We start from the raw sequence: 57,671 nt of genomic DNA on the forward strand, positions 1-57,671 counted from the left end.
CAACGAAGGCATTAGCACTCGGGGCTATCGAGCAATGGGATGCTCATCAGGCTATTGGCAATTTAACCGCCAAACAAATGATGGATCGTGCCATGGTATTAGCGGATCAGCATGGTATTGGGGTGGTGGCCTTGCGCAATGCTAACCATTGGATGCGCGGTGGTGCCTACGGCTGGCAAGCGGCAGAACAAGGTTATATTGGCATCTGCTGGACAAACTCAATTGCTGTAATGCCGCCGTGGGGAGCCAAAGAGTGCCGTATCGGCACCAATCCTCTGATCATTGCCGTTCCCGGTGAAACCATCACTATGGTCGATATGTCTATGTCGATGTTCTCTTATGGCATGCTGGAAGTTAACCGATTGGCGGGCAATACATTGCCCGTGGATGGTGGTTTCGATAATGACGGCAATCTCACGCGGGATCCGGCCATTGTTGAGAAAAACCGGCGCATCCTGCCAATGGGTTATTGGAAAGGTTCTGGTTTATCCATTGTGCTGGATATGATTGCCACCCTGCTCTCTGGCGGTTTATCCGTTGCCGAAGTCACGCAAGACAAATCAGATGAATTCTGTATCTCACAAGTGTTTATTGCCATTGAAATCGACCGTCTGATTGATGGCAAAACTCGCGATGAAAAATTAAAACGCATTTGTGATTATGTCACTCAAGCTGAGCGCGATAACCCTGATGTCGCTATTCGTCTACCAGGGCATAAATTCCCACGCGTTAAAGCGGAAAATCAGCGCGATGGTATTCCCATTAATGACCTGGTTTGGAAAAAAATCTTAGAAATGTAATTAAAATCAATAAAATTCAGCAGGATACTTATTTTCATCTTGAAGGAGAATTAAGAGCAGTGAGTCCTTAAAATATTTAGCCAATGGATTAACCTCGAGAGTTTAAATAAATATCCAGCGGAATAATCTCGGATGAAAAATTAATCATCCTTAAATTTAAACATTAATAATAAATAGGAAAGGCGTCTTTTTATATAAATATACTTGATATTTATATCACTAGCTGTCGCCTCCTTATTGGCACTGTTGCTGCCCAAAATAGACAAAAAAGCTGACCGGAGGCTGAAATGGAATATTGGTTGGGTATCGATTGTGGCGGCACCTTTATTAAAGCGGGTCTGTATGACCGAGACGGTAACGAATGCGGGATCGCGCGGCAAAATTTAGCCATTATCAGCCCCCAGCCGGGATGGGCTGAGCGCGATATGACTGTGCTATGGCAGGCAATGAGTGCGGTGATTCGCCAACTGTTAGCCCGCCACACGATTCCCCCCAGCAGTATTCAGGGCGTGGGCATTTCTGCTCAAGGTAAGGGACTGTTTTTACTTGATAAAAAAGGTGAGCCATTAGGCAATGCCATATTATCCTCTGACCAACGGGCGCTGTCATTGGTTAAACAGTGGCAACGAGATGGCATCCCACAAATGCTCTATCCAATCACCCGCCAAACATTGTGGACCGGGCACCCGGTATCCTTGCTGCGCTGGTTGAAAGAACATCAACCCAGCCGTTATGAGCAGATTGGCAGCATTCTGATGGCCCACGACTATTTGCGTTACTGCCTGACCGACCAATTAGGTTGCGAAGAGACCAATATCTCAGAATCTAATCTCTATCCGATGGCCGAAGGTGGCTATCAACCCGCACTGGCACAACTGTTAGGTATCCCTGAAGTTATGGCAGCCCTGCCACCGATTGTGGGTTCGGCACAAATTGTCGGCACCATCACTCAGGCTGCCGCCAATGCCACCGGTCTGCCGGTTGGCCTCCCCGTTGTCGGCGGTTTGTTTGATGTGGTCTCTACCGCCCTCTGTGCTGGCCTGAAGGATGAAAGCCGATTAAATGCAGTGATGGGGACCTGGTCGGTGACCTCGGGAATCACCGACCAGCTTAAAGCTGATGTTGAATATCCCTTTGTTTATGGCCGTTATGCCGAAGCAGGTAAATACATCGTGCATGAAGCCAGCCCGACCTCTGCGGCCAATCTGGAATGGTTTACCCACCAATGGTTTGGTGCTGAGGGCGGGAAAACAGACTACCAACAGCTTAATCAATGGGTAGCACAGTTACCCAAAGCAGGTAGCCAGCTACTGTTTGTGCCGTTTTTATATGGCTCCAACGCTGGATTAGGAATGTGTGCCGGATTTTATGGCATGCAATCTTTCCACCAGCGCCAACATCTGGTGCAAGCCATCTACGAAGGGGTGGTATTCAGCCATATGACCCACCTCAACCGAATGCTGAAACGCTTTTCGGCCGTCAGCGCACTACGGATTACCGGCGGACCGGCTCAATCACTGCAATGGATGCAGATGTTTGCCGACATCAGCGGGTTACCGGTAGAGCTGCCGCAAGTTGAGGAGACGGGTTGCCTGGGCGCATCACTGGCGGCAATGGTTGGCACGGGGCGCTTTGTCGATTTCAGTGATGCTCAGCAGGCCTTAACCCCGCAACTGCACACTCTGCAACCCGATCAGCACGCCCGACAAGCATATCAGGAGAAATATCTCCGCTATCAGGCACTGGTTGCTGCTCTTGGCACTTTGCAATGAGCTTCTATTGCTCAGGCAAGGTTGCGGCACCGACTCTATTTAGGACATTGATACTATGACAACTCAGCACCTCAGGCCGCAATTACAACTCGCACTGGACAATACCCGGCTTGATGCCGCACTGGCGACCACCGCGTTGCTGCACCGCCATGTCGATATCATCGAGGCCGGTACCATCCTGTGTATCAGTGAAGGTATTCAGGCGGTCAAAACTCTACGTCAACGGTATCCACAACATACGCTGGTCGCTGATCTTAAAGTGGCTGACGCGGGCGCCACACTGGCGCAGCAAGCATTTTCTGCCGGCGCAAACTGGATGACGGTGATTTGCGCAGCCCCTCTCGCCACCATGGCAGCCGCATTGGAGGTGGCAAAGCAACATGATGGCGATATCCAGATAGAACTGTTTGGCCACTGGACGCTAAATGACGCTAAAAACTGGCGTGACTTAGGGTTAACTCAAGCCATTTATCATCGTGGCCGCGATGCTCAAGCCAGCGGACAAAGCTGGAGTCAGGCTGATCTAGAGAGGATGCAGACACTGTCCGACTTAGGAATCGAACTGTCGGTTACCGGCGGTATCACTCCTGCTGATTTACCCCTCTTCCACACCATTGCGGTACGTGCCTTTATTGTCGGCCGTGCACTGTCTGAAGCCGAACATCCCGTAGCCACCGCCACCGCGTTCCACCATGCCATTGACGCTATTTGGGGGAAATAATATGCGCCAACATCCATTAGGTATTTATGAAAAAGCATTGCCTAAACACTTGAGCTGGCCTGAGCGTTTAGCCTTAGCCAAAGCATGTGGTTTTGATTTTGTTGAAATGTCTATCGATGAAACAGATGAAAGGTTAGCGCGGCTCAGTTGGAGCAAAGCACAGCGTTTATCTCTGGTTGATGCCATGTTAGAAACCGGGATTGCAATCCCTTCCATGTGCTTGTCGGCTCATCGCCGCTTCCCTTTTGGCAGCCATGATGACGAGTTGAGAAAGCAGGCCTACCTTTTGATGCAACAAGCGATTCAATTGGCGAAAGACGTGGGTATCCGCACCATTCAGTTGGCGGGCTATGATGTCTATTACGAAGAGCAGGATGCTGGCACTCTAAAGCGCTTTACCGAAGGGCTGCAATGGGCAGTACAACAGGCAGCCGCCGCGCAGGTTATGTTGGCGGTCGAAATAATGGACACGCCGTTTATCAATTCGATCAGTAAATGGAAGGTCTGGGATAACTGCCTCGCTTCACCGTGGTTCACGGTTTATCCTGATGTCGGCAACCTGAGTGCCTGGGGTAATGATGTCAGTAATGAGTTATCGATAGGAATTGACCGTATTGCAGCCATTCATCTGAAAGATACTTATCCAGTCACTGACCAGTCACCAGGGCAATTTCGTGATGTGCCTTTTGGTGAAGGATGCGTGGATTTCGTCAATGTTTTTAAGACACTTAATCAACTCAATTATCGCGGCGCATTCCTGATTGAAATGTGGACGGAGAAAGCAGAGGAACCGGTGGCGGAAATTGTTCAGGCTCGCCGCTGGATTGAACAACGAATGCAACAAGGGGGACTCACCCCCTAATTTAACGTTGGCTGCATTACGGTATTGGCAAAGAAACGAATTGGGAACAAAAAACCTACAGAGACGGCTGACATTGGTTGTGTAAAGGTGTTTATCACCACCAACAATGATTTACATTATGATCTATTGCTTTTGAGTAGCGCTGGGTGTATTGCTATTTCTACAGGATGTGCTCATAATCAATTTCCGTTTCCGTGTAGCAATGGTTACTGGAACGCCGCCCCGATTGTTCATGCAATCGGGGCGTTTTATTTGGTCGCTATCCACCATTTCTCGCGCCAAAAACGCGCAACCGCCCCCCTACCGTGCATCTCTCACTATTTAGCTTTTGCCCTGACAATGATAAATACGGAACAAAATAATACTTTCCATCCGTTTTTCTTCCGTATTTTGTTGCCTATGATTTGTTCACCGGTCAACGAGGGGAGAAATATAATGCAAAAGATTACAGACGATCTGTCGGATCTCGAACGCTACTTCCAACAAACACACCAGCAATGCACCGCCAAAACACCTTGGTTTACGCGTTGGCTATATCTTCCGGTAGCAGAAAGAATGCAAATACTGGATGACTTACTGCTGCCATATTCAGAGAAGCCACAGCAGAAGCAATAAGCGCTGTGAGTGAATGCAGATAGTTGACCTCATGAAGAGAGGCCCAGACGGGAGGTGGCTGCAACGGGCTCACTCAGATGTGTGCGTTTTAGCCAACTCTATGGCAGCTTGAATCGCTGAGCGCGCTTGCGGGCTATTCTTCCAACAAGTAGAACCCACCATGGCCGCCGCACTGGTGACAATTTCACCCATATCCGCCTGACTGAGTTGCGCAAGGGAGGTAAAACCGAGTTGTTCCAGGCGGGTGACTACCGTTGGCCCGACCCCTTTGACGGCTAACAGCGCATTGCGTTCATCGGCGTTAAAGGCCATATCAGCTTACTCCACATTTAACTATTAGAGCCGTTTTCTGGCCGCATTCTCCGCACTGAAGAACCAGAGTTCTGGCATACGGTTAGGATAAAAACGAATTTCGTAAGTATCTTTCAGGGGGGCTAAACGCCAACGCGGCCGGGCTTCACGCTTAGGTTTTAAAAAACGTAACCGACCACGCGCACGCGCGGCCTGCGTATCTAACACCCATGCAGCAGAAGCCGATAGTGGCTGACGAGTATATTCGTCTTCAACGCTGATATCACAAATGCACAAAACCGTATTCCTTGCAGAAATTAATGCTGACATGATTATTCTGGATCTACCCTATTGAACCAACTGTTGCTCGCCAGAGATTTGATCTATATCACATATAAGTTACCGTAGCGTTAGCAGCATTTATTCACTCAACCCGCTCACTTACCAGTGATTCATCAGCTATGAGTTAATCCCCGATAGCCTTTTGCCTGACGTATCGCGTAGAGTGGCAAAGTAGGGAATAATGCACTGTTGCAATATATTTACCCAATGTACGACTAATTGCCTGATATGCTTTACTTTCATCGGGGCGTTTGATGTTATTTTCGGAGTAAGACTGATGCAAGATATTTTCGAATTATGTAAAGCCATTGGTTTAGGCTTGGTATTACTGCTGCCACTGGCAAACCCGTTGACAACGGTAGCCCTATTACTTGGGTTATCTGGCAACATGACCAGCGAGGAGCGCAATCAGCAATCGAAGATGGCATCAATCTATGTCTTCTTTATTATGACCATCGCTTATTATGCCGGCCAGGTTGTGATGAATACCTTCGGTATTTCTATTCCCGGTTTGCGGATTGCCGGTGGGCTAATTGTGGCGTTTATTGGTTTTCGTATGCTTTTTCCGCAGCAATCAGCTGAAGATACGCAATTAGAAGCAAAATCGCAGGATTTAAAGAAGCGAAAATCTATTAATATCGCCTTTGTGCCACTGGCGATGCCAAGTACCGCTGGGCCAGGTACTATTGCCATGATAATCAGTTCTGCCGCATCAATGAAAGGCCATGCTGTATTCAGCCCATGGGTCGTTACGGTTGCCCCAGTGCTGATTTTTCTTTGTGTTTCATTGATTTTATGGGGTTCACTGCTCAGTTCCGGGGCCATTATGCGCTGGGTGGGCAAAAGCGGCATTGAAGCTATTTCACGCTTGATGGGGTTCTTGCTGGTGTGTATGGGCGTACAATTTATTATAAACGGCATCCTGGACATTATTGCCAACTACCATCCAGCACTTGCATAACCAAGAGTGAGATTGGAGAGGGAAACGCTAGCCGATGTTTATACTGATAACAGTTACGGCGCCTATAAGACTACATCGGTTAGCGTTTTAATATTACTCTGACATTGCCCGGTACGCGGTATCTACTTTCCACAAATAGCGTGGTGCTTGTGCGGCCGGATGTTTCTTTTGTATATGCTGATAAAACTCGTTCGGGCTAAGACTATTTATTTTATTTACTGCCAGACGTTTATCTGATGAAAAAGTCCGTAGCATCGCCCCCGCACCATTGGCATAAGAAACGATGGTGGCATAACGCAATGTTTGCGGATCACTTATCCCCGCTAACTGCTGGTTTTGCAAAATATTGATATACGCCGCGCCAATATCAATATTCTTCACCGGATCTTTTAATTCACCTGAACTCGGTTGACCATCGCGCCCTTTCATTCGGTAGGCATCTCGACCAGCGGTAGAGGCTTTAATCTGCATCAAACCCACAGCATTCGAGGTGCTCACCACATCAGGATTGTAACCAGACTCCACCTGAATAATGGCTTTAATCAACGTTTCATCAACGCCGTAATGGCTAGCTGCTTGTTTAATTACATCGCTATAGGCAACTGTACTTGAACCGCCGCTGCTTTTCGGTGCGTTAAGTAAACCACCCTGTGGCGCTTTCTTCAGCCACCCGTTATTTGCTTGTGGTGACGGAGTTTGTTTAGCACACCCCGCCAGCAATAAAATTGCCATTAGGCAACCGACTTTTGGATTCACAGTATTCCCCGTGCTGATAAGCCGTTTTGTAGCATATACAAGTTGTCACCTCGTCCAAATAGATTTTTTGGCCTAGCTTGACCATTATCAACATAATGATCAGGCTATATTCAGTAACTATCGGTAAGTTTTAGTTTATTGTATGGCAAGGCTTGACTTCATCGCTAATGATATTGATAATCATTTTCATTTAAAGAAAGGGAACATCGCCATGTTTATTAAGCAAAAAATACCCTACCTGCACTCAATTAGCCGTATTACACCCCGTTTTTTACCTGCCATTACCCTATTGGCTCTTGTTGCATTCTCCTCGATGATCAGCAACTCAGCCTTGGCAGAAAATAAACCCAGCGACTCTGATAAAAAATTCAAAATTGTGACTACATTCACAATTATTCAAGATATTGCGCAGAATGTCGCCGGTGATGCTGCCATTGTTGAGTCAATCACCAAACCCGGCGCAGAAATTCACGACTATCAGCCCACGCCACGAGATATCGTGAAGGCACAATCAGCAGACTTGATTCTCTGGAATGGGATGAACCTGGAGCGCTGGTTTGAGCGTTTCTTTGAAAATATTAAAGATGTCCCTTCGGCTGTGGTTACAGATGGCATCACCCCCCTGCCTATCCGTGAAGGGCCATATAAAGGTATTCCGAATCCACATGCCTGGATGTCACCATCAAACGCTTTAATCTATATTGAGAATATTCGTAAAGCACTGGTGGAGCACGATCCCACCCATGCTGAAACCTATAATCGTAATGCCAAAGCTTATGCTGAAAAAATTGCCGCCTTGGATGCCCCGTTGCGTGAGCGTTTATCTCGCATCCCCGCACAGCAACGGTGGCTAGTGACCAGTGAAGGTGCCTTCAGTTATCTGGCAAAAGATTATGGTTTTAAAGAAGTTTACTTGTGGCCAATTAATGCGGAAGAGCAAGGTTCCCCGCAACAAGTGCGCCACGTGATTGATACCATGCGCGCAAATAAAATCCCGGTGATATTCAGTGAAAGTACTATTTCCGATAAACCGGCGAAACAAGTTAGCAAAGAAACCGGTGCACAATATGGTGGTGTGTTATATGTAGATTCTCTGTCGAATGAAAAGGGGCCGGTCCCCACTTATATCGATCTGATTAACGCCACTGTACAAACTATCGCGAAAGGATTTGGTCAATGAGCCATGCTGTTTTTGTCCGCCCGGAGCTGGTAGTGGATAATGTCACTGTCACTTATAACAACGGGCATACTGCTATCTATGACGCCAGTTTCTCACTGACCGGTGGCACAATTTGCGCCTTGGTCGGTGTGAATGGTAGCGGTAAGTCGACACTGTTTAAAAGTATTATGGGGTTAGTTAAACCCAGTGTCGGGAAAGTAGAGCTGAGTCATAAACCCATCAGCCATGCCTTAAAACAAAATACCATCGCTTACGTGCCGCAGACCGAAGATGTCGACTGGAATTTCCCAGTGTTGGTGGAAGACGTGGTCATGATGGGCCGTTATGGCAAAATGAATTTTCTGCGCATCCCGAGCCGGGAAGATAAAACCATTGTCGATAAAGCCATTGAGAGAGTCGGCTTGACGGCATTACGGTCACGTCAGATCGGTGAGCTATCGGGGGGGCAAAAGAAACGGGTGTTTCTGGCCCGCGCGTTGGCACAGCAAGGCTCAGTCTTGTTATTGGACGAGCCGTTCACCGGCGTTGACGTCAAAACAGAAAATGCCATTATTGATTTATTGCGGGCATTGCGCGATGAAGGCCATCTGATTCTGGTTTCCACGCATAACCTCGGTAGCGTGCCAGAATTTTGTGACCACGTGATTCTGATTAACCAAACCGTGCTAGCCGCCGGGCCGACCGAAACCACCTTTACCCAAAAGAATCTCGAAATGACTTTTGGTGGTGTTCTGCGCCATATCAATCTCTCCGGTACGGCACTGCACGATGATAATGACCCACGCACCGTCACGGTCATTACCGATGATGAACGTCCTGCGGTATTTTATGGTCACACCAAGAATGACCCGCCGGCACAGAGTCAGTCAAAGGAGAATAACCCCTGATGCTGGAACTGTTACTGCAACCGTTTAACTACAATTACATGGTCAAGGCTATCTGGGTCAGTGCGATTGTTGGTGCCGTCTGCGCATTCTTATCGGCATATCTGATGCTGAAAGGTTGGTCGCTGATGGGGGATGCGCTATCGCACTCCGTCGTTCCGGGGGTTGCTGGCGCTTATGCTCTTGGGCTGCCTTATGCCGCTGGTGCATTCTTTACCGGCATGCTCGCCGCATTGGCGATGACATTAGTGCGCCATATCACTCGTCTGCGTGAAGATGCCATCATTGGTTTCATCTTCTCGACCTTTTTTGCTGTTGGTTTATTAATTGTTTCGCTCAACCCTACCTCGGTCAATGTCCAGTCGATCATTTTCGGTAATATTCTGGGGATAGCAGACGAAGATGTATTGCAGGTAGAGATCATAATTTTGGTTTCGTTTGTGATTCTATGTCTGATCTGGAAAGACTTGCTGGCGGTGTTTTTCGATGAAAGCCACGCTATGTCGATAGGACTATCACCCCTGCGCCTGAAAATTTTGTTCTTCACCCTGTTAAGTGCCTGTACTGTCGCGGCTTTACAGACTGTTGGCGCGATCTTAGTCATTGCCATGGTGGTGACCCCCGGGGCGACTGCTTACCTACTCACGGACCGTTTCAGCCGCTTACTGATGATAGCGATTGCCATTGGTGCCTTTACCAGTGCCTTTGGTGCATATCTCAGCTTCTATCTGGACGGCGCAACAGGCGGGGTCATTGTGACCTTACAAACACTGGTCTTCCTCTTAGCCTTTTTCTTCGCGCCGAAACACGGATTACTGGCGACCCGTTTTCGTTCGCGGCAAAAACGCCGTCACCCACTACCCCACCTGCCAGAGGATAATGTATGAATACATTGTTTAGTCTGGTCAGCGAACCCTTCGCCTACCCCTTTATGCAACGGGCGATAGTGGCCGCGATTATTACCGGTGTGGTGTGTGCAGTCTTGTCTTGTTATCTGGTGTTAAAAGGCTGGTCATTAATGGGGGATGCTATCTCTCATGCCGTGCTACCAGGCATTGTGCTGGCCTTTTGGCTCGGTATTCCGCTGGTTATCGGTGCCTTTGTCTCAGGTATATTCTGCGCGATTGCCACCGGTTATTTAAAAGATAATAGCCGGGTCAAAGAAGATACCGTTATGGGGATTGTGTTCTCCGGTATGTTCGCATTTGGCCTGGTGCTATTTTCCCGCATGGATACAGACCAGCACCTCAGCCATATTTTATTCGGCAATATGCTGGGTATTTCATTAGCGGAACTGAAACAGACATTGTGGATTGCCGGCTTCACTCTGTTGGTGGTGCTATTAAAGCGTAAAGATTTCATGCTCTACTGCTTTGATCCAAACCATGCCAGGGTGATTGGGCTGCCGGTCAAATTGCTGCACTATGGCTTACTTTGCCTGCTAGCATTGACCATCGTGGCATCATTGCAGGCGGTTGGGGTTATTCTGGTTATCGCCATGTTAATCGCCCCCGGTATTATCGCCTTTATGGTTTGCCGTAGTTTTGATCAAATGCTGATTGTTGCCACACTGGTGTCAGTGGTGGCCTGTGTGCTGGGCACCTTAATCAGTTTCCATATTGATGGTGCCACGGGTCCCTGTATTGTCATTATTCAGGCACTGTTCTTTGTGGTCGCCCTGATTTATAGCCATATAAAACCCGTAAAGGGCCGAAAAATATCCCCTCAGGCCAAAGCTGCTAGCGCTAAAAACCTGCCGAAAGGTAACCTGCTATAATCAATTAAGTCCCAATAAATATGCCGGATGGCCATTACGCTGTACGGCATATTTATTATTCAGATTCAGCCAGCAGCAAGTTTTTTACCATGCCATTTTTGTCGTAATATGAGCAAAACAGCGAAACGACTAACACTTTACCAGTAGAATCAGTCTTTTGTTTGATCCGGCACGGGTATCCCTGTGCGCCAGCTCTTGTTCTTCGCAGCATAAAGACGCTAACCTAATGATCTGTAGCCAGAGTCATTGGACTTGCAGGTAGCAGCGAATGTCAAATCGGCCGGGAGTCGATTTAAATAGCATTAATGCTAGCCCGCAGGATGAGCCTTATGGATTAGGCTCATTAATCCTGATGCGCTAATGTAGTCGAGTGATTAGGATAAGTTAACGTCGCTAACAACCCTGTAATTTCAAGTTCACAGGGTTTAACTGGCAGCTAATAGGGGGTGAATCATGTGGCAAGCAGTGAATCGTCTGTTAGGTGAATATCTCGGTCCCGCCGAAATTCGGGAAAGGACTGAATTACCGGGCGGAGATATTCATGAAGCCTGGCGTCTCAGTTATGGTGAGACTGAGGTTTTCGTAAAATGCGATACCCGTGAGATGTTGCCCATATTTACCGCCGAAGCTGATCAACTCGCTTTATTATCCCGCAGCAAAACAGTCCAAGTCCCTGAAGTCTACGGCGTGGGCAGCGATCGCGATTACAGTTTTCTGTTACTAGAGTATCTCCCCCTAAAGCCACTCGATGCGCATAACGCCTATTGTCTGGGCCAGCAATTAGCCCATCTGCATCAATGGAGCGAACAACTGCAATTCGGGCTGGATTTTGATAATGATCTGGCCACCACACCGCAGCCTAATAGCTGGCAGCGCCGCTGGGGGCAATTCTTTGCTGAGCAGCGTATCGGTTGGCAATTGCAATTAGCGGCGGAAAAAGGCATGTCTTTTGGTGATATCGACCAGATAACTGACTTAGTTCACGCACGTTTACAAGGCCACCAGCCACAGCCCTCACTCCTACACGGTGATTTATGGCCAGCTAACTGTGCTGCCAGTGCCCAAGGGCCAGTAATTTTTGATCCCGCCTGTTATTGGGGAGATCGCGAGTGCGACCTTGCGATGTTACCGCTCTACCCTGCCTTACCCGCCCAAATTTATGATGGTTATCAGCGTGTTTGGCCGCTGCCTGCCGATTTTATTGAGCGCCAACCTATTTATCAGCTTTATTATTTATTGAACCGCAGTAATTTATTTGGTGGACAACACTGGATTAACGCGCAGAAAGCCGTTGAGCATTTGCTGCACCCCGAACGTTTTTAGTGAGATACCCGCTCGCTGGTTAGCACGAATAACCCGCCTATTATAAATAGCACCCCCAATTATTGGCTAGCCAACCAATAAGGGTGCTTTTTTTATGACCAACATCTCATAACGAAAGACGCCTTTCCTAAAAAAACATGAACAAAACCACAGATTAGATGCATTTCCACTGACTAATAATGACGTGACACCCTGTTCTTTTTTGCCAGCGACAACCCACGGCAAAAAGCGCTTACTTAAATAAAATCAAAAGCCTTCGTCGAGGAATATCTCATAACCTTCGATAGGCATTCTATTGCCAGTAATTGGGAGCAAGACAAATGGTGGATATGCGTGAGTGGGAAAACCTCGCTAATAAAGAATTAAGCAAACGAGGAAAAAAAATAGAAGATTTGATCAGCAAGACGCCCGAAGGTATTGCGGTAAAAGCACTTTATACCGCCAGTGACCTTGATGGATTAGAGGTTACTGGCTCATTCCCCGGTCTTGCACCCTACGTCAGGGGGCCAAGAGCCACAATGTATGCCGCTCAGCCCTGGACAATTCGCCAATATGCTGGTTTTTCAACCGCTAAAGAATCAAATGCCTTTTATCGCAAAAACCTGGCTGCGGGGCAAAAAGGTCTTTCTGTAGCATTTGATCTTGCCACTCATCGTGGTTATGACTCAGATAACCCACGCGTTTCTGGTGATGTGGGTAAAGCAGGTGTGGCAATTGATAGCGTTGAGGATATGAAGGTTCTGTTCGACCAAATACCACTCGATAAAATGTCTGTTTCGATGACGATGAATGGTGCGGTGCTGCCCATTCTGGCGTTTTATATCGTCGCGGCCGAAGAGCAAGGGGTAGAGCCTGCGCTACTGACCGGCACTATTCAGAACGATATTCTGAAAGAATATCTGTGCCGCAACACCTATATTTACCCACCCAAACCCTCCATGCGCATTATTTCCGACATCATCGCCTGGAGTTCGCAAAATATGCCGCGCTTCAACACTATCAGCATCAGTGGCTACCATATGGGAGAAGCCGGCGCTAACTGCGTGCAGCAAGTGGCTTTTACTATTGCTGATGGTATTGAATATATCAAAGCGGCCTTAAATGCCGGTTTAAATATTGATGACTTCGCCCCACGCCTCTCATTCTTCTTCGGCATTGGCATGGATCTGTTTATGAACATCGCAATGTTACGCGCCGCACGCTACCTCTGGAGTGAGGCGGTCAGTGGATTTGGCGCAACCGACCCTAAATCATTAGCGCTACGAACCCACTGCCAAACTTCAGGGTGGAGCCTGACCGAGCAAGACCCCTACAACAATATTATTCGTACTACCATCGAAGCTCTGGGCGCAACACTCGGCGGCACACAGTCTTTGCATACCAATGCTTTTGATGAGGCTCTCGGCCTACCGACTGATTTCTCAGCACGCATTGCGCGTAATACACAAATAATCATTCAGGAAGAATCGGCAATTTGCCGCACCATTGACCCGCTGGCAGGCTCTTATTTTGTCGAGTCATTAACCGATCAAATGGTGAAACAAGCCAGAACCATTATCAAACAGATCGATGATGTGGGCGGCATGGCCAAAGCCATTGAGGTTGGGCTACCCAAACGGATGATTGAAGAGGCGTCCGCCAGTCAGCAATCACTTATCGATCAGGGAAAACGCGTTATTGTCGGGGTGAATAAATATAAGTTAGAGACAGAAGCTGAAACTCAGGTGTTGGATATTGACAACGTTAAAGTGCGCAATGAACAAATTGCACAACTTAAACGTATTCGCGCCGAGCGAGATAACAGCGCGGTTCAACAAGCATTGCTAAACCTGCGTCATGCGGCGGAAAACCATGAAAATCTACTGGAAGCCGCAGTTCAAGCTGCACGACTGCGGGCAACACTGGGTGAAATCTCAGATGCAATGGAGAGGGTGTTTGACCGCTACCTGGTACCAAGCGAATGCGTTACCGGTGTCATTGCGCGCAGCTATCACCAGAGCGAGAAAGACGCTCAGGAATTTGATCAAATAGTGGCGCAGACCCAAACGTTCTTCAGTGAGAATGGGCGCAGACCCAGAATTCTGATTGCCAAAATGGGCCAGGATGGCCACGACCGGGGGGCTAAGGTTATTGCCAGCGCTTACTCTGACCTCGGTTTTGATGTCGATCTTAGCCCGATGTTCTCAACACCGGATGAAATCGCCCGTCTGGCGGTGGAGAATGACGTTCACGTCATCGGTGCTTCTTCCCTTGCCGCCGGCCACAAAACATTGATCCCCGAGTTGATTGAAGCGCTGCGTCAATATGCACGGCCAGATATTCTGGTGGTGGCTGGGGGGGTTATTCCGCCACAGGACTACGCCTTCTTGCGTGAACAGGGTGTGGCAGCAATTTATGGGCCGGGTACACCAATGCTCGTTAGCGTGCGTGACGTTCTACAACTCATCAGCCGCCGCCATGATTGATATCGACAATATGGCGGACTACGTTCACCGTTTACGCCAGGGAGACCGAGCCGCATTAGCGCAAGCCATGACCCTGGCAGAAAGCCGCCTCCCCCGACATCAGGCATTAAGCGCTCGGCTGTTAGACCGCATTATGCCTTATACCGGTCAGGCTAAACGGCTAGGCGTTACTGGCACACCCGGTGCGGGGAAAAGCACCTTTCTTGAGGCGCTAGGCGAAGAGTTATTGGCACAAGGGCATAAGGTCGCGGTGATTGCCGTTGACCCCAGCAGCCCGATCAGTGGCGGCAGCATTTTGGGCGACAAAACCCGCATGCTGAATCTCTCACGCGCTGAGCATGCGTTTGTGCGCCCGGTGCCGTCAGGGGGCCACCTCGGTGGGATAAGCCAGAGTACCCGCGAGTTGATCTTGCTCTGTGAGGCCGCAGGCTACGACGTCATCATCGTTGAAACCGTCGGCGTTGGGCAGTCTGAAACCGAAGTGGCTGAAATGGTGGACTGCTTTATCTCTTTGCAAATCGCCGGTGCGGGCGATGACCTACAAGGCATTAAGAAAGGCATTGTGGAAATGGCCGATTTTATTGTGATTAACAAAGATGACGGCGACAACCATAGCAATGTTGAAATCGCCCGCCATATGTATCACAGCGCACTGCATATCATTCGCCGTAAATATCCCGCATGGCAGCCACGGGTTCTCACCTGTAGCGCGTTGGAAAAACGCGGTATCCGCGAAGTGTGGCAAGCAGTACAAAGTTTTTGGCCGGTCATGACGCAAAGTGGGCAGCTCACCACCTTGCGCCAACAACAAAATCTTGGTTGGGTGCGTCATCAGGTAGAGGCAAATGCACTTGCAATGCTGTTTTCTCACCCCGAGGTCCGCCAGCACTATCAGCAAATTGAAGATCTGTTACGTCAAAATCAAATCTCGCCGCGAGCCGGTATTAATGACGTAACCCATTTTATTACACAAAAAATTATCAATTAAAGGGAACAACCATGTCTTATCAGTATGTCAAAGTGTTGATTGCCAATCGGGTGGGTATTATTGAGTTCAACCACACACGCAAACTCAATGCCTTAAGTAAGGTGTTTATTGATGATTTGATGCAAGCGCTGCATGACCTCAATCATACCGATATCCGCTGCATTATTCTCCGCGCGCCCGAAGGTTCAAAAGTGTTCTCCGCCGGCCATGATATTCACGAATTACCCACTGGCCGACGGGACCCACTGTCATATGATGACCCACTGCGCCAAATCACCCGAACTATCCAAAAATATCCTAAACCGATCATTTCGATGGTCGAAGGTAGCGTTTGGGGTGGTGCATTCGAGATGATCATGAGCTCAGATATTATTGTGGCTTGTAACACCTCAACCTTTTCGATGACACCGGTGAATCTGGGCGTTCCCTACAATTTGGTGGGTATCCACAACCTTATTCGCGATGCTGGCTTCCATATCGTGAAAGAGTTGATTTTCACTGCCGCGCCAATAACCGCGCAGCGTGCACTTTCGGTTGGTATTCTCAATCATGTGGTTGACCCCGCTGAACTGGAGGATTTCACACTGAAATTAGCCCACGTCATTTCTGAAAAAGCACCACTGGCGATAGCCGTTATTAAAGAAGAACTACGGGTTTTAGGCGAAGCCCACACCATGAATTCAGATGAGTTTGAGCGCATTCAAGGTTTGCGGCGTGCCGTCTACGATAGTGAGGATTATCTCGAGGGTATGAGTGCATTTATGGAGAAGCGTAAGCCTACCTTTTTGGGGCATTAAACCTTCTCAACCAGAGGATTTCTTTATGAAACGGTCATATTGCATAATGAGCGCGGATGAAGCCGCTGAATGTATTGAACATGGTCATATGGTGGTGTTCAGTGGTTTTACCCCAGCCGGAGCGCCTAAGGCGCTTCCTGCCGCTATAGCCCGGCGCGCTATAGCGCATCATCAGCAGCAAAAAGATTTTCAGATTCGTTTACTGACCGGCGCGTCCATTAGTGCTAAAGCTGATGATGAAATGGCTGAGGCTGACGCTATCGCCTGGCGCGCGCCCTATCAGACCGCATCATTATTGCGGGAAAAAATCAACTTGGGTGCGGTCAGTTTTGTCGACCTGCATCTGAGTGAAGTGGCGCAAATGGTTAACTATGGCTTCTTTGGCGACATTGATGTCGCGGTTATTGAAGCCTCGGCGATCACCGCTGATGGCAAGGTGTATCTTAGCAGCGGCATTGGTAATGCCCCGGTTTTTTTACATAAAGCCAAGAAAATCATCATAGAACTCAATCATTATCACAGCCCACGGGTCGCTGAACTGGCTGATATCATCATGCTCGGTGCCCCACCACGGCGTAATACCCTGCCTATCTACCATACGTTGGATAAAGTCGGCCAGCCCTATGTACAGGTGGATCCGAGTAAAATTTTTGCCATCGTTGAAACCGAACTGCCGGATGCCGGTAATAGTCTGGATCGCGAAAACCCACTATGTGAAAAAATAGCCGACAATGTGGTGAGTTTCCTGCTTAATGAACTCAAATTGGGCCGTATTCCACCAGAGTTTCTCCCGCTGCAAAGCGGCGTCGGTAATATCAATAATGCCGTGATGAAACGTCTGGGAGAAAACCCAGATATTCCGCCGTTTATGATGTATTCAGAGGTGCTGCAAGAGTCGGTGGTTCAATTATTAGAAACCGAAAAAGTGATGGGGGTAAGTGCCTCCAGCTTGACCGTTTCCCCCGCCTCATTGAAGAAAATCTATGACAATATGGATTTCTTCTCTACCCGCATTGTATTGCGGCCACAGGAGATTTCTAACAACCCAGAGATCATTCGTCGGTTAGGGGTTATTGCCCTTAACGTCGGGCTTGAATTTGATATCTACGGCCATGCCAACTCGACCCACGTTGCCGGTACGGAATTGGTCAACGGTATTGGCGGCAGTGCAGATTTTGAGCGCAACGCCTATTTGTCGATCTTTATGGCCCCCTCCATCGTCAAAGGTGGAAAGGTCTCCACCATTGTGCCGATGTGTACCCATGTTGATCATAGTGAGCACAGCGTAAAAGTTATCGTTACAGAACAAGGCGTGGCTGACTTACGCGGGCTATCACCCATGCAGCGTGCCACCACGATTATCAATAACTGTGCACATCCGATGTATCGTGACTACCTGCATCGCTATCTGGCACAGGCCAAAGGCGGACATTTGCATCACAATCTGGCGCAAGCATTCCAGTTGCACCAAAATCTGTTCGAATTTGGCTCAATGTTGGCACCTTAATCACCCTCTCGGTCTGAATGTATATAGCCCATGACTTTTTCGATGTGATGATTATTCTTGAGCGAATATAGGTACTCTCGCATATACATGGGCTGATTCGGTGCATCAAAATATTTCAGCTTGGCGGGGTTAACTAACCGATAAGCAAACTGAGGCACTACCGTCAGAAACTGCCCTTGCTCAACAGCACTGATTTTTGCCATAAAGCTGTAGGGGCGATAGATAATAGTGGGGTTAATGCCAATCGCACGGAAATGCGCATCCAGTAGAGCCTCAAAATTTGCCCTATTTTGGAAGCGCATTTGCAACCAAGGCAATGTATTCAACAACTCTAGCGCCTGGATATTCTCAAAGCGACGTGACACTAAAAAACCGAGCCGTAAAGAGGGAAGCTCCGTGGCTTGCAGGGTATCAATATGGGTGACACGTTGTGACGCTTGCTGCGGGGAGATAATAAAATCTACACGGCGATCGAGTAAGTCATCAATCACACTGTTTTCGTTAAACTCAAAAGGCTGAGCGGTAATCCCGTCGTATTTATCGCTGAGACTGAACAATTGATCAAAAATGATGGTTGGGTAAGTGTTATCAATTCCTATCACAATATTCTTCTGACGCTGTGATATAGCCACAATGCTGTTATCTATAGCTGAAAGTCGTTGATAAATAGGAAATAGCTCCTGATAAAGCTCTTGTCCTGCTTTATTGAGGCTGATACTTTTCTCATTACGAGTAAATAAGGAATAACCGACCAATTCTTCCAGCGCCATAATACTTTTGCCGAAAGGAGATGCCGTCATGTGTAATTTTTCAGCCGCCTTCGCCATGCTATTTGTTTGGGCTAACACAATAAAATTACGCATTTTCTTGGAAATGAAAACGTTCATTACTTTACTGATATGACAGAGGAGAGAGTGCTACAGCATAAGGGAATCACATCAGAAATAGTGTGAGTGCAAGAAGAGTATCACTACCATTTTCTGGTAAAATTCTTTCAATACGTTAATTTATTTATATATCAATAAAATAGACAATAAAAAGGCCAGAATGCTGTGTCACACACTGGCTTGTTTCTATACATCTCTATCACTCAGCAAGGCTTTCTTACAACAGAATCACCCTTGAGCCATCAATCCCAACAATTTAAGAACAAAATAGCCCACCACAGCAATCACTAACGGCAAGATATATAAGGTAAAGAACTGCAAGAAGATGGTGTGATGCGGTAAAACCACCTTCTCTTCTAGCTGTTCACGGCTGCGCCCTTCGCTACCTTTGGCTTGTTCCAAAATCAATTGATCTTCAATACCCTCACGAATGTGCCGCACCTGCCGCGACATACGAGCACCAGATGCCTGTAGTGACAAACCGACAAAAATCAGCATATAGATGATAAAGAACATAATATTCGCGGCGGTTAAGCCCTGCTGAAGATCAGGTACTGGCGAGTTGAACCAGAAAACATCCAGAAAAGTGGTATTGAAGCGAATCATATCGGTCATCACATGGATAAAATCCAACATGACCGCATTAATCCCGCTGCTTTTTTGACTATATTGATAGGCAAAATTGATAATTGAGATCAATGTTGACAGCAGTGCTGGAATAAAAACGAGCCACCCTGCAATCCGTTTGATAACAGCGACGCGCCCAGCCTGTTGATAGGTCATGACTTCTCCTTGTAAATACCACAACTTATGTAGCTCTAGTTTACCCGCTACATTCGCTCTTTGTGCAAAATTTTTGCTATAACTCTCACCCTTAACACAAATTCAAGCCTAGCTCATTCGGCGCTTTATCATTAAGTTAATGATAAAGTATTCAGCCCGTAGCTAAAAAAACCACAGGAGTGATGATAAATGGCAACCCCTCACCCGATTAAAGCGGCAATTTTCGATATGGATGGCTTGCTGATAGATTCGGAACCATTATGGCTACAGGCCGAACTCGATATTTTCACCAATCTTGGGCTGGATACATCCTCACGGGATTCATTACCCGATACCTTGGGTTTACGTATCGATTTAGTGGTAAAGCTTTGGTTCCAAGCCATGCCATGGCAGGGTCCTAGTCAGGCGGAAGTGTGCAAACGGATTATTGTTCGGGCGATAGAACTGGTAGAAGAGACCCGCCCGGTGCTGCCAGGCGTTGAGTACGCACTGGACCTTTGCCGCCAACAAGGGCTGAAAATCGGCCTGGCATCAGCATCCCCTCTCCATATGCAAGAGCGTGTGCTGGACATGTTAGGTGTTAGAAATCAGTTCGACTGTCTGGTTTCAGCCGAATACCTGCCCTACAGTAAACCGCACCCTGAGGTGTATCTGAATGCTGCGGCTGATCTCGGTATCGACCCGCTACAATGCGTCACGCTGGAAGATTCGGTAAACGGTATGATTGCGACTAAAGCAGCACGAATGCGCTCTATCGTGATCCCATCGCCTGAATACCGCGCAGACCCACGCTGGGTATTGGCTGATCTTAAGTTGGAATCATTAGAGCAATTGAATAAAAAAGATATAACGTAATATTACCGTATTGATGATAGAGGGCGGTGGAGCCAATGACTCAACCGCCCAAATACCCTTTAGAGGAAATCATCTCGCTTAGGGTTAAAGGTGTCGATTAAAATACTGTTATCTTCCAGTGATACCGCGCCGTGCATCTCATTTTTCACGGCACGATACGCATCACCCGCTTTCAATATGCGTTTCTGCCCTTCAATTTCCACTTCAAAGCTGCCTGCGGCAACATAAGCAATCTGGTCATGAATGTCATGTTTGTGTGCAGTACCAATGGCACCTTTGTCAAAGTGAACGCAGACCATCATCAGATCATCGCTCCAAGTCATTACTTTGCGTTTAATGCCATTTCCTAACTCTTCCCATGGCGTTTCATCATTAATAAAGAACATCTTCATTGTCTCACCTCATTATGCAGAATAAGTTTCTGATGTAGCGTAGTCACAGTTTCACGCTGAATTCTGTCCATTCTACGGGCAAAATTGGCAGATAAGCCATAAATAATCCAAAAATCATGACATCCCTCAAAAATTAATAAAACATCATTTCATTTTTATTGAATTAACTTCCCGCAAACACTATCATCATCAGCATTACAAGAAACACTCGGTCAGACATCAGACCAGTACAAGTTGTCAGCAACAATTGTCGACATCATGCGCTTGTTTGAGCCGGTCTTGCTTTCTGAGTTGGGTTTTACCCACCAAGATACTGTTCTGTAAAAGAGGTACTGACATGCAAGTTCGCCAAAGCATCCATAGCGACCACGCGAAACAGCTTGATACTGCCGGTTTGCGCCGTGAATTTTTGATCGAAAATATATTCACCGCAGATGAGTACACCCTGACCTATAGCCACATTGACCGCATCATCGTCGGGGGTATTTTGCCCGTCAGTAAAGCAGTCAGCATTGGTGATGATGTAGGTAAACAACTGGGTGTCAGTTACTTTCTGGAACGCCGCGAATTGGGCGTTATCAACATCGGTGGCTCAGGACTTATCGTTGTTGATGGTCAGCGTTATGAAATTAACAATGAAGAAGCATTGTATGTGGGTAAAGGTGCGAAAGAGGTGCAGTTCAGCAGTATCGACAGCACAAAACCTGCCAAGTTTTACTACAACAGCGCGCCAGCACACACCACTTACCCGAACAAAAAAATCACGTTGGCAGAGGCCGCACCGCAAACATTGGGTGATGATGCCACCAGCAACCGTCGCACTATCAATAAATACATCGTGCCTGATGTGTTGCCAACCTGCCAACTGACCATGGGTTTAACCAAACTGGCTCCCGGCAATCTGTGGAATACCATGCCTTGTCATACCCATGAACGTCGTATGGAAGTCTATTTCTACTTTGATATGGACGAAGAAACAGCGGTGTTCCACATGATGGGCCAGGCACAGGAAACACGTCATTTGTTAGTCCACAACGAACAAGCTGTGATTTCACCAAGTTGGTCTATTCATTCTGGCGTGGGCACTAAGCGTTATACCTTCATCTGGGGCATGGTCGGTGAAAACCAAGTCTTCAGTGATATGGACCACATCGCTGTTAGCGAATTGCGTTAAGCGTCACCAACCGAATCCGTCCTTTGGGCGGTTTTCTCCCCAATATTGAAATCGCGGCAATCTTTGACCGCCTTGAGAGAGATGTTAGCTATGATTTTAGATTCCTTTGAATTGAAAGGTAAAGTTGCACTGGTTACTGGCTGTGATACAGGTTTGGGCCAAGGCATGGCGATCGGTTTAGCCGAAGCCGGTTGTGATATCGTGGGTATCAACATTGTTGAGCCACGTGAAACTATTGATAAAGTGACTGCACTAGGCCGCCGTTTCCTTAGTCTGACGGCTGACCTGAGCAAAATTGAGCACATTCCTGCCCTGTTAGAACAAGCTGTCGCTGAATTTGGTCAAATCGATATTCTGGTCAATAACGCCGGTATCATTCGCCGTGAAGATGCGATCAACTTCAGCGAGAAGGACTGGGACGATGTCATGAACGTTAACATCAAAACCGTGTTCTTTATGTCTCAAGCGGTTGCTAAACAGTTCATCAAACAAGGCCATGGCGGCAAGATTATCAACGTGGCATCAATGCTGTCTTATCAAGGTGGTATCCGTGTGCCATCTTACACCGCATCGAAAAGCGCAGTCATGGGTGTGACTCGTCTGTTAGCTAACGAGTGGGCTAAACATGGCATCAACGTGAACGCAGTGGCACCGGGTTACATGGCAACCAACAATACCCAACAGTTGCGTAAAGATGAAGAACGCAGCAAAGAGATCCTTGACCGTATCCCTGCTGGTCGTTGGGGCTTGCCTGATGATCTGAAAGGTCCAGTGGTCTTCCTGGCATCTAAAGCATCTGATTATATCAGCGGTTACACCATCGCGGTTGATGGCGGTTGGTTGGCTCGCTAAGCCGATAATCATGACTAATTTGAGTTAAGGTCTATCTGGCGGAGTTATTCGCAATATTTTGACTCAAAAACGCATCAAGGCACAACTTCTGTTGTGCCTTTTTTATTACTTATTTATCAATTAGTTAACAAATAAATCTACCGGTAAATTTCTGCCAAAAGCGCAAAAATAAAAAATTCAAAACAACGTTCCGACTCCGATCACACTTTTGTCATTCGCTCAATGACTCGTCAGTAAATACAAATATAATAGATTGTGAAACGACGTTTCTATTTATAAGGAACCTTAAACCGGTTCTATCCTGATGTTCGATGATGGGGTTATGGCAATGGATTTTATAGGCAACATTAAAGGCAGCGACGCAATGATGATTAACTGGCTCAGCGCTATTCGCAGCTATGTTGATCTGGTCCAGTCTATTGGCCATAGCAACCAAAACCCTACCCCCCTGCTAGCTGATGGCTTTGATGTGCTGACACATCAACCGGTCGTATGGGAATTTCCTGATGGCCACAATACACCAATATCTAATTTTGCCAGTCAGCAAAACTGGTTGCGGACATTGGATGCCCTCAGTCTGGTGACTCAGGATCCGCAATATCACCAACAAGCACGAGTGCAAAGCAGCTATTTTATGCACCTTGGCGTTCATGAGCAAAGCGGGTTGTTTTACTGGGGCGGCCATCGTTTCCTCAATCTGGATACATTAACGACCGAAGGGCCAGAATCAAAAGCGCAAGTACATGAACTGAAACATCATCTGCCCTATTACGATTTTCTGGTCACTGTTGACCGGGAAAAAACACTTAATTTTTTACAGGGTTTTTGGCACGCCCATGTAGAGGATTGGCAAACGCTGGATCTGGGCCGCCACGGTAGCTACGACAAATTACGCGACCCACATGTGTTTACCCATGCTCGCCGCGATGTGGTTAATCCTACTGACTTACCGCGCCTTCCTGAAACCAAAGGCCTGACCTTTGTGAATGCGGGTACTGACCTGATTTATGCCGCATATAAATATGCTGAATATACCGGTGATATCGCTGCTGCTGCCTGGGGGAAACATCTCTATCGTCAATATGTATTAGCCCGTAACCCAGAAACCGGTTTACCGGTTTATCAGTTCAGTTCGCCACAACAGCGTCGCCCTATCCCGGCGGACGATAATCAGACCCAATCTTGGTATGGCGATCGTGCCAAACGTCAGTTTGGTCCAGAATTTGGTGACATTGCTCGCGAAGCTAATGTGCTGTTTCGCGATATGCGCCCGCTACTGATTGATAACCCATTGGCGATGTTAGATATTCTGCGCCAACAACCCGACGAACAAGTCTTGCAATGGGTTATTGATGGCTTAAAGAACTACTATCGTTTCGCTTATAACGTTGAGAGTAATACATTGCGCCCGTTATGGAACGATGGACAAGACATGAGCGGCTATGTATTGCTGCGGGATGGTTACTATGGCGCCAAAGGTACGGTTATTTCGCCATTCCCATTAGATGTTGATTATTTGCTGCCATTAGTTCGCGCCTGGCGCTTGAGTGAAGATGAAGAGCTGCTGGATCTGATTGGTGTGTTACTGCACCGCTGGCAGTTTGCTGAATTGAACAAACAAAAACGCCGAGCATCATTGATGGTGGGTAAAAAACCTGCTGCCACTGCACACCTATTGTTGGCCTTAGTTGAACTGGCAGAACACTGCCAATGTAGCCGATTATTTGAATTAGCCTGGCAAGTTGGCGATGAACTATTTAAACAACATTACCATCGCGGCCTGTTTGTTGAATCGGCTCAACACCGTTATTTCCGTATCGACAATCCAATTGCATTAGCAATATTGGCCTTAATTGCAGCAAAACAAAATAAGTCTGCTGCTATGCCTCAATTTATTACCAATGGTGGTTACATTCATGGAGATTATCGGGTGAACGGGGAAAACCGTACTCTGTATGATATTGATTTTATTTATCCGACGCTTTTGAATCAGTAATTTTATTTATCTTTCATGTTATTAAAAATAGGTAAGCATTATGAATGAAAACAGAATGCTGGGGTTAGCCTATTTATCGCCTTATATACTCGGGTTGATAATATTTACGGCTTTCCCCTTTGTATCATCCTTCTTTCTCAGTTTTACTGAGTATGACTTAATGAACCCTCCCGTATTTAACGGGATCGAGAATTATCGTCATATGATTCTTGAAGATGATTTATTCTGGAAATCCATGGGCGTTACATTCGCTTATGTTTTTCTGACTATTCCTTTAAAACTGGCATTTGCTCTAGGGATCGCTTTTGTACTGAACTTTAAATTACGCGGTATTGGCCTGTTCCGTACTGCTTTCTATATTCCATCAATCCTCGGCAGCAGCGTTGCAATTGCCGTGTTATGGCGTGCCCTATTTGCCATTGATGGCCTGTTAAACAGCTTTATTGGCGTGTTCGGGTTTGATGCCATCAACTGGTTGGGAGAACCAGCGCTGGCGCTGACATCCGTGACATTACTGCGTGTCTGGCAGTTCGGTTCCGCCATGGTTATCTTCTTGGCTGCATTGCAGAACGTACCGCAGTCACAATATGAAGCAGCCATGATTGATGGTGCCTCTAAATGGCAAATGTTTATGAAAGTTACCGTGCCACTGATCACGCCGGTTATTTTCTTTAACTTTATTATGCAAACCACGCAGGCGTTCCAAGAGTTTACCGCGCCGTACGTTATTACCGACGGTGGACCAACTCACTATACGTATTTATTCTCGCTCTATATCTATGATACCGCGTTTAAATACTTTGATATGGGATACGGTGCTGCACTGGCCTGGGTATTATTCCTGGTAGTCGCCCTCTTCGCCTCAATTGCATTTAAATCATCTAAATATTGGGTCTTCTACTCCGCCGATAAAGGAGGAAAAAATGACTGACGTACAACAAACTTCCAACCAGAAGAAATTAGATCTGGCGCAGGAAATTGCTAATGCGGAAATTAGCCGCACAGAACGCAAAGCAAAAGTCAGTGCTGCTTTCCGCTACATCATTTTGATTATTGTCGGTCTGATGATGCTTTATCCGCTGCTGTGGATGTTCTCTGCGGCGTTTAAACCCAATAATGAAATTTTCACCACATTAGGATTATGGCCAGAAAACGCAACCAGTGATGGTTTCGTTAATGGTTGGAAAACCGGTACTGAATATAACTTCGGTCACTACATGCTTAACACCTTTAAGTTTGTAATCCCGAAAGTCATTCTGACTATTATCTCTTCCACTATCGTGGCATATGGTTTCGCACGCTTTGAGATCCCATGGAAGAAATTCTGGTTTGCAACATTGATTACCACCATGTTGCTGCCAAGTACTGTGTTATTGATTCCGCAATACATCATGTTCCGTGAAATGGGCATGCTGAATAGCTACTTACCACTTTATTTGCCGACGGCCTTCGCCACCCAAGGGTTCTTCGTCTTCATGCTGATTCAGTTCCTGCGTGGTGTACCACGTGATATGGAAGAAGCGGCACAGATCGACGGTTGTAACTCGCTACAGGTGTTGTGGTATGTGGTTGTGCCAATCTTGAAGCCGGCCATTATCTCTGTCGCACTGTTCCAGTTTATGTGGTCAATGAACGACTTTATCGGCCCACTGATTTATGTCTACAGCGTAGATAAGTACCCGATAGCGCTGGCTCTGAAGATGTCAATTGACGTCACCGAAGGCGCACCGTGGAACGAAATTCTGGCAATGGCAAGCATCTCCATTCTGCCGTCCATCATTGTTTTCTTCCTGGCTCAACGCTACTTCGTGCAAGGCGTAACCAGCAGCGGAATTAAAGGTTAATAGAGGATTTATCATGGCTGAAGTCATTTTCAATAAATTAGGCAAAGTTTACTCCAACGGTTTCCGCGCGGTTCATGGCATTGATCTGAAAATCCATGATGGCGAGTTTATGGTTATTGTTGGTCCATCAGGCTGTGCTAAATCCACCACTCTGCGCATGCTGGCAGGTCTGGAAACCATCAGTGATGGCGAAGTTCGAATTGGTGATCGGGTGGTCAATAATCTGGCACCTAAATCACGTGGTATTGCCATGGTGTTCCAGAACTATGCGTTATATCCGCACATGACAGTGAAAGAGAATCTGGCCTTTGGCCTGAAACTGAGCAAGCTGCCAAAAGATCAGATTGAAGCGCAAGTCGCAGAAGCGGCCAAAATCCTGGAGCTGGAAGACCTGCTGGACAGACTGCCGCGCCAGTTGTCAGGTGGCCAGGCACAACGTGTGGCAGTAGGCCGGGCGATTGTGAAAAAACCTGATGTTTTCTTGTTTGATGAACCGTTGTCGAACCTCGATGCCAAGTTGCGTGCCTCAATGCGTATCCGCATCTCAGATTTGCATAAGCAATTGAAAAAAAGCGGCAAAGCAGCAACAACTGTTTATGTTACCCATGACCAGACCGAAGCCATGACCATGGGTGACAGAATCTGTGTAATGAAACTGGGCCACATCATGCAAGTTGATACCCCGGATAATCTCTACCACTTCCCTACCAACATGTTTGTTGCAGGTTTTATTGGCGCACCGGAAATGAACATCAAACCGAGTACGCTGGTAGAAAAAGAGGGGCAGATTGGCCTGACAGTTGGCCAATACACTCTGGTATTGAGTGAAAAACAGCAAGCCAAAGTGGCCGCCCATGCCGGAGAAAAAGTGTTCTTTGGTGTACGTCCAGAATTTATTCGCATGTCACAACAACCCTTTGCCAATAACCATTCGCAAGGTGAATTAGTTCGTGTGGAAAACATGGGGCATGAATTCTTCTTATACATCAAGGTTGACGACTTTGAATTGACTTGTCGCTTACCGTCTGATGAAGCACGGCCAATTATTGAAAGTGGCCTGCATCGCACCGTGTACTTCCAATTTGATATGGATAAATGCCATATCTTTGATGCAAAAACAGAAAAAAATATCTCTCTTTAACAGGAGCAGTACCCAATGAAAAAAGCGATCCTACACACGCTGATAGCATCCACTCTGGCTTTATTATCACATCAGGCTTTTGCACAGGATGACGTTAACCTACGCATGTCATGGTGGGGGGGCAATGGGCGTCATCAAATGACACTTAAGGCTCTGGAAGAGTTCCACAAGCAGCACCCCAATATTAATGTTAAAGCAGAATACACTGGCTGGGACGGTCATCTTTCTCGTCTGACGACGCAAATTGCGGGTGGAACTGAACCTGACGTTATGCAAACAAACTGGAACTGGTTGCCCATCTTCTCCAAAGACGGCACTGGCTTCTATGACTTAAATAAAGTGTCAGAGCAGTTGGATTTGGCTCAATTCGATCCGAAAGAACTGCAACAGACTACCGTTAATGGCAAATTAAACGGTATCCCGATTTCAGTGACAGCGCGTATTTTCTATTTTAATGACGCGACCTGGGCTAAGTCTGGTTTAGAGTATCCTAAAACGTGGGACGAATTACTTAAAGCAGGTTTAGTATTTAAAGAAAAACTGGGTGACCAATATTACCCTGTGGTATTAGAGCACCAGGATACTCTGGCATTAATTCGCTCTTACATGACACAAAAATACAACACCCCGACTATCGATGAAGCTAATAAAAAGTTTGCTTATACACCAGAACAGTGGGTTGAGTTCTTTACTATGTATAAGAAAATGGTTGATAACCATGTAATGCCATCCACTAAATACTATGCATCATTCGGCAAAAGTAATATGTACGAAATGAAGCCGTGGATTAATGGTGAATGGGGTGGTACTTATATGTGGAACTCCACCATTACTAAGTATTCCGATAACCTGACTAAACCAGCAAAATTGATACTTGGCCCTTATCCGATGTTGCCAGAGGCAAAAGATGCAGGTCTGTTCTTTAAACCTGCTCAAATGCTCTCTATTGGTAAATCGACTAAGTATCCTAAAGAAAGTGCCATGCTCATCAACTTCCTGCTTAACAGCAAAGAAGGTGTTGATGCTATGGGCTTAGAGCGTGGTGTACCACTGAGTAAGACTGCGGTAACTCAACTTCGTGCCAGCGGTGTAATTAAAGATGAAGACCCATCTGTTGCTGGTTTAAATATGGCATTAGAACTGCCACATGAAATGAAAACGTCACCATACTTTGATGACCCGCAAATCGTTTCATTGTTCCGAGATGCAATCCAATATATCGATTATGGTCAGAAATCTGTTGAAGAATCTGCGGAATACTTTAATAAACAAGGTGACCGTATCCTGAAACGCGCCATGAGATAATCTGTAAATCTATTTAACTTAAGTGGTTATTAAACCCTGCCATTGATTTGGCGGGGTTGTTTTGTTTTATAAATAAAAAATAATAATAGCCAATTAGATCGCCATCACAAATTAATATCTGATTAAAAAATTAATCTCTAAGAAAGATCTGGATCACACAAATAATTATCCATATAAATAGAATATGAATCCACATAAAGTGAAACGTTGTTTCTTTGATTGTGGAATTGTTTTTTAGTCGTATGTTGATTTTTATAAAATTGTTAATGATTGTTGTTTTAAATAACCATAACCCTGGGATTATATAAAAAATGAAATTTAAATTACTTACTTTGGCAGTGGCATCTGTTATCAGTTTTAGTTCTGTTGCAACAACAATTGACTATCGGCATGAAATGAAAGATACCAGTAAATCTGATCATAAAGATCGTTTACTGATCTCCAACCGTTTTGCCAATGGTTTTGGTTTATCTTTAGAAGGGAAATGGGGCCAGCACAGCTCTGATACTACGCCTAATAAACCATTTAATGAGCAAGTCAGTAATGGTACCGAAGTGGTTGCCAGCTACGTCTATCAATTCAACAAAACATTCCAGATTGAGCCTGGTTTCTCATTAGAGTCATCATCTGACTCGAACAACTATCGCCCTTACCTGCGCGGTAAAGTGTCCTTTACTGATGATTTCTCTACCTCACTGCGTTATCGCCCATATTACAAGCGTAACCAGCCAGCTCAGACCAAAGCAACAGAGAAAGGCCATGAGTTCACCATGCTGTTTGCTTATAGTTTCTTGAAAGACTATTCAGCAGAATACGAATTAAACTACAAGAAATCTGAAGATGAAATTCTGGCAAATAAAGAAAAAGAAGAATGGAGTCATGATCTGAAAATTGCTTACAAATGGGATAAAAACTGGAAGCCATATGTTGCTATCGGCAACGTAGCAGGTAGCAAAACGACTGACGAGCGTCAAACTCGCTACCGTGTCGGTGTGCAGTACAGCTTCTAATTATTATGTTGTTATGAGTACCCTCATCATTATTTGTTAAATTATGCCCATACCCGTATTACTTTGGGGAAAAGTCGACTCCCGGTCACTTTTCCCCTTTTTTTATCAATGTAACTTCATTTCAGCCCAAGACCTGATATTTCCCCCCTGAATACTCACGTTAAACTCCCTGCTCTCAGCCAGAGAAAAATGAGACATTTAGTTACAGCGTAACGGCTATCCACGCCAAGATAAATCTCATATACTGGATAAATCAACAGCTACAGACTCGGAATTCAAGTATGACAGGGGAAGGACACCTTATTTTTTCTGTCGCCTGCGCTATCTTTGCCAAAAAAGTCGGTCTTACACCGGAACTGGCACAGGGTGACTGGTGGCATATTATCCCTGGCGCCCTGCTAACTTCCCTGCTACCCGATATTGATCACCCAAAGTCAATCCTTGGCCAGCGGTTAAAGTGGCTCTCCACCCCCATTGCCCGTGCATTTGGCCATCGTGGGTTTACCCATAGCCTATTGGCCGTTATTGGTGGTGTGGCACTATTTCAAATGGACATCTCACGCGATTGGATTATTCCCGCAGATGCGTTCCATGCAATGATTATTGGCTATTTCAGCCATTTGCTAGCGGATATGCTCACACCTGCTGGCGTACCGCTGTTATGGCCTTGCCGCTGGCGATTCTGTATCCCGCTATTACGCCCACAAAAAGGCAATCAATTAGAACGCGTATTCTGTGTTCTATTAGTTTGTTTTTCCGTCTATTGGCAAACTGATACCACCATTCCCTTGCTATCCTATATGGAACAATTGAAAAACTTTCGACTGTGATCACATTTTAATGGGTTAATAATCACCAATTTGAATGTATTCCATACAAATCAGGGTAAAAATTTATATAAAATTCCTTTTGGATATAAGTGAGCCTGAAGAGGAACTGCTACCATATGCGGCTAATTGCACCATGACGGTGCTTGGCTCTGTTCTAGATAAAAATAGTAATAGAATATGTGCCAGTATTTAAAATAATAATTTGGAGATATGGGGATGAACCTTCCGCTTGTGATTAACGTGCTGGTATTTGTAGCACTGCTATTACTATTGGCACAAACCCGGCATAAACAATGGAGTCTGGCCAAGAAAGTTTTGGTTGGCTTAGCACTGGGTGTGCTGTTTGGTCTGAGCTTGCAATGGGTATACGGTGCTGATAACCCGGTACTGAAAGAGTCCATCACCTGGTTTAATATTGTCGGAAATGGTTATGTGCAATTATTGCAGATGATTGTTATGCCGCTGGTATTCGCCTCAATCTTGAGTGCTGTCGCTAAACTGCATAATGCCTCTTCGCTAGGTAAAATTAGCGTACTGACAATCGGTACGTTGCTTTTCACCACCTTAATTGCTGCTCTGGTTGGCGTGCTGGTTACCAATCTGTTTGGCTTAACCGCTGAAGGCTTGGTACAAGGTACGCAAGAGACAGCACGTTTGAGTGCCATTGAAAGCAACTACTTAAGCAAAGTGACGGATTTGACAGTGCCGCAGTTGATCCTGTCGTTTATTCCGAAAAACCCGTTTGCCGATTTGACCGGGGCCAGTCCGACCTCAATTATCAGCGTGGTGATTTTCGCGACGTTCCTCGGTATTGCCTCACTGCAATTGCTGAAAGATGATGTCGAGAAAGGACAACGCGTATTAGTTGCTATTGATACGCTGCAAGCTTGGGTGATGAAACTGGTACGTCTGGTGATGAAACTGACCCCCTACGGCGTATTGGCACTAATGACCAAAGTTGTCGCTGGCTCTAATATTCAAGATATTATCAAGCTGGGGAGCTTTGTCGTTGCCTCCTACCTTGGTCTGGCGATTATGTTTGTGGTCCACGCCGTGTTGCTGTCATTCACTGGCATCAATCCGTTGAAGTTCTTCCGCAAAGTCTGGCCGGTGCTGACCTTCGCCTTTACCAGCCGCTCCAGCGCCGCCAGTATTCCGCTGAATGTGGAAGCTCAAACCCGCCGCTTGGGTATCCCGGAGTCCATCGCCAGCTTCTCTGCTTCCTTTGGTGCCACCATTGGGCAAAATGGCTGTGCTGGCCTCTATCCGGCGATGCTGGCCGTAATGGTCGCACCAACGGTGGGAATCAACCCTCTGGACCCAGTATGGATTGCCACACTGGTTGGGATTGTAACCATCAGTTCTGCCGGTGTTGCCGGTGTGGGCGGTGGTGCAACCTTCGCCGCGCTGATTGTTTTGCCGGCATTGGGCTTGCCAGTTACATTGGTTGCTTTATTGATCTCGGTTGAGCCATTGATTGATATGGGCCGGACCGCGCTGAACGTCAGCGGTTCAATGACCGCCGGTACCATTACCAGCCAATTGATGAAACAGACCGATAAAGAGATTCTCAACAGCGACGATGATGGCGATTTAGCCCATCAGTAACCGACGCTAATTAGTCACTCTATTGTGATGGCTCAGAAAGCCAGTCAGTAAAATGACTGGCTTTCTGCTTTTAAAGTGCTTATTGCCGCTAATTAATTGGCGACGTCAACTACCCTATGGGTGATATTTCTCGACCAACGCCAGAGCAATGGCTTCAGTTTCTATATCTGGTACGCCGCGAATATTCTGCGCCCTGAAATGCATCTGAAAAGCCTTAATAACCTGAATGGTTTCATTATCCAGCACGCCGCTTTGTGGGATTTGATAACCATAACGGGCCAGTGCCTGCTGAATAACAGTAACTGAGCCGATATCATACTTATTTCGACCATCAATATACTTAGCGACTGTTGCGTCATCTGGCCAGGCGCCTATGCCTTGCTGCGCCAAACGCTGCCATGGGAATAGCGGACCGGGATCAGATTTTCGCTGTGGAGCAATATCGCTGTGAGCTACGACATTCATCGGAGCAATATTATAACGCTCGACAATATCTCTGGTAAGGCGCTCAATCAATTCAATCTGAGACTCATTGTAAGGATACCACCTTCTACCCAACATCCTCTCAGTGAAGCCCTTATTGACGATTTCGATACCGATAGAGGTATCATTGAGACTGGTGCGCCCTTCCCAGTAACTCACCCCGGCATGCCAGGCTCTTTGGCTTTCAGGCACCAATTGCAAAACAACCGGTTTGCCCTCAACATTTTGGGGATGTGTTTTTACCAAATAATGGGCACTGACATTACCCTGAGTCAGTATTCGCAGTGATTCAGCATCATCTGTTGCAGTATAATGAAGCACTAAAAAACGCACTCGTTCATTTTGAGCCACTGATGGATGATTAGTATCGATTTTATAATCATCACGGTCGATCAGTTTATGCGGCCGGTCACTGTGAGGGCTACTACAACCCGCCAATAGCAGTAACAAACCCGCGCTTAATAACTTCCTCATCATTTTTCTCCCTATAATATGATTAAGCACGGTTATAGTGACCCAACCGAATTAAATGGACTGTCAACAATACATTTAATTAACAAATCACAAGACCGAATAATACCAAACACAATAAATAGTATTAGATTGATAATTATACATAGAAATTAATTGCTGTTATGGCTGTTTTAACAACCCAACTTACCGTCATATCACTGATTTTGGTACGTCGGGCCGCTTACACCTTGGCGCGGGGGATTTACCAATAAAAAACGGCCCCTGGTTAAAGGAGCCGTCCGACATCGCTGGGAAGGAATAAATAGTTATAATTAACAGCTGATTAAAAATATCCAATAATTATAAAGTATTTACCCTATTTCGCTTTATCCTCAGAAAGGATAATCACGGTAACCCATTTGCTCTGAGATGTTACGTGCTGCGCGATGCAAAGATTTAACTATGTCACTCTTGCTGTCTTCAGAAAAACGCAGCGTCGGGTATGAAATACTTAAGCCCGCGATCACCACACCGAAACGGTCGAAAACAGGTACAGCGATACAACGCAAACCTTCTTCTTGCTCCTCGACATCTTCACCAAAGCCCTGCTCACGCACCAGATCCAGCACTGGCAATAATGCAGCCGCGCTATCCAGGGTGTGTTTAGTGCTACGGGTGAACTCGATATGAGACAAGATTTCCTCTACTTCACCACGGTCACGCCACGCCAATAACACTTTACCAATTGCGGTACTGTGCAGTGGGTTACGACGACCAATACGGGAATGCATCCGCAGGTTATACATAGAATCAATTTTATGAATATAAACAATGCTGTCTTCATCCAATGCACCCAAGTGAATAGTTTCACGAGTTTCATTAGATAATTCACGCATCTGTATATCTGCGCTACGAATCAAATCAACATTTTGTAGCGCTTTAGCCCCCAGCTCAAATAACTTCAGCGTAAGGGAGTATTTCTCTGATTCGCCTTCCTGGGCAACATACCCCAGGGATTTCATGGTCTGGAGAAAGCGGTAAACCGTACTTTTTGGCATCATTACACGTTGGGAAAGCTCGGTAATACCAATTTCCCGTTCTTCACCCAATGCTTGTAAGATGCCAAAAACCTTCAGAACCGACGACACAGAGTCGGGCTGTTTATCTAGATCTGCAATAGCCATTTCTTGGTTACCCTACTCAGTTTTCTGTGTTTCATAAAACAATATGTTTTAAAAAAAATAGAACAGTGGTTTTATTATAAAGGGAAGTTGCGAGACTGTGCAATAAACCAATGTGAATAATAAGATATTAACCTTGCAGACAGCAAATTAGCCTCTTTCCATGAAAGAGGCTAGTGCAAAATTTAACTATTGCCAGACTGATTCAGGCAAAGTAGCCAAATAAAGTGCAGGTTTGCCATGAACATCAGATGTGAACAGAACTTGTTTATCATCAGGGGTAAAGGAAGGATGTGGATGCGTCACCTGCCGATCACCTTCAAACACCTGCCATGAGGTATCGTGGCGAGCAACACGATGCTGGCTGCCATTTTTCATGTTGAATACATACAGGAAAGGATCGTTTTCGATCTTATAGCCGCTATCGTCTTGTACATCTACCGGTGCATCTGAACCATCGCCGACCATCAACGTACCGTCATAGTTACTCATCAGATGGGAACACGCCGGCATAGAGGTCAATTGGCGATTTTCCAATGTCTGTGGGTCAGCACTGTAGATAAAGCGATCCGGGCTGCCTTTCAAATAGGAGACATACACCAGCGCCGAACCATCGGGTACCCAGAACTCATGGGTACAGCTTTCGCCTTCAGCATGGGTTTTCACTTTACGCATGTTGCTGCCATCTTCATTGATTAGCCACATACGTGCATCAACCAGATCGTGTGGACCTTCATGGCAGAATGCGACCGTACTGTCATCATAAGGGCGATAGATTGGGTGACCTAGCCATTGATTCTCTTGCAAAATCACCGCCGACTCACCGGTTTTCAAGTCAACACGCATCAAACGGCAACAAGGTTTAGTGAAATAGAACTCGTGGAATTTTTTCCAATCGGTCAAGGGGACCCAGTCTTCGCGTTTAATTTCAATACCGACCAACTTGGTACAATCTGAATTGGCGACCCAGGTACCGTAACCCACCCACTCTTCAGGCACCTGATAAACCACGCTCTCTTCCAGTGTGGCAAGACAGACCCGCATCAGGTTACGCCCATCTTTGACATAAAACAGTGCATCATCTTCAGGTGACAAGAAACCACCAAAGGTATTGTCGCCACGCCCTTCTGTCAGTTGTGTTGCCACTTGCGTGTTGAGATCCAACAAGTAGTAGTTCCACGGACCATCAAAAGCGCCGCCGAACAATAACTTACTGCCATCACGGGTGAAACATTTTTGATAGAAATAGTTACGGTGGCAAGTGACATCAGGCGGCGTTAACCGTGTAACTTGTGCACCGGTAGAGGCATCCTGATATGTGTGAAATGTCAGGGGGATTTGTTTACCTTTGGCCATCAGGAAAGTCCTTAAAATCATCAGAGAATTAAAATTTGCCCGCAGAGGAACCTGTCAGGCTATTACTATCTCACATTATAGAAACGATGTTTCATTTTTCCGTGATCGCGGTTCTATTTTCACTGATTTAGCCAAATTACTGTGCTTATCAGCCTGTTAATCTGATTGCGATAACTGTACCACATCGCTATTTACAAATAAGCCGGCTGGCAAGGATGCATTCAAGCACAATACTGGTTAGCATATAAACACTTACCTACATCATTATTTTTACAGATAAAACCTATGATCCCATCATCAAACGATGGCATGCCGGTTCCTCAGCGCTATGCTGCAATATTGGTTATTGCACTCGGTATTACCATAGCGGTGTTGGATGGCACTATCGCCAACGTAGCTTTGCCAACCATCGCTCGTGACCTCAATGCCAGCCCAGCCACGTCTATTTGGGTCGTGAATGCTTACCAGTTAGCTATCACCGTGTCGTTGCTCTCAATGGCATCGCTGGGCGATATCATCGGTTATCGGCGGGTTTATCAGGCAGGTTTACTGGTGTTTAGTGTGACATCGCTGTTCTGTGCTCTGTCTGACTCATTATGGACGCTAACATTTGCCCGTGTGCTGCAAGGGCTTGGCGCAGCAGCCTTAATGAGTGTTAATACTGCATTGATTCGGATTATTTATCCACGAGCACAACTGGGCCGTGGTATCGGTATTAATTCATTGATTGTGGCCGTTTCCGCCGCCGCCGGTCCCACCATTGCCGCGGCGGTGCTATCGGTTGCTTCATGGCAGTGGCTGTTTGCCATTAATGTCCCCATCGGCTTGTTGGCATGGTTGTTAGGTATGAAGTATTTGCCTGCCAATAATATGAAAAGTAACGGTAACCGTTTCGATTTTACCAGTTGTGTGATGAATGCTCTGACCTTTGGTTTACTGATAACCGCTATCAGTGGCTTTGCTCAGGGACAAAGCCCAACCCTGATAGCGGCTGAAATTATCGCATTGCTGCTAATTGGTTTCTTCTTTGTACGCCGTCAACTTAGTCAGTCTTTCCCGCTGCTTCCGGTTGATTTACTGCGTATTCCTATTTTTGCATTATCAATCGGCACTTCTATTTGCTCTTTTGCCGCACAAATGCTGGCAATGGTGTCACTGCCCTTCTTTTTACAAACTGTTCTGGGCCGTGATGAAGTGGCAACCGGACTGCTGTTAACCCCATGGCCGTTGGCAACCATGGTGGTAGCCCCGATAGCCGGGCGATTAGTCGAACGTTATCATGCAGGATTATTAGGCGGGATAGGTTTGGCGGTGTTTGCCAGTGGTTTGTTCCTGCTAGCATTGCTGCCAGCCAACCCGAGTGATGTGGATATTATCTGGCGGATGGTGCTATGTGGTGCCGGTTTTGGCCTGTTTCAGTCGCCGAATAACCACACCATTATTTCTGCTGCACCGCAACATCGTAGTGGTGGGGCCAGCGGCATGCTAGGCACCGCCCGTTTACTCGGGCAAACCTCTGGGGCGGCATTAGTGGCATTAATGTTCAATCTGTTCTCAACCAGTGGCACTCATGCTTCTCTGGTGCTGGCTGGCTGCTTTGCCAGTATCGCCGCATTGGTGAGTGTGCTGCGCATAAGCCAGAAACGTGGCTAGACTCGGGTTGCAATAAAAAAACCCCGCTGGCGGGCGGGGTTTTTAATCAGAAGAGTTGGTGGTGGCTACTTCAGATACTGGCCTGAACGTAGCGCTTCAATACGTTTGTCCAGCGGCGGATGTGACATAAACAGCTCGCTGAAGGTTTTGGACTTACCATTAATGCAGAAAGCCATCATGTTGCCTGCTTCCTGTGGCTCATAGCTGGTTTTCAGCCGTTGCAGAGCCGCTATCATCTTCTCACGCCCTACCAGTTTCGCTGAGCCGGCATCAGCGTGGAATTCGCGATGGCGCGAGAACCACATGGTGATAATGCTGGCCAGAATACCAAAGACCAATTCCAAGACCATTGATACGGCAAAGTAGACCATCGGGTTACCAGCGCTACTGCTTTCATTATCACGATCCCCTGATAGGAAACCGGCCGCGACTTGCGCAATCAGGCGTGAAATGAAAATTACAAAGGTATTCACAATCCCCTGAATCAAGGTCATGGTGACCATATCGCCGTTAGCAACGTGGCTAATTTCATGAGCAATAACGGCTTCTGCTTCATCACGGCTCATGTTCTGCAATAGACCTGTACTCACTGCCACTAAAGAGGCATCACGACGAGCCCCGGTCGCAAAGGCGTTAATATCCGGTGCCTGATAAATAGCAACTTGTGGCATAGCAATACCGGCTTGCTGAGATTGGCGACGTACCGTATCCAGCAACCAGCGCTCAGTTTCATTGCGCGGTTGTTCGATAACCTCACCACCCACTGAACGCAAAGCCATCCATTTGGACATCAGCAACGAAACAAATGCGCCGCCGAAACCGAACAGACCAGCCATGATCATCAGCCCTTGTACACTGCTGGACTGAATACCTGTCAGGCTTAGTACCAACCCGAACACCAACATGACTGCCAGGTTGGTGAGAAGGAACAGAGCGATACGCATCATAAAAATTTATTTCCTTATTGTTTTAAGTCGACACTGTGTTGAGTCACATGGGTCTTAAGTCAAAATTGGCATAATCCTGGATGATGACTTAGCCAAATTACTACTGAGATACGCTGATCGTATGGGCATCTGATAAATTTTCAAGGCTTGTTAAGTTCTAACAGAGTAAATCAACATAACTTTACAAATTTGGATACTTTTCATTACATATTTTGCTATTTTTTCGCCAATTGATAAATTCGGCGATGAAAAAAACGTAAAAAAAATCCGGGCTCTTTTTAAGGCCCGGATCCTTCATATTATCTGCTGACTTATTTTGCCGCAGGTGCTGCCGCTGGTGGTGATTCAACTTGTGGCTGCGCTTTTTCTTTATGAGCCAAATCCAAAGCAATATGAACAGTCTCATCCAGATAAGGGTCTGGCTCCTGATAGTCTTTTGGCAAATCCTCCAATGACTTCAGTGGCTTTTTACCTTCACGTTTGAAACGCTCATTCAAGCGATTCAGTCGCGTGGCATCATCATCATGGTTCTCTTTTTCACGCTGAGCGTAATTGAGAGAGACGATGTTGCGTTTTTCTTTCAACGCTTTATAACGCTCAATATCTTGCTGAATATGCTGGAATTCAGGATCAGCGGCAATCCGCGCTGTATGTGCTTTCAGTAACTCCGGCTCCAGTGGCTTCAGATCACCACTCTTGACGTAACTGGCCGCATTGATACTGTCCCAAGGCAAGGCATTGTCTTCGAAACTCTCACCCGTTTCCGCCGGATCAACACCGGTTGGCATCACGATATCCGGGGTTACCCCTTTACGCTGAGTACTGCCACCGTCTACCCGATAGAATTTCTGGATAGTGTATTGCAGTGAACCTAACGCAGGCCATTCCGGGCGCAACATTTGATCATAAATACGATTTAACGACCGATACTGTTGAACAGTACCTTTACCAAAGGTTGGTTCACCGACAATTAATGCACGACCATAGTCCTGCATGGCAGCAGCAAAGATTTCGGAAGCGGATGCACTGTAGCGGTCCACCAATACCACGAGCGGGCCTTTGTAGTACACCACGCCATCAGTATCACTGTCTTCACGCACTTTGCCGTTGTTATCCCGCACTTGAACCACCGGCCCACTCGGAATAAACAAACCGGACAGCGACACAGCCTCGGTCAGAGCACCACCACCATTACTGCGCAAGTCAATAATAATGCTACTGACATTCTCTTTCTCCAGCTTCTGCAATTGCACCTTAACGTCTTCGGTCAGGCCAACATAGAAACCAGGGATATCCAGTACACCGACACGCTCTTTGCCGATAGTTTTCACCGACATTTTCACTGCGCGATCTTCAAGACGAATGCGTTCACGGGTCAAGGTTACAGTGCGCGGTTTAGTACCTTTACCGGCCGGTAAAATCTCCAGTCGCACTTTACTGCCCTTCGGCCCTTTAATGAGTGCCACGACATCATCGAGACGCCATCCAATCACATCCACCATCGGCTTACCGGTTTGACCCACACCGATCACCCGATCACCTACGGCGATAGTTTTACTTTTCGCCGCGGGGCCACCTGGAACCATAGAGTTGATTAAGGTGTAATCATCATCCATTTGCAAGACAGCGCCAATACCTTCCAGAGACAAGCTCATTTCAGTATTGAACTGTTCGGTATTACGTGGCGACAGATAGTTGGTATGCGGGTCAATTTCATGCGCAAACGCATTCATAATTAGCTGGAACACATCTTCGCTATTACTTTGCGTCAAACGCTTAATGGCCGCCTGATAGCGTTTTGTCAGCGTCTCTTTGATTTCTTTATCCGTTTTACCGGTTAATTTCAAATTAAGCTGATCGTACTTAACTTTTGCGTCCCAAAGCTTATTCAGCTCAGCTTCGCTGGTAGGCCAAGGTGCTTTACCACGGTCAATATCAATGGTGTCATTACCGGTAAAGACCATTGGCCGGTCCAGTACTGACAATGCATATTGATAGCGCTCAAAGCGGCGTTTTTGCGCCAAATTGAATAAAGCGAAAGGCGTGTCCAACTGGCCTGATTTTAACTCATCATCCAGCGACTGCTTTTTATCCGCAAACTGTGCCACATCTGATGCCAACAACACGTTATGGCTGTAATCCAGCATGTTGAGGAATCTATCAAATATTTTGGCGGAAAACTGATCGTCCAGTGTAAATTGACGATAGTGAGAGCGAGTGAAGCGCGATGTTACGCGCTCACTCACGGTTGCATGCTCGGGTTCCTGACGCAGTTGAGGTAGCTGATCGATGCGATAGGTGGTATCCGCTGCGTAACTCGCCCCCGCCAGTAACAAGCCTGCGATTGCTGTTAGTCTGACAAATTTGTTCATGCCTAGGTTGGCCTCCGTATCAGAACTGCAAGTGTTCTGCGCGCACAATCATCGCCAGACCGGAAGATAGCTGCACCCGTACGCCATCTTTAGCGATTTCTAATACGGTTGCATCCATCGCGCTCTTACCTGCTCTGACTTTGATTTCTTGACCAATTTGCAGTTTAGAGATATCTGTGACCGGCACAGGGCGTGGCTGGTTTTCCTCGGCCTGTGGCCGAGGTGGCCGAGCCTGTGGTGGGCGAGGTGACTGACGAGGCTTGCGGTTTTCCGAAGCCACACCCGCTTCACGACGCGGCGCAGGTTTTTTACCTGCCGGACGTGGGCGACGTGGCTCTGGGGTTTCACCCGCAGCAATGGCAGCTTCGCGCTTTTTAGCTTGTTGTTCAGCACGTTGTGCCTGAACACGGGCTTTCGCCTCTTCTAGCTGTTTGCGGGCATGTTCTACATGTTGCTCTTCCAGCACACCACAAGGGTTGCCGTCTAAATCAACACGTTCAGCACCGACTTTGACCCCATAAAGATAACGCCAGCTTGAGGTATAGAGACGCAGCGCAGAACGCAATTGCGTTTTGCTTAAATTCTCTTCCCCCTGAACACGTTCGACCAGATCTTGAAAAATACCGATCTTCAGTGGACGTGCTTCGCCTTCGGCGGTGAAGCAAAGCGGGAACCGCTCAGCCAAAAAGGCTATGACTTCTTTACTACTGTTCAACTTAGGTTGATTTTCCATGAAATTTCCTGATTACAACGGGTTTGCCAACCAGCGCAGGCATGAACAGGCGTCATTATAATGACGCCATCAGCAATTGCCACGTTATCCGTATATCAACTTGCAGTCTGTGTGACATATTTCTCACTGTCACACAGGTCAAGATGCTCGCAAAGCCCCGCCACAACTGAGATTAAACCCAATTCATCAGCGTCATCAAAGCGATCATAAACAATGCTGTCGATATCCAAAACGCCGATAATTTTACCCTTCACAGTGATTGGCAGCACAATTTCAGCATTACTTGCGGCGTCACAGGCAATATGTCCGGGGAATGCATGCACATCCGCCACTCGCTGAACGCGGTTTTCTGCCACGGCAGTTCCACATACGCCTTTGCCGATTGGAATACGGACACAGGCGATTTTCCCTTGAAAAGGACCCAGCACTAATTGTTTGCCGTCGATCAAGTAAAAACCGGCCCAATTCAACCCATCAAGACGCTCATAAAGTAAAGCGCTGGCATTAGCTAAAGTAGCAATGAAATTCGTTTCACCTGCAATCAGGGCACTTAAGTCACGTTTTAATTCCGCGTAGAATTCTGCTTTTTTCATGTAATGACCGTTAGAAACCTAAGAATAGCCAGAGGCGATAGTTATGCTTAGCTTATATAAAGTAATCATTAAATACCCTTGGCTACAAGGTTATTCCGCTATAACGAAGTAAAAGAGTTATCGCCATCGGGGGTTTGGCCCGTTTTGCCCCTTGTTTTGACCGATTGCTCTGCTACCATCCGCGCTATTCTTTATAAACCGGTGTCAGCATCAGGGTTTTATAATATGAAGGTACATGCCATTCAACGGCCACTCTCCACTGCAAGGGTTCAGCGTTGCTGCCAGTGCGATGCGCTATTTACCCTGCCGCCGCTCAATGGTACACAAACAGCCTATTGCCCACGATGCAGCGCAAAAATTGCCAGTGGGCGCGATTGGTCCCTTACCCGCCTGACCGCCATGGCGGTTGCCATGTTACTGCTGATGCCATTTGCTTTTACCGAGCAGCTGATTACCATTCGCCTGCTCGGCACGCGGATTGATGCCAGTCTGTTAGAGGGTATCTGGCAAATGAGTCGTCAGGGTGGCCCGATTACAGCCAGTATGGTGGCATTTTGTATTATTGGCGCTCCCGTTACACTCACCGCATCGATTCTGTATCTGCGTATCGGCAGCCGGATTGGCATGAACCTGCGCCCGGTGTTATTGATGCTGGAGCGGCTAAAAGAATGGGTCATGCTAGATATCTATCTTATCGGTATGGCGGTGGCCTGTATTAAGGTCAAAGAGTATGCGGACGTTATGCCCGGTGGCGGGTTGATAGCGTTTCTGGCTCTGACGTTACTCAGTATTCTGACGCTGGTGCATTTGAATCTGGAGCAGTTGTGGGAGCGATTTTATCCCCAGGAGCAGCCCCCCGGCCCCCGGGAAACATTGCGCATTTGCCTGTCATGCCATTATACCGGGCACTGCGATGCACACGGCCGCTGCCCACGCTGCCATACCCCTTTGCGCCATCGCCGCCGCCATAGCATCCAAAAAACCTGGGCGGCGTTAATTGCCTCGATAGTCCTGCTGTTGCCTGCTAATCTTTTACCGATATCAATTGTTTATGCCAATGGCACCCGCATGGAAGATACTATTTTCTCCGGCGTGGTCTCTTTGGCCTCATCGGGTAACCTGCCCATTGCCGCGGTGGTGTTTATCGCCAGTGTGCTGGTGCCGTTTACCAAGGTGATTGTGTTGCTAACATTGTTGCTCAGCATTCATCTAAAGACGCAACATAGCCTTAAAACGCGCATGCGATTACTGCGACTGATTACCTGGATTGGCCGTTGGTCGATGCTAGACCTCTTTGTTATTGCGTTAATGATGTCGCTGATTAATCGTGATCAGCTCCTTTCCTTCACTATGGGACCGGCAGCCTTCTATTTTGGGTCTGCGGTCATTTTGACTATCCTTGCTGTTGAATGGCTCGATAGCCGATTGATTTGGGATGCACATGCAACAGGAAACGCCGAGTACACCGACTGAGGCACAAATTAAACATAAACGCCGGATATCGCCTTTCTGGTTGCTGCCTTTTATTGCCCTGCTGATTGCCGGTTGGCTGATTTATAACAACTGGCAGGACCGCGGTACCGAAGTCACTATTGATTTCCAGTCTGCCGCCGGTATTGTGGCGGGCCGAACCCCGATTCGCTATCAGGGCGTTGAAGTCGGGATGGTGCAATCCATCAGTCTGGATGATGACCTGCGCAATATAAAAGTCACCGCCAGTATCAAAAATGATATGGAAGACTCATTGCGAGAAGGGACACAGTTCTGGCTAGTGACGCCCAAGGCCTCTTTGGCCGGGGTCTCTGGCTTGGATGCGCTAGTCGGTGGTAACTATATCGGGATGATGCCAGGCGAGGGCAAACCGCAGAGCCACTTTACCGCATTGGATACCCAGCCTAAGTTCCGCCTGAATACCGGCGAATTGATGGTTCACCTCCATGCCCCCGATTTGGCCTCACTCAATAACGGCTCTCTGGTTTACTACCGTAAAATCCCGGTGGGTAAAGTCTATGACTACAATATCGCGCCTGATAATAATGGCGTTGTCATTGATGTACTGATTGATCGGCGCTTCGCCAAATTGGTAAAAAACGATACCCGCTTCTGGAATGTGTCTGGTTTTAAAGGTGACTTCAGTCTCAGTGGCGCGTCGGTTCAAATGGAAAGTCTGGCTGCCTTGGTCAATGGTGCCATTGCCTTTGACTCACCCAAAAACAGCCCAGATGCGAAACCGGACCAACCCTTTCAGCTCTACCCCGATTTAGCACATAGCCAACGTGGTGTGGCAATTACGCTGGATTTACCCAGTGGGAGTAGTTTAAGCGAGGGGAGAACACCGCTGATTTATCAAGGGTTACAGGTAGGCACCCTGACCAAAATGACACTTCAACCGGACAGTAAGGTGACCGGTGAACTGACCATTGACCCTTCAGTGGTCGATTTGATGCGTGCAGGCAGCCGCATTGAAATGAACAGCCCCCGAATCAGTCTTAATGATGCCAAACTGAGTGAACTCTTGACTGGCAATACATTAGAGTTAATCCCGGGTGAAGGGGCACCACAAAAACACTTTACCGTGCTACCAAGCAGTAAAAGTCTGTTGCAGCAGCCCAATGTGCTCGAATTGCAATTAACTGCACCGCAAAGTTATGGCATTGATATCGGCCAGCCGATCTCGCTACATGGAATTAAAATTGGCCAAGTCTTGACCCGTGAGCTATCAGCCGACGGTGTTACCTTCACGGCAGCAATTGAAGCCAAATACCGTGATTTGGTGCATAAAGACAGCAAGTTTGTGGTGAACAGTCGGCTGGAGGTAAAACTCGGGATTGATGGCATTGATATTCAGGGTGCCAGTGCGCAGGAGTGGATTGATGGCGGTATTCTGATACTACCGGGCAGTAAAGGTGCAGCCCTGAATAAGTATCCGCTGTATAGCAGTGTCGCCAAAGCTACCGACGGCATTTTAGGCAACGCCCCCGCCACAACACTAAGTTTAACTGCTGCCAGCTTGCCCGATGTGCAAACCGGTTCTGTGGTGTTATATCGCAAGTTTCAGGTAGGTGAAATTACCCATATCAGGCCAAAAGCCAATGAGTTTGAAGTAGATGTCTATATTCAGCCCGAATATCGCAATTTACTCACTGATAAGAGCATTTTCTGGGCCGAAGGTGGGGCGAAAGTCCAGTTGAACGGCAGTGGGCTAACTGTGCAGGCATCTCCATTGAATCGCGCTCTAAAAGGAGCTATCAGCTTTGATAATCTGGAAGGTGTGACACTGGATAAGGGGGCCAAACGCACCTTGTATGGTAATGAAACCGCCGCCCGTGCTGTCGGTAGTCAAATCATCTTGCGCACCTTTGATGCCAGCAAACTGGCAACCGGCATGCCGATTCGTTATTTGGGTATCAATATTGGCCAAGTCGAATCGCTGAAACTGGCACCAGAGCGCAACGAAGTGTTAGCCAAAGCCGTGCTTTATCCAGAATATGTGCAGAACTTTACCCGGGCCGGTACCCGCTTTTCTATTGTCTCGCCGGAGATATCAGCCGCAGGGGTCAATAATCTGGACACCTTGTTCCAACCTTATATTAATGTAGAGCCGGGTAAAGGTGGCACATTACGTACTTTTGAGTTGCAAACCGCCACTATTACCGACTCCCGTTATCTTGATGGGCTGAGCCTTATTCTGGATACCGCTGAGGCAGGATCATTGCAAGTTGGCACACCGGTCCTCTTCCGTGGGCTTGAAGTAGGTACTGTTACCGGGTTTAACCTTGGTGCGATGTCTGATCGCGTGCAAGTATCGATACGGATCAGCCAGAAATTCCAGCAGTTGGTGCGGCAAAATAGCGTGTTCTGGCTGGCATCAGGGTACAACCTTGAATTCGGTCTAACCGGTGGTGTGGTGAAAAGCGGCACCTTCCAGCAATTTATACGCGGCGGCATTGCTTTCGCGACCCCACCAACTACGCCACTGGCCCCTAAGGCCAGCATAAATCAGCACTTCTTGCTTAACCCAGAAGAACCGAAAGATTGGCGCAATTGGGGTACAGCAATCCCCCGCTTTTAGGTGCTCATCAGGGTAGCTCACACTGGGCTGCCCTGATAATTCCCCAACATCATTTCCGCATAAAGATTAATCTTCGTGTGCGATCTGCTGCTCACTCGGTGTCACCACCACATCCAGCACACATTGACGCAACCAGCGGTGCGCCGGATCAGCATCCATGCGCGGATGCCACAACATCGAAACCGTAATAGTCGGTAAGGTTAAAGGAAGCGGAAAACTGTACATCCCTCGGCGCAGATTCTGGCTATGCCGTTCGGGAACCGTCGCCACCAAGTCCGCCCCTCTAACCAGCGCCAATGCGGTGGATATAGAATCAACCGAGGCGATAATATTCCGTTCAATCCCAAGTAATTGTAGTGCCTCATCAATCGGTCCTTTATGGCCCTGACGCCGTGAAACCACAATATGCCCCTGAGTTGCATAACGCACGGGGGTGATGTCCTCCCCACATAGCGGATGACCATCACGCACTACGCCCATAAAGCGATCGCGGAAAAGTACCCGTGTTCGTAATTCAGGGCTGGCAGTCGGGCCCACCACCCCCGTTTCCAGATCCACCATGCCATCACGTAACAATGCGCTGTCTTTATTCAATTTTTGCATGAAATGCAGTTGCACATTGGGGGCTTGTTGATGAATCCGAGTCAGCAATGCGCCGCCAAAGTTTTCGACAAAGCCATCGCTGGTACGCAAAGTGAAGGTACGCATCAACTGTGCCAGGTCCAGTTTTGCCGCAGGCCGCAGCGCCGATGTGGCTTCTTGTACTAATTGGCTGACCTGTTCACGCAGTTCAAGTGCTCTTGGTGTCGGTACCAAGGCGCGCCCTGCCCTGACCAGCAAGGGATCACCGGTTGTTTTACGCAATCTTGCCAACGCCCGGCTCATCGCCGATGGGCTAAGCCCTAATCGCTGGGCAGCACGCGCTACGCTCCCCTCGGCCAGCAGAACATTGAGTGTGATTAATAAATTGAGATCAGGTTTTGTCATGTACTGACTCTAGCACAACCTCATGCTGACATGGCGTTTTATGCATGGATAAACTGCATTCCATGCGCCTTCCGCCTTATGATGTAATGCCCTAGTCTCTCCTGAACAGGTCATTCAGGAGTTAATCTATTAATGAAAATCAATACCGAAAACATCAATAGTGACATCATCGCCAACAGTGCGCTAAGCAGAATAGTTATCAGCCTCTCCCTGCCGATGCTGCTTTCTTCATTAGCAACCAGTATCGCCAATGTGGGCTTACCCACGTTAACACTCACTTTCAGTGCCTCTTTTCAAGCGGCGCAGTGGGTCGTTTTAGCCTATTTACTGGCGATTACCACCTCGGCCATCAGCATTGGCCGTTTGGGGGATATCACTAACAAACGCCGATTGTTGAATGCGGGGATTGGTTTATTCACAGTGGCCTCTCTGGGTTGCGCGTTAGCCCCTGACATCGGAGTGTTAATTGCTGCCCGTGTGTTACAGGGATTAGGGGCCGCCACCATGATGACACTGACTCTGGCGCTGGTCGGTGAGGCGATTAGTAAAGAAAAAATCGGGCGGGCGATGGGCATGCTCGGCAGCATCTCGGCTATCGGCACGGCACTTGGGCCATCAGTGGGCGGCATGTTAATCAGCGGATTCGGTTGGCCAGCGATGTTCCTGATTAACATCCCTTTTGGGTTATTAGCCCTATTTTTGCTATCACGCTATTTACCCATCTCCGACTCATTCCCTAGCACTAACAACGAATTACAACAGGCCCATGGTGGTTTTGATCCTCTTGGGATGCTATTGCTGGGCCTGACTCTGGCACTGTATGCCCTTGCCATGACGCTGGGCCATGGCACCTTCGGCACACTTAATTTAGTGTTATTACTCGCTGCGGTAATCGGCATCGGATTATTCATCTGGGCGGAAAAGAACACCCCATACCCATTAATTCAAACCGCTATGTGGCACCACTCACAACTGCGTAGTGCATTGATAGTCAGTGCATTGGTCACCACTATCATGATGGCAACCTTAGTCGTTGGGCCATTCTATCTTTCACGGGCTTTTGCCATGAGTACACCATGGGTTGGATTGTCGATGTCCGCCGGCCCGATAGTCGCGGCACTCATCGGGGTTCCTGCGGGTTATCTGGTCGACAGATTCGGTGCTCAAATGATGGTGATTACAGGATTAACGGCGATCACTACCGGGGCAATTGCACTGTCGATGATCGGGCCAATTGCCGGCCTGCCCGGCTATATTTTGCCGGTCTGCCTGATTACAGCTGGCTATGCTATTTTCCAGGCTTCGAATAATACGCTGGTGATTAAATCTGTTGGCGCGCAACAACGAGGCATTGCATCCGGCCTGCTGAATCTTTCGCGCAATCTCGGGCTGATTACTGGCGCCGCTGTCATGGGGGCTATTTTCGCCTTTGCCTGCGCCCAGCAAAACATTCAATTAGCAACCGTAGATCATATCACCCAGGGAATGCAGTTTACTTACCGCATAGCCGCCCTATTGGGCGGTACTGCTTTAGCTATTTCTGCAATATATTCAAAAAATAAATCTAATCAATAGCCAGGATCTTTGATATGGATCTCAGCATATCCTTATTTGGCTGAATGGATTCATGCCAGTAAACCCCCGATATAAAAACATCAATTTATCTTGAATAAAATAGCTAACCCATTTTTAAATTTTTGCCAGTACAAATAGGAATAAATGATGCAAATGAGATGGATAAAGATTTTTTAATTAATTTTAAACACTTTCTAAATCTTGCTGCTATTAATTAAATATCTAAATTTTTAATGATTTGTTACATAAACATTAGTTTCGCTACGTTATTGGCGCAACTCTGTTCTCACTTACCTGGCTGCAAATTAGATGATTAAGGAAGCAATAATGAAGAGAATCTTACTTATTTTAGGTGCGGTGATGGTACTACAGACAGCGCCAGTGCAAGGTGCAGGTACCGCCAGTGGAACACTAAACGCAACACTCAACATCATCGCCGGTTGTTACATCGATAATGGTCTCGGGAGTGGCAACTTAAGTAATCTGGGCACTGTAAATTTCGGCACAGTGAGCGACCTAACCGCACCTCTTAGCGTGACATTCAGTGGCACGACCAACGATTCACTTAAATTGCATTGCAGCAATAATACCGCTTATTCCATCGCAATAGATAATGGGCTGCATGACAACTCTGGGCAACGCCGACTGGCTGGCGGAACATCAGAATTCGTCAATTATAACCTTTATAGAGACAACGGTTTTCTTCAGCCATGGAATGCGACGCCAGTATCCGGCACGGTTGATGGAACGGGCACTGGGTTGGCCACCGCGATCCCACTGACTATTTATGCCCGCGTCCCTGTTCAAGCGACACCCAGTGTCGGCACCTATCTCGATACTGTTACCGTCACTGTTACCTGGTAATGGCAGGCCGCTTGTTTGCTCTGGCCGCCACTTGCAGCTTGTTACTGCTGCCACTTTTTCCCGTTGGGGCTATAACGAAAAATGCCAATATCACCGTCCGTGCCACGCTATTGCCCACTTGTACTGCGGGCACCATTGTTAATGGCGCAACCAGTTTTGGTACCCTGAATTTCGGCACTGTGGTGGCGTTAACTACTCCGATTGCCGTCGCCGGTCAGGGAAATAACGGTGCCATTTCCGTCCAATGCAGTAAGGGGACCAGTTTTAATGTGCTACTCAATGGCGGGCAGAGTGGTAGCACTGCCAGCCGTTATTTGGCCGGCGGCCCGTCAGGCCAGCATGTTAATTACAACCTGTATACCGATGCGGCACATAGCAAAGTTTGGGATAACCTGACTGGCATTTCCCAGATTGCTACCGGATCAGTGGTGGTCATTCCGGTTTATGGTCTGGTTTTTGCCCAACCGACCCCGGCGGTAGGGACTTATACCGACACCGTTCAGGTCACGGTGAATTGGTAAATATTATGGAGGATGCTGACAATGAAATATGCTTTATCTCAGTATAACCTCACCCGCGCCCTACTTATTTTAGTACTCAGCATAGCCGTTACCCATGCTGCCACCTCACCGGTATCTAAAAGTTTCACTGTCAATGCAATAGTGCAAACCGGCTGTAGCCTTGGGGGCGGAGCCACCGATACCAGCAACTTTGGCACATTGGATTTCGGCACCGTCTCTTCATTGGCAAACGCCACTAACGCAATATCTGGACTCAACTCAGGCAGTATCGTCCTCCAGTGCAGTGGTAATCCCACGGTCACACTGGCGCTTAATTCCGGGGCCAATACCTCAGGTAACATTTCTGCCGGCAGGCGCTTACTCAACAGCACAACGGGCGAATATTTGCTGTATCAAATATATCAAAACCCTGCCCGAACACAGATCTGGGGGGATGGTGCCAATGGGGGATCGACACGTTTAGTGACCACCGATGGCACCCAGCAACAAGTCATTTTATATGCACAACTATTTGCCAGTAGTATGCAACCCAGCGCTGGCGTCTACACAGATACTTTATTAGTTACAGTTACTTATTGATTACTGGCACGATGCCGCAGGAGATTTCACTATGACGCCATTTAACCTACTATCTCGGGTAATATTGCTTTCGGCCACACTGACCAGTAGCCAACTGTATGCTGCGGCCTCCGTTCTGATCTGGCCCATTGACCCGATAATTTCAGACAATGATAAAGCCACTGCATTGTGGTTGGAAAATAAAGATAGTCAGCCTATCTATATGCAGATTCGGGTATTAGGTTGGCAGCAGGTCAACACCCAAGACGATTACACCCCGCAATCAAGAATCATCGCCAGCCCACCGGTTGCAACTATTCAACCCGGTAAGCGTCAACTGATTCGTTTAGTCAAAAACGCCCCCGTTCCCGCCGGGCAAGAACAAGCCTACCGCATATTAATTGATGAAATACCTTATAAGAACCCAAACGATAAAACCGCCCCCGCTGCCACTCAGTTAGGGCTGAAATTCCAAATGCGCTATTCCGTTCCCTTGTTTGTTTACGGCAGTGGTGTGCTGGCGGCATCTGATACCACGCCAGCCCCCGGCGTTATGCCGACGAAACTCAGTTATAGCGTGCATTCACAAGGCGAGAAACAATGGTTGAATATCACTAATCAGGGCGCTGTTCATGCACGGATTTCGCGGGTGACCCTGCAAGAGAAAGACATTAATAAAGGTTTACTCGGTTATGTGTTAGCCGGCGCAAAAATGAGTTTCCCGCTCAGCCCAACAGCCAGAACAGGAGAATTAAGCGCCATTATCAATAACAGCACCAAACCCATAGTCATCCCACACCAATAAGGTGTTCGCATACAGCAGATAAGGTGTGTTTAATAATAACCTAGGGTTGGGAATGACTATCAGATTCAAGCTGTCACCATTATTAATATTGATGTATGGCTCAGTGTTGTTGCCTCCACTCATCCCCTGGGAAGTTTGGGGGGATAATCTGCCGCCACCTATGGCAGCAATGCCCGACAGTACCTTATATCTTGAGTTAGTGGTCAATGACCGTAACTTTGGTGATGCTGTGCCAGTCATCTATCGCGGGGGACATTACTATCTTTCACCAGCACAGTTAAAAACCATCGGATTACCCTCTAGTGCTGAGGTTGCGGTTGATAAGATGGATAAGGTGGCCGTGAAATATGATGGAGAAAACCAACGGCTATTAATTGATGTTCCCAGCGAGTGGTTACCGAAACAGCAAATTAACTCTGCCGCAACCGATGATTTTAATCTTGCACAAAGTAGCCTGGGATTTTTATTAAATTATGATTTTTATGTCAGCCAGAACAGTGGTAACCCACAGTCAGGTAATGCCTCAGCCTGGAGCGAGCAACGTATTTTTGACCGTTTTGGTTTAATCAGTAATACCGGCGTTTATCGTACTAACTTTTCAGGTAATAACGGCGACACGGATAATAACGGCTATATTCGGTTTGATACCCAATGGCAGAGGAATGATGAAAAAAACCTGCTACGTTATACCGCAGGTGACCTGATCACTGGAGCCTTGCCCTGGAGTAGCGCGGTGCGCCTGGGTGGTGTTCAAATCGCGCGTAATTTTGCTATTCGCCCCGACCTTATTACCTATCCGATGCCGCAATTTGCCGGTCAAGCTGCGGTACCTAGCACTGTCGAACTGTATATTGATAACTTCAGAACACAATCAGCCAATATTAACCCCGGCCCTTTTGTTATCGATAATGCCCCTCGTATTAATGGTGCTGGCCAAGCGACTATTATTACAACCGATGCCCTCGGTAGACAAATCAGCACCTCAGTGCCATTTTATGTTGCCAGTTCACTGCTAAAACCCGGCATGTGGGATTTTAGCCTGTCAGCCGGTGCTTTACGCCGCAATTATGCCATCCGTTCTGCCGATTATGCTGATCCTGTCGCCAGTGGCGTGGTTCGTTATGGCACAACGTCTTGGTTGACACTAGAAGGCCGAGGGGATGCTGCCAAAGGCATGAATGTGGTAGGTGGCGGAGCCGGATTTCGACTGGGCCTATTTGGGGTACTGAATGGTGCCTACAGCATGAGTAGTACCTCTGCCGATGCATTTAGTGATGTCATCAGTCAACCAGCCACTGATATCAACAATTCAACCATTAATACCTCACAGGTTGCCATTAATACCCGTGGTGGTATCGGTAACCAGCGTTCATTAGGTTATACCTACAGTAATTCCTACTTTAATCTGAATGCTCAGCGCATTAGCCGCAGCGATAATTATGGCGATCTGGCTAATTACAAAAGCGACTTTCGTCTGAGCCGACGTACCGACCAGATAACCGGCAGTATCAGCCTTGGAAACTTAGGGACACTTGGATCTGGTTATTTCGATGTCAGGGATGCGCTCGGTGAGCGAACCCGGTTGGTCAATATCAGCTATAGCACCTCAATATTCCGTAATACCAGTATTTACCTCTCCCTCAATCGTGAGTTGGGGACCAAAGGTTACAACGCACAACTGATCTGGAGTATCCCGCTGGGTGAATGGGGATCAGCCAGCGCCAGCACCAGCCGTGATGTTGATAACCAGTGGTCCCAACGCGTGAATTATAGCCGGGCAGCTCCTTCTAATGGCGGACTGGGTTGGAATCTCGCTTATGCCAACGGCAACAGTGAAAATAGCAGTTACCAACAAGCAGATGTTATTTGGCGCACTCGGATAATGGAAAGTCGCGCCGGTGTTTATGGCAATAGTGATAACTATAATAGTTGGGGTGAATTAAGTGGCTCGCTGGTTATGATGAATGGCGGCGTTTATGCCAGTAATATGATTAACGATGCATTTGCCTTGGTATCAACCAATGGTTTTAGCAATATTCCGGTCAGTTACGAAAACCAACTGATTGGTACTACGAACAACAACGGATATATCTTGATTCCGACAGTTTCTTCATATTATCAGGCCAAATTCCAGATTGACCCCATGAATTTACCTGCCGATGTCATATTGCCAACAGTAGAGCGAAATTTAGCGATCAGCGAACGCAGTGGCTATTTAATTGATTTCCCCATAACACAGATTACCGCCGCAAATATCAGACTTACCGATAAATCCGGTCAAGACTTACCGAAAGGCAGCGCGATATATACCACGGGCGACACACCTAGCGGTTATGTCGGTTGGGATGGTATGGCTTATATTGAGCAAGCCACCCAGTTGAATAAACTCACCATAGTGCGGGCTGATAATGGCACCCGCTGCTACAGCCAATTCCAATTGAAAAATACTAAAGGGATACAAGATGCTGGTACAGCCATATGCCAATAATTGCCGTACCTGGCTATCGGCAACTTTATTTAAGGAGCAGCTAATGATATCGCTCACGACGCGAATTACCAGCAAGATACCTCGGCCATACAGGCTACCTTATTGGTTGGTTCTGTCTGTACTGTGGCTATTGTCTGTCAGCAGTGCCACCGCGTGCACTTTTGCTGCCGCAGAAGTAAAGCTGCCACAAAATTCATCGTTTAATGTCAATACCCTCCCCGAAAGTGCCAGTGGTATAACGGCACTTGGCTGTGATGGAACAGCGCTGAGCGTATTATCCACTCCCGTATTGAACAGCACCATCACCAGCACTGCTAATAATCTTAATCTTAAGAATGCCGCCGGCGACTTAATTCCTTATTCAATCTATTCTGACCCAGGCTACAACAATCCCATTATAGTCGGGGGGAATATTAACTATGCTAACAGCAATTTACTCACCATCGTGCTGGGGAAAATAAAAGCCAATTTACCTATCTATATCCGTACTGGCAGTAATAATGCCATTAACGTCAATATCAGTGCCGGCACTTATACCGATACTATCTCTTTGAACTGGAATTATGATTTATGCTCTGCCGTTATTGGCGTCTGTATCGGTGGCACATTCAAAGGAACGGCTTCATCAACAGTCACTGTCACATTGGTGGTCAACAACGATTGTGTCATAAACGCCGCGCCCAATGTCGATTTTGGTAGCTACGCGTTAATGTCACAATTTATTCCTGTAAATCAATTTATCACCGCTACCTGTACCAAGAACGCCACCTTCACTACCTACATAACAAATGGCGATAATTTCTCTGCCCCTTGGCCCCAAATGAAATTACTCCCAGGGAGTGTTATACCTGCCCCCCCTACCGACTATTTACAGTATCAACTGTATCAGGGCTCGGGGTCGATTCCCTGGAATATAACCAACAAAAGATCAGATACCGCGACAGGCTCAGCTCAACAGATTCCTTATAAAGCGATGATCAATGCACAACAAACGCAAAGAACCGTTGGCACCTATCAGGACAATGTCAGTGTAGTGCTGGAATACTAGTGTGGTGCCGGAATACAGAGGAGGAGAAGCCATTAACTCGTTGTATTTTATGCACTATTTGTCTTTTAACCTTTTATTTTTTTATGATTGAAATTTTTAGTTATTGTTTATTTATAAGAAAAATCCGATTGGACTGTACTAAATCTGTCCCTGTTATACAATCTGCGGGCTTAAATAATAGCCGACATATTTCTATCTAAGGAAAGCCGAGATTAAACAGGAGTGGACATCATGACTGACTACGATAATCGGGAAGAATCAGCTGACATTGGTCTGTTAAAAGAAATGAACAGCTTACGGGACATCATCGAGAATAATTCAGACTGGATCTGGGAAGTTGATGCTTCCGGCCGTTATACGTTTTCATCTGCAAAATCCATTGAGCTTCTTGGTCGCCTACCCCATGAGGTGGTCGGTAAAACGCCGTTTGACTTTATGCCTCAGGATGAAGCCAGCCGGGTAGGAAAGATATTTGCAGAGATTGCGGCTGCACGTATCCCTTTTGCCGGTTTGCAAAACCGTAATATTCGCGCTGATGGCAGCGAAGTCTTAGTTGAAACCAGTGGTATCCCACTGTTCGATGATAACGGCGAATTCAAAGGTTATCGAGGAATTGATCGAAACCTGAGCAATTTACCTTATGATGCGGGTAAACGCTTATTTGAGTTGGAATCGATTTATTCCAGTGCTCCGGCTGGTCTGTGCTTTATCGATACAACCCTGCGCTATGTTACTGTAAATGATTATCTGGCTGAACTTCTGGGTAAAAATACAGTAGAGATTAATGGGCGCAAAATTGCAGACTTCCTACCTGGCATTATTCCTATTTTGCAGAGTGCTCTGCTGAAAGCCTATTGCAATGACAGTATCCCCGATGCTGAGTTTCAGATGCCGGATAAAGCACGGGTGTTCTTTATGCGGATAAATGCCGCCAGATATCCCAGTGGTCAAGTGAGTGGGCTGTCCGTCGCGATGATCGATATTACGTCATTAAAAGAGATGGAAGAAAAGCTGCGCAGCAGTAAACAGCATTACCGCAATATGGTGGAGCTGAATCCGCAAATTCCCTGGACTGCATCCCCGGATGGCATGATTACCGATGTCAGTTCTCGCTTTGAAAAAATTACGGGATTAACCCGCGAAGAGGCGCTGGCAGATAAATGGCTGCGTACCATCCATTTAGATGATCGCCACCCCACCTTAATCAGTTGGGAACACTCCTTACAAACACAGCAGCCACTGGATGTTGAAATCCGCTTTTGTCATGTTGAAAAGGGATGGAACTGGATGCGAATCCGAGCAGTTCCCAGCGTAGATGACAATGGCGATGTGTTGTGTTGGTATGGAACCGCAGAAGATATCCATGAACGAAAATTGCTGGAACTTAAGCTGGTTAAAGCAAATCGACGTCTGGAAATTCAGGCCAGAACAGACTCACTGACTAAATTGCCTAATCGCCGGGCGTTCAAAAAAGTGCTGGCCCATGAATTTATGCGGGCAAAACGCTCAGACTCTCCGCTAGCAGTTTTAATGATTGATATTGATTACTTTAAGAACTTCAATGACTGCTATGGTCATATCTCTGGTGATGCCTGCTTACGGTTGGTCGCCAGGGCATTACGCAAATCACTAAAACGCAGCACCGATATTGTTGCTCGCTATGGTGGAGAAGAGTTTGCTGCTATTCTGCCAGATACCGATCAACAGGGCGCCAGCCTGGTGGCCGAGCATATATTGCAATCTATCCGTGCTATGGGAATTAAACACAATGACAGTAAATTCCGTAAAGTCACCATCAGCCTTGGTGTCACTGTTTATCAAGCCCATCAGCATAGTGGTATTACAGATCAAGCGGATTTAATGCTCGCGGCAGATCAAGCACTTTATTACTCGAAAAAGAATGGTCGTAACCAATTTAATTTGGCTGAACTCCCCTGCGAATGCAGCCATTAGGCTACTCTGACTAAACATACTCGGTATTAAATAATTAACACCCATCAGATTCGATGCGGATAGAATTTACGCCGAGGCGGTATTTTTTAGATGCGGCCTCTGGCACTTTTTTCTGACTCAGCTATTCTCAATAAGGCGACCAATCTGGTCATACCTCATACCATTTGGTAGGTAAGGAGTCTTTATGGGAAAAACTCTAGTAAAAATCAGAGATTTTGAAGTTGATGACGCAGAGTTATCTGCACCACTGACAAAAGGCGAAAACACCCTCAGTATCCCCTGTAAATCGGATCCTGAATTGTGCATGCAGC

Annotated in this window: 52 protein-coding genes (2 of these 52 only partly in view); 38 read left to right on the forward strand and 14 right to left on the reverse strand. The window is 47.1% G+C overall.

Annotated features, from left to right (window positions below):
* From yiaK to Q2T72_RS12275, 5 genes are all read left to right on the forward strand, one after another.
* Positions 1-800, forward strand: partial view of a 3-dehydro-L-gulonate 2-dehydrogenase gene (yiaK, locus tag Q2T72_RS12255; protein WP_372569239.1) — the 3' portion only. It extends 199 nt beyond the left edge of the window; 800 of the gene's 999 nt are visible here — the last part of the coding sequence; the start codon falls outside the window, past its left edge; it ends in the stop codon at positions 798-800.
* A 287-nt stretch (positions 801-1,087) separates the two neighbouring features.
* Entirely contained in the window at positions 1,088-2,572 is a 1,485-nt protein-coding gene (locus Q2T72_RS12260) for an FGGY-family carbohydrate kinase (protein ID WP_372569240.1), read from the forward strand.
* 55 nt (positions 2,573-2,627) lie between these two features.
* Positions 2,628-3,293: a 3-keto-L-gulonate-6-phosphate decarboxylase UlaD gene (gene ulaD, locus Q2T72_RS12265; protein ID WP_083158687.1), complete on the forward strand. Its 666-nt coding sequence runs from the start codon at positions 2,628-2,630 to the stop codon at positions 3,291-3,293.
* Position 3,294: 1 nt separating this feature from the next.
* Positions 3,295-4,155: an L-ribulose-5-phosphate 3-epimerase gene (locus Q2T72_RS12270; RefSeq protein ID WP_083158686.1), complete on the forward strand. Its 861-nt coding sequence runs from the start codon at positions 3,295-3,297 to the stop codon at positions 4,153-4,155.
* A 435-nt stretch (positions 4,156-4,590) separates the two neighbouring features.
* The gene (locus Q2T72_RS12275; RefSeq protein WP_083163601.1) at positions 4,591-4,770 is read left to right on the forward strand and encodes a hypothetical protein; all 180 of its coding nucleotides are present in this window, start codon (positions 4,591-4,593) and stop codon (positions 4,768-4,770) included.
* A 69-nt stretch (positions 4,771-4,839) separates the two neighbouring features.
* Here Q2T72_RS12275 and Q2T72_RS12280 read toward each other — a convergent pair whose 3' ends face one another.
* Together Q2T72_RS12280 and Q2T72_RS12285 are read right to left on the reverse strand one after the other, a co-directional pair.
* Positions 4,840-5,082 carry a Pathogenicity locus gene (locus Q2T72_RS12280; protein WP_083158685.1) on the reverse strand — a complete coding sequence of 81 codons (243 nt, stop codon included), beginning with the start codon at positions 5,080-5,082 and terminating at the stop codon, positions 4,840-4,842.
* 24 nt (positions 5,083-5,106) lie between these two features.
* A complete protein-coding gene (locus Q2T72_RS12285; RefSeq protein ID WP_193784813.1) occupies positions 5,107-5,358 on the reverse strand; it encodes a hypothetical protein in 252 nt (83 codons plus the stop codon).
* A 322-nt stretch (positions 5,359-5,680) separates the two neighbouring features.
* Here Q2T72_RS12285 and Q2T72_RS12290 point away from each other — a divergent pair, with 322 nt between their 5' ends.
* Complete coding sequence (locus tag Q2T72_RS12290) at positions 5,681-6,364, forward strand: MarC family NAAT transporter (protein WP_083158683.1); 684 nt, start codon at positions 5,681-5,683, stop codon at positions 6,362-6,364.
* 93 nt (positions 6,365-6,457) lie between these two features.
* Here the strand turns inward: Q2T72_RS12290 and Q2T72_RS12295 are convergent, their stop codons facing one another.
* On the reverse strand, positions 6,458-7,120 hold the full coding sequence (locus Q2T72_RS12295; RefSeq protein ID WP_372569241.1) for a transglycosylase SLT domain-containing protein: 663 nt from the start codon (positions 7,118-7,120) through the stop codon (positions 6,458-6,460).
* Positions 7,121-7,331: 211 nt separating this feature from the next.
* Between Q2T72_RS12295 and yfeA the strand changes: the two genes are divergently transcribed.
* The 9 genes from yfeA to Q2T72_RS12340 all read left to right on the forward strand — a co-directional run bounded on the left by yfeA (position 7,332) and on the right by Q2T72_RS12340 (position 18,041).
* Positions 7,332-8,300 carry an iron/manganese ABC transporter substrate-binding protein YfeA gene (yfeA, locus tag Q2T72_RS12300; RefSeq protein WP_083158681.1) on the forward strand — a complete coding sequence of 323 codons (969 nt, stop codon included), beginning with the start codon at positions 7,332-7,334 and terminating at the stop codon, positions 8,298-8,300.
* Complete coding sequence (gene yfeB, locus Q2T72_RS12305) at positions 8,297-9,187, forward strand: iron/manganese ABC transporter ATP-binding protein YfeB (protein ID WP_083158680.1); 891 nt, start codon at positions 8,297-8,299, stop codon at positions 9,185-9,187. The genes yfeA and yfeB overlap by 4 nt, the downstream gene beginning before the upstream one ends.
* Complete coding sequence (yfeC, locus tag Q2T72_RS12310; RefSeq protein WP_083158679.1) at positions 9,187-10,071, forward strand: iron/manganese ABC transporter permease subunit YfeC; 885 nt, start codon at positions 9,187-9,189, stop codon at positions 10,069-10,071. Before yfeB ends, yfeC begins: the two co-directional genes overlap by 1 nt.
* Entirely contained in the window at positions 10,068-10,961 is an 894-nt protein-coding gene (yfeD, locus tag Q2T72_RS12315; RefSeq protein ID WP_083158678.1) for an iron/manganese ABC transporter permease subunit YfeD, read from the forward strand. The genes yfeC and yfeD overlap by 4 nt, the downstream gene beginning before the upstream one ends.
* A 453-nt stretch (positions 10,962-11,414) precedes the next feature.
* Positions 11,415-12,284 carry a fructosamine kinase family protein gene (locus tag Q2T72_RS12320; protein WP_083158677.1) on the forward strand — a complete coding sequence of 290 codons (870 nt, stop codon included), beginning with the start codon at positions 11,415-11,417 and terminating at the stop codon, positions 12,282-12,284.
* 320 nt (positions 12,285-12,604) lie between these two features.
* Positions 12,605-14,749, forward strand: a complete 2,145-nt coding sequence (scpA, locus tag Q2T72_RS12325; RefSeq protein ID WP_083158676.1) for a methylmalonyl-CoA mutase — start codon at positions 12,605-12,607, stop codon at positions 14,747-14,749.
* Positions 14,742-15,737: a methylmalonyl Co-A mutase-associated GTPase MeaB gene (meaB, locus tag Q2T72_RS12330; protein WP_372569242.1), complete on the forward strand. Its 996-nt coding sequence runs from the start codon at positions 14,742-14,744 to the stop codon at positions 15,735-15,737. The genes scpA and meaB overlap by 8 nt, the downstream gene beginning before the upstream one ends.
* 11 nt (positions 15,738-15,748) lie before the next feature.
* Positions 15,749-16,534 (forward strand): methylmalonyl-CoA decarboxylase, encoded by a 786-nt coding sequence (gene scpB, locus Q2T72_RS12335; RefSeq protein ID WP_083158674.1) that lies wholly within the window; start codon positions 15,749-15,751, stop codon positions 16,532-16,534.
* Positions 16,535-16,559: 25 nt separating this feature from the next.
* On the forward strand, positions 16,560-18,041 hold the full coding sequence (locus Q2T72_RS12340; RefSeq protein WP_083158673.1) for a succinate CoA transferase: 1,482 nt from the start codon (positions 16,560-16,562) through the stop codon (positions 18,039-18,041).
* Here Q2T72_RS12340 and Q2T72_RS12345 read toward each other — a convergent pair.
* Positions 18,038-18,928, reverse strand: a complete 891-nt coding sequence (locus tag Q2T72_RS12345; RefSeq protein ID WP_083158672.1) for a LysR family transcriptional regulator — start codon at positions 18,926-18,928, stop codon at positions 18,038-18,040. The two genes, Q2T72_RS12340 and Q2T72_RS12345, sit on opposite strands and share 4 nt — an antisense overlap.
* 228 nt (positions 18,929-19,156) lie before the next feature.
* Entirely contained in the window at positions 19,157-19,711 is a 555-nt protein-coding gene (locus Q2T72_RS12350) for a YniB family protein (protein ID WP_083158671.1), read from the reverse strand.
* A 189-nt stretch (positions 19,712-19,900) separates the two neighbouring features.
* On the opposite strand from Q2T72_RS12350, the gene hxpB reads away from it, so the two are divergent.
* On the forward strand, positions 19,901-20,566 hold the full coding sequence (gene hxpB, locus Q2T72_RS12355; RefSeq protein WP_372569243.1) for a hexitol phosphatase HxpB: 666 nt from the start codon (positions 19,901-19,903) through the stop codon (positions 20,564-20,566).
* 59 nt (positions 20,567-20,625) lie between these two features.
* Here the strand turns inward: hxpB and Q2T72_RS12360 are convergent, their stop codons facing one another.
* Complete coding sequence (locus Q2T72_RS12360) at positions 20,626-20,958, reverse strand: cupin domain-containing protein (protein ID WP_032905805.1); 333 nt, start codon at positions 20,956-20,958, stop codon at positions 20,626-20,628.
* Positions 20,959-21,295: 337 nt separating this feature from the next.
* On the opposite strand from Q2T72_RS12360, the gene kduI reads away from it, so the two are divergent.
* The 10 genes from kduI (at position 21,296) to Q2T72_RS12410 (ending at position 32,718) form a co-directional block, all read left to right on the forward strand.
* The gene (gene kduI / locus Q2T72_RS12365) at positions 21,296-22,132 is read left to right on the forward strand and encodes a 5-dehydro-4-deoxy-D-glucuronate isomerase (protein ID WP_083158669.1); all 837 of its coding nucleotides are present in this window, start codon (positions 21,296-21,298) and stop codon (positions 22,130-22,132) included.
* Between the two features lie 90 nt (positions 22,133-22,222).
* Positions 22,223-22,984, forward strand: coding sequence for a 2-dehydro-3-deoxy-D-gluconate 5-dehydrogenase KduD (kduD, locus tag Q2T72_RS12370; RefSeq protein WP_005182925.1), 762 nt, complete (start codon positions 22,223-22,225; stop codon positions 22,982-22,984).
* Positions 22,985-23,312: 328 nt separating this feature from the next.
* Positions 23,313-24,980 carry a pectate lyase gene (locus tag Q2T72_RS12375; protein WP_083163598.1) on the forward strand — a complete coding sequence of 556 codons (1,668 nt, stop codon included), beginning with the start codon at positions 23,313-23,315 and terminating at the stop codon, positions 24,978-24,980.
* Between the two features lie 40 nt (positions 24,981-25,020).
* Positions 25,021-25,911, forward strand: a complete 891-nt coding sequence (locus Q2T72_RS12380) for a carbohydrate ABC transporter permease (RefSeq protein WP_083158668.1) — start codon at positions 25,021-25,023, stop codon at positions 25,909-25,911.
* Entirely contained in the window at positions 25,904-26,824 is a 921-nt protein-coding gene (locus Q2T72_RS12385) for a carbohydrate ABC transporter permease (RefSeq protein ID WP_083158667.1), read from the forward strand. Before Q2T72_RS12380 ends, Q2T72_RS12385 begins: the two co-directional genes overlap by 8 nt.
* Positions 26,825-26,837: 13 nt before the next feature.
* Positions 26,838-27,965, forward strand: a complete 1,128-nt coding sequence (locus Q2T72_RS12390; protein WP_083158666.1) for an ABC transporter ATP-binding protein — start codon at positions 26,838-26,840, stop codon at positions 27,963-27,965.
* 15 nt (positions 27,966-27,980) lie between these two features.
* Positions 27,981-29,270 carry an ABC transporter substrate-binding protein gene (locus Q2T72_RS12395; protein WP_083158665.1) on the forward strand — a complete coding sequence of 430 codons (1,290 nt, stop codon included), beginning with the start codon at positions 27,981-27,983 and terminating at the stop codon, positions 29,268-29,270.
* 311 nt (positions 29,271-29,581) lie between these two features.
* Positions 29,582-30,280, forward strand: a complete 699-nt coding sequence (locus tag Q2T72_RS12400) for an oligogalacturonate-specific porin KdgM family protein (RefSeq protein ID WP_083158664.1) — start codon at positions 29,582-29,584, stop codon at positions 30,278-30,280.
* Positions 30,281-30,561: 281 nt separating this feature from the next.
* Positions 30,562-31,110: a metal-dependent hydrolase gene (locus tag Q2T72_RS12405; RefSeq protein ID WP_005182936.1), complete on the forward strand. Its 549-nt coding sequence runs from the start codon at positions 30,562-30,564 to the stop codon at positions 31,108-31,110.
* Between the two features lie 216 nt (positions 31,111-31,326).
* On the forward strand, positions 31,327-32,718 hold the full coding sequence (locus Q2T72_RS12410) for an L-cystine transporter (protein ID WP_372569244.1): 1,392 nt from the start codon (positions 31,327-31,329) through the stop codon (positions 32,716-32,718).
* Positions 32,719-32,832: 114 nt separating this feature from the next.
* Here Q2T72_RS12410 and Q2T72_RS12415 read toward each other — a convergent pair whose 3' ends face one another.
* The 3 genes from Q2T72_RS12415 to ogl all read right to left on the reverse strand — a co-directional run bounded on the left by Q2T72_RS12415 (position 32,833) and on the right by ogl (position 36,191).
* On the reverse strand, positions 32,833-33,675 hold the full coding sequence (locus Q2T72_RS12415) for an N-acetylmuramoyl-L-alanine amidase (RefSeq protein ID WP_083158662.1): 843 nt from the start codon (positions 33,673-33,675) through the stop codon (positions 32,833-32,835).
* Between the two features lie 371 nt (positions 33,676-34,046).
* Positions 34,047-34,838 (reverse strand): DNA-binding transcriptional regulator KdgR, encoded by a 792-nt coding sequence (kdgR, locus tag Q2T72_RS12420; RefSeq protein WP_050077553.1) that lies wholly within the window; start codon positions 34,836-34,838, stop codon positions 34,047-34,049.
* Between the two features lie 186 nt (positions 34,839-35,024).
* On the reverse strand, positions 35,025-36,191 hold the full coding sequence (gene ogl / locus Q2T72_RS12425; RefSeq protein ID WP_083158661.1) for an oligogalacturonate lyase: 1,167 nt from the start codon (positions 36,189-36,191) through the stop codon (positions 35,025-35,027).
* A 285-nt stretch (positions 36,192-36,476) separates the two neighbouring features.
* On the opposite strand from ogl, the gene Q2T72_RS12430 reads away from it, so the two are divergent.
* Positions 36,477-37,844, forward strand: coding sequence for an MFS transporter (locus Q2T72_RS12430; protein ID WP_083158660.1), 1,368 nt, complete (start codon positions 36,477-36,479; stop codon positions 37,842-37,844).
* A 65-nt stretch (positions 37,845-37,909) separates the two neighbouring features.
* Here Q2T72_RS12430 and htpX read toward each other — a convergent pair whose 3' ends face one another.
* From htpX to Q2T72_RS12450, 4 genes are all read right to left on the reverse strand, one after another.
* The gene (gene htpX, locus Q2T72_RS12435) at positions 37,910-38,791 is read right to left on the reverse strand and encodes a protease HtpX (RefSeq protein WP_005182949.1); all 882 of its coding nucleotides are present in this window, start codon (positions 38,789-38,791) and stop codon (positions 37,910-37,912) included.
* 311 nt (positions 38,792-39,102) lie between these two features.
* Entirely contained in the window at positions 39,103-41,163 is a 2,061-nt protein-coding gene (gene prc, locus Q2T72_RS12440; protein ID WP_083158659.1) for a carboxy terminal-processing peptidase, read from the reverse strand.
* 19 nt (positions 41,164-41,182) lie between these two features.
* Positions 41,183-41,896, reverse strand: coding sequence for an RNA chaperone ProQ (proQ, locus tag Q2T72_RS12445; RefSeq protein WP_005182952.1), 714 nt, complete (start codon positions 41,894-41,896; stop codon positions 41,183-41,185).
* 95 nt (positions 41,897-41,991) lie between these two features.
* A complete protein-coding gene (locus Q2T72_RS12450) occupies positions 41,992-42,489 on the reverse strand; it encodes a GAF domain-containing protein (protein WP_083158658.1) in 498 nt (165 codons plus the stop codon).
* A 225-nt stretch (positions 42,490-42,714) separates the two neighbouring features.
* On the opposite strand from Q2T72_RS12450, the gene yebS reads away from it, so the two are divergent.
* Together yebS and Q2T72_RS12460 are read left to right on the forward strand one after the other, a co-directional pair.
* Positions 42,715-43,962, forward strand: a complete 1,248-nt coding sequence (gene yebS, locus Q2T72_RS12455; protein ID WP_372569245.1) for a membrane integrity lipid transport subunit YebS — start codon at positions 42,715-42,717, stop codon at positions 43,960-43,962.
* Positions 43,931-46,561, forward strand: coding sequence for a PqiB family protein (locus Q2T72_RS12460; RefSeq protein ID WP_083158656.1), 2,631 nt, complete (start codon positions 43,931-43,933; stop codon positions 46,559-46,561). The genes yebS and Q2T72_RS12460 overlap by 32 nt, the downstream gene beginning before the upstream one ends.
* A 66-nt stretch (positions 46,562-46,627) precedes the next feature.
* Here Q2T72_RS12460 and Q2T72_RS12465 read toward each other — a convergent pair whose 3' ends face one another.
* A complete protein-coding gene (locus Q2T72_RS12465) occupies positions 46,628-47,548 on the reverse strand; it encodes a LysR family transcriptional regulator (protein WP_372569246.1) in 921 nt (306 codons plus the stop codon).
* A 132-nt stretch (positions 47,549-47,680) separates the two neighbouring features.
* On the opposite strand from Q2T72_RS12465, the gene Q2T72_RS12470 reads away from it, so the two are divergent.
* From Q2T72_RS12470 to Q2T72_RS12510, 9 genes are all read left to right on the forward strand, one after another.
* Complete coding sequence (locus Q2T72_RS12470; protein ID WP_372569247.1) at positions 47,681-49,123, forward strand: MFS transporter; 1,443 nt, start codon at positions 47,681-47,683, stop codon at positions 49,121-49,123.
* 327 nt (positions 49,124-49,450) lie between these two features.
* The gene (locus Q2T72_RS12475; RefSeq protein ID WP_372569248.1) at positions 49,451-49,987 is read left to right on the forward strand and encodes a spore coat U domain-containing protein; all 537 of its coding nucleotides are present in this window, start codon (positions 49,451-49,453) and stop codon (positions 49,985-49,987) included.
* The gene (locus tag Q2T72_RS12480) at positions 49,987-50,508 is read left to right on the forward strand and encodes a spore coat U domain-containing protein (RefSeq protein ID WP_372569249.1); all 522 of its coding nucleotides are present in this window, start codon (positions 49,987-49,989) and stop codon (positions 50,506-50,508) included. Before Q2T72_RS12475 ends, Q2T72_RS12480 begins: the two co-directional genes overlap by 1 nt.
* A gap of 21 nt (positions 50,509-50,529) precedes the next feature.
* Positions 50,530-51,087, forward strand: coding sequence for a spore coat U domain-containing protein (locus tag Q2T72_RS12485; protein WP_083158651.1), 558 nt, complete (start codon positions 50,530-50,532; stop codon positions 51,085-51,087).
* A gap of 31 nt (positions 51,088-51,118) precedes the next feature.
* A complete protein-coding gene (locus tag Q2T72_RS12490; RefSeq protein ID WP_372569250.1) occupies positions 51,119-51,871 on the forward strand; it encodes a molecular chaperone in 753 nt (250 codons plus the stop codon).
* A gap of 52 nt (positions 51,872-51,923) precedes the next feature.
* Positions 51,924-54,359 (forward strand): fimbria/pilus outer membrane usher protein, encoded by a 2,436-nt coding sequence (locus Q2T72_RS12495; protein WP_083158649.1) that lies wholly within the window; start codon positions 51,924-51,926, stop codon positions 54,357-54,359.
* 43 nt (positions 54,360-54,402) lie between these two features.
* Complete coding sequence (locus Q2T72_RS12500) at positions 54,403-55,407, forward strand: spore coat protein U domain-containing protein (protein WP_372569886.1); 1,005 nt, start codon at positions 54,403-54,405, stop codon at positions 55,405-55,407.
* A gap of 231 nt (positions 55,408-55,638) precedes the next feature.
* A complete protein-coding gene (locus tag Q2T72_RS12505) occupies positions 55,639-57,360 on the forward strand; it encodes a diguanylate cyclase (protein WP_083158648.1) in 1,722 nt (573 codons plus the stop codon).
* A 184-nt stretch (positions 57,361-57,544) separates the two neighbouring features.
* Positions 57,545-57,671, forward strand: partial view of a DUF1480 family protein gene (locus tag Q2T72_RS12510; protein WP_083158647.1) — the 5' portion only. Its footprint extends 116 nt past the window's final position; the window shows 127 of its 243 coding nt (coding positions 1-127); its start codon is at positions 57,545-57,547; its stop codon lies off the right edge, out of view.

It is taken from the genome of Yersinia sp. 2466 StPb PI, assembly GCF_041538325.1.
GTDB classification, from domain to species: domain Bacteria; phylum Pseudomonadota; class Gammaproteobacteria; order Enterobacterales; family Enterobacteriaceae; genus Yersinia; species Yersinia enterocolitica_E.

Excerpts from the sequence above, each read along its gene's own strand:
- Q2T72_RS12485 (WP_083158651.1), top strand. The coding sequence starts at position 50,530 with ATGAAATATGCTTTATCTCAGTATAACCTCACCCGCGCCCTACTTATT.
- Q2T72_RS12280 (WP_083158685.1), bottom strand. The coding sequence starts at position 5,082 with ATGGCCTTTAACGCCGATGAACGCAATGCGCTGTTAGCCGTCAAAGGG.
- Q2T72_RS12320 (WP_083158677.1), top strand. The coding sequence starts at position 11,415 with ATGTGGCAAGCAGTGAATCGTCTGTTAGGTGAATATCTCGGTCCCGCC.
- Q2T72_RS12405 (WP_005182936.1), top strand. The coding sequence starts at position 30,562 with ATGACAGGGGAAGGACACCTTATTTTTTCTGTCGCCTGCGCTATCTTT.
- Q2T72_RS12380 (WP_083158668.1), top strand. The coding sequence starts at position 25,021 with ATGAATGAAAACAGAATGCTGGGGTTAGCCTATTTATCGCCTTATATA.
- Q2T72_RS12450 (WP_083158658.1), bottom strand. The coding sequence starts at position 42,489 with ATGAAAAAAGCAGAATTCTACGCGGAATTAAAACGTGACTTAAGTGCC.
- Q2T72_RS12385 (WP_083158667.1), top strand. The coding sequence starts at position 25,904 with ATGACTGACGTACAACAAACTTCCAACCAGAAGAAATTAGATCTGGCG.
- Q2T72_RS12290 (WP_083158683.1), top strand. The coding sequence starts at position 5,681 with ATGCAAGATATTTTCGAATTATGTAAAGCCATTGGTTTAGGCTTGGTA.
- htpX (WP_005182949.1), bottom strand. The coding sequence starts at position 38,791 with ATGATGCGTATCGCTCTGTTCCTTCTCACCAACCTGGCAGTCATGTTG.
- yfeC (WP_083158679.1), top strand. The coding sequence starts at position 9,187 with ATGCTGGAACTGTTACTGCAACCGTTTAACTACAATTACATGGTCAAG.
- Q2T72_RS12465 (WP_372569246.1), bottom strand. The coding sequence starts at position 47,548 with ATGACAAAACCTGATCTCAATTTATTAATCACACTCAATGTTCTGCTG.
- kduD (WP_005182925.1), top strand. The coding sequence starts at position 22,223 with ATGATTTTAGATTCCTTTGAATTGAAAGGTAAAGTTGCACTGGTTACT.
- meaB (WP_372569242.1), top strand. The coding sequence starts at position 14,742 with ATGATTGATATCGACAATATGGCGGACTACGTTCACCGTTTACGCCAG.
- proQ (WP_005182952.1), bottom strand. The coding sequence starts at position 41,896 with ATGGAAAATCAACCTAAGTTGAACAGTAGTAAAGAAGTCATAGCCTTT.
- Q2T72_RS12260 (WP_372569240.1), top strand. The coding sequence starts at position 1,088 with ATGGAATATTGGTTGGGTATCGATTGTGGCGGCACCTTTATTAAAGCG.
- scpB (WP_083158674.1), top strand. The coding sequence starts at position 15,749 with ATGTCTTATCAGTATGTCAAAGTGTTGATTGCCAATCGGGTGGGTATT.
- Q2T72_RS12430 (WP_083158660.1), top strand. The coding sequence starts at position 36,477 with ATGATCCCATCATCAAACGATGGCATGCCGGTTCCTCAGCGCTATGCT.
- Q2T72_RS12505 (WP_083158648.1), top strand. The coding sequence starts at position 55,639 with ATGACTGACTACGATAATCGGGAAGAATCAGCTGACATTGGTCTGTTA.
- scpA (WP_083158676.1), top strand. The coding sequence starts at position 12,605 with ATGGTGGATATGCGTGAGTGGGAAAACCTCGCTAATAAAGAATTAAGC.
- ulaD (WP_083158687.1), top strand. The coding sequence starts at position 2,628 with ATGACAACTCAGCACCTCAGGCCGCAATTACAACTCGCACTGGACAAT.
- Q2T72_RS12480 (WP_372569249.1), top strand. The coding sequence starts at position 49,987 with ATGGCAGGCCGCTTGTTTGCTCTGGCCGCCACTTGCAGCTTGTTACTG.
- Q2T72_RS12410 (WP_372569244.1), top strand. The coding sequence starts at position 31,327 with ATGAACCTTCCGCTTGTGATTAACGTGCTGGTATTTGTAGCACTGCTA.
- yebS (WP_372569245.1), top strand. The coding sequence starts at position 42,715 with ATGAAGGTACATGCCATTCAACGGCCACTCTCCACTGCAAGGGTTCAG.
- Q2T72_RS12345 (WP_083158672.1), bottom strand. The coding sequence starts at position 18,928 with ATGAACGTTTTCATTTCCAAGAAAATGCGTAATTTTATTGTGTTAGCC.
- prc (WP_083158659.1), bottom strand. The coding sequence starts at position 41,163 with ATGAACAAATTTGTCAGACTAACAGCAATCGCAGGCTTGTTACTGGCG.
- Q2T72_RS12390 (WP_083158666.1), top strand. The coding sequence starts at position 26,838 with ATGGCTGAAGTCATTTTCAATAAATTAGGCAAAGTTTACTCCAACGGT.
- hxpB (WP_372569243.1), top strand. The coding sequence starts at position 19,901 with ATGGCAACCCCTCACCCGATTAAAGCGGCAATTTTCGATATGGATGGC.
- Q2T72_RS12475 (WP_372569248.1), top strand. The coding sequence starts at position 49,451 with ATGAAGAGAATCTTACTTATTTTAGGTGCGGTGATGGTACTACAGACA.
- Q2T72_RS12415 (WP_083158662.1), bottom strand. The coding sequence starts at position 33,675 with ATGAGGAAGTTATTAAGCGCGGGTTTGTTACTGCTATTGGCGGGTTGT.
- yfeA (WP_083158681.1), top strand. The coding sequence starts at position 7,332 with ATGTTTATTAAGCAAAAAATACCCTACCTGCACTCAATTAGCCGTATT.
- yfeB (WP_083158680.1), top strand. The coding sequence starts at position 8,297 with ATGAGCCATGCTGTTTTTGTCCGCCCGGAGCTGGTAGTGGATAATGTC.
- Q2T72_RS12495 (WP_083158649.1), top strand. The coding sequence starts at position 51,924 with ATGACTATCAGATTCAAGCTGTCACCATTATTAATATTGATGTATGGC.
- kduI (WP_083158669.1), top strand. The coding sequence starts at position 21,296 with ATGCAAGTTCGCCAAAGCATCCATAGCGACCACGCGAAACAGCTTGAT.
- Q2T72_RS12470 (WP_372569247.1), top strand. The coding sequence starts at position 47,681 with ATGAAAATCAATACCGAAAACATCAATAGTGACATCATCGCCAACAGT.
- ogl (WP_083158661.1), bottom strand. The coding sequence starts at position 36,191 with ATGGCCAAAGGTAAACAAATCCCCCTGACATTTCACACATATCAGGAT.
- Q2T72_RS12490 (WP_372569250.1), top strand. The coding sequence starts at position 51,119 with ATGACGCCATTTAACCTACTATCTCGGGTAATATTGCTTTCGGCCACA.
- yfeD (WP_083158678.1), top strand. The coding sequence starts at position 10,068 with ATGAATACATTGTTTAGTCTGGTCAGCGAACCCTTCGCCTACCCCTTT.
- Q2T72_RS12275 (WP_083163601.1), top strand. The coding sequence starts at position 4,591 with ATGCAAAAGATTACAGACGATCTGTCGGATCTCGAACGCTACTTCCAA.
- Q2T72_RS12375 (WP_083163598.1), top strand. The coding sequence starts at position 23,313 with ATGGATTTTATAGGCAACATTAAAGGCAGCGACGCAATGATGATTAAC.
- kdgR (WP_050077553.1), bottom strand. The coding sequence starts at position 34,838 with ATGGCTATTGCAGATCTAGATAAACAGCCCGACTCTGTGTCGTCGGTT.
- Q2T72_RS12270 (WP_083158686.1), top strand. The coding sequence starts at position 3,295 with ATGCGCCAACATCCATTAGGTATTTATGAAAAAGCATTGCCTAAACAC.
- Q2T72_RS12395 (WP_083158665.1), top strand. The coding sequence starts at position 27,981 with ATGAAAAAAGCGATCCTACACACGCTGATAGCATCCACTCTGGCTTTA.
- Q2T72_RS12460 (WP_083158656.1), top strand. The coding sequence starts at position 43,931 with ATGCAACAGGAAACGCCGAGTACACCGACTGAGGCACAAATTAAACAT.
- Q2T72_RS12340 (WP_083158673.1), top strand. The coding sequence starts at position 16,560 with ATGAAACGGTCATATTGCATAATGAGCGCGGATGAAGCCGCTGAATGT.
- Q2T72_RS12500 (WP_372569886.1), top strand. The coding sequence starts at position 54,403 with ATGATATCGCTCACGACGCGAATTACCAGCAAGATACCTCGGCCATAC.
- Q2T72_RS12400 (WP_083158664.1), top strand. The coding sequence starts at position 29,582 with ATGAAATTTAAATTACTTACTTTGGCAGTGGCATCTGTTATCAGTTTT.
- Q2T72_RS12350 (WP_083158671.1), bottom strand. The coding sequence starts at position 19,711 with ATGACCTATCAACAGGCTGGGCGCGTCGCTGTTATCAAACGGATTGCA.
- Q2T72_RS12360 (WP_032905805.1), bottom strand. The coding sequence starts at position 20,958 with ATGAAGATGTTCTTTATTAATGATGAAACGCCATGGGAAGAGTTAGGA.